Genomic DNA, 56901 nt, shown 5'->3' with positions numbered 1-56901 from the left:
TGTGCGGAGCGCAAGGAATTGAATTCCGGGCGCCGCTTGAGACAAGCGAACCTCTCAAAGCCGCGATGCGTGTCCTGCGTGCCGACGTGCCTGCAGTTGTAGAGGACCGTTACATGGCGCCCAGCATTGAGGCGGCCAGCGCGTTGGTTGCGACCGGCACCTTGTCGGCATCGGTCGATCTGCCCGGCTTCGTCAAAGGAGACGCGGCATGACCCCGGTCACCGTTACTCAAGGTGACAGTGCTGTTGTGCTGGGCCTGCCTCATACTGGCATGTTCATACCGACCGATATTGCCTCAAAGCTCAATGAGACGGGTCACGCGCGCGCTGACGCGGACTGGCATGTAGACTTACTTTATGAAGGTCTGCTTGAGGGCGCGACAACCGTCCGTGCAAATTTCCACCGCTATGTGATTGATGCCAATCGGGACCCGGCGGGCGCCAGCCTCTATCCCGGTCAGAATACAACGACATTGGTTCCAGCCACAGATTTCGACGGCCGGATCATTTGGAATGACCCGCCAAGCGCAGACGATGTTCCGGGCCGGGTCGCGTCATATCATAGGCCCTATCACTCGGCGCTTCAGTCAGAACTGGAACGGGTGAAAGCGTATCATGGCCACGTTATCTTGTATGATTGCCATTCGATCCGAAGCCGGATCTCGCACCTCTTCGATGGCACTTTGCCCGACGTCAACATTGGCACTTTCGAGAGCCGATCCTGCGCGCCCTCAATCGAACGCACGGTGCAGGACATCTGCCAAAGCACGCCAGATTTTTCGTCGGTGCTCAATGGGCGTTTCAAAGGGGGATGGACCACGCGCCACTATGGCCAACCGAACCAAGGGGTCCACGCGATCCAGATGGAACTGGCTCAAAGCACTTATCTTAGCTCCGAAGCTGCCCCTTGGGGCTATGACACTGAAAAAGCGGATAAATTGCGCGGCTTTCTACACACCATTCTTTGCTCACTCGCCGATTGGAGGCCCGATACATGACCAATCCTCGCCATAACCAACGCGATGTCTACCCTCCCACCGGGTCCGAGATCACAGCGAAAAGCTGGCTGACCGAAGCGCCGATGCGGATGTTGATGAACAACCTGCATCCCGATGTGGCCGAGAACCCACACGAGCTTGTGGTCTACGGCGGAATTGGACGTGCCGCACGGACTTGGGAAGATTTCGACACTATTGTCGCGACCCTCAAGAACCTTGATGAGACCCAAACCCTGCTGGTTCAGTCCGGCAAGCCCGTGGGCGTTTTCAACACGCACAAGGATGCGCCACGTGTTTTGATCGCCAACTCAAACCTTGTTCCCAACTGGGCCAATTGGGATCATTTCAACGAGCTCGATAAGAAGGGGCTTGCGATGTATGGCCAGATGACCGCCGGATCCTGGATTTACATCGGCACACAAGGCATCGTGCAAGGCACCTACGAGACCTTCATGGAAGCCGGGCGCCAACATTACGATGGCAATTTGAAAGGGCGTTGGATTTTGACCGGCGGCCTCGGCGGTATGGGCGGTGCGCAGCCTCTGGCTGCTGTCATGGCAGGAGCATGCTGTCTGGCTGTCGAATGCGATGAGACGCGTGCAGATTTCCGCCTCAGGACGCGCTACGTCGATGAGAAGACCAAGGATCTGGACGAGGCGCTGTCTATGATCGAGGCTTGGACGGCCGCTGGTGAAGCGAAATCCGTTGCCTTGATTGGCAACGCCGCAGATGTCTTTCCGGACTTGGTGAAACGCGGCGTGACCCCCGATTTGGTAACCGATCAGACCTCGGCGCATGACCCGATCCACGGGTATCTGCCTCAGGGCTGGTCCGTGGCCCAGTGGCGTGACAAGCAGGAAAGCGACCCAAAGGCGGTTGAAAAAGCAGCCCGCGCGTCGATGAAAACCCAAGTCGCGGCGATGGTCGATTTCTGGAACAAGGGCGTTCCGACGCTGGATTACGGCAACAACATCCGGCAAGTGGCACAGGAAGAAGGTCTTGAAAATGCCTTCGCCTTCCCGGGTTTTGTGCCCGCCTATATCCGACCGCTTTTTTGCCGTGGGATCGGGCCCTTCCGCTGGTGCGCGCTGTCGGGCGACCCCGAGGACATCTACAAAACCGACGCTAAGGTCAAAGAGCTTATCGACGATCCGCATCTGCACAACTGGCTGGACATGGCCCGCGACAGGATCGAGTTTCAAGGTCTGCCCGCACGCATCTGCTGGGTTGGTCTGGGGCTGCGCCACAAGCTGGGTCTGGCGTTCAACGAGATGGTGCGCACTAGCGAACTCTCGGCACCGGTCGTGATTGGCCGGGACCACCTTGATAGCGGCTCCGTCGCGTCGCCCAACCGCGAAACAGAAGCTATGAAAGACGGCTCTGACGCCGTTTCAGACTGGCCATTGCTTAATGCGATGCTGAACGTTGCAGGAGGCGCCACGTGGGTTTCGTTGCATCACGGTGGTGGCGTCGGCATGGGTTTTTCTCAGCATTCTGGAATGGTAATTTGCTGTGACGGTTCAGAGGATGCAGATCGGCGCATTGCGAACGTGCTTTGGAATGATCCAGCGACGGGTGTCATGCGCCATGCAGACGCGGGATATGAAGACGCGTTACAATGCGCGCGCGAAAAGGGGTTGGATTTGCCCGGGATCTTGAGACGTTAGTTGGATGGTTTCAGGTCATGCTTGGACCACAGCGAAGAGATTTCAGACAGGCGACCGGCAAAAGCTCTGAATGCTGAAAGCGTAGCGGCGCGCAAACGCAGCTTGAAAAACATCTGGTATTGCAGCCCCGGAAATCCCACAAGTAGCATGCAAAACCGGAACAATTTTTAGAGGCCGCGCAGCATGAAAGCAAAGCACAGAACAGCGATCATAACAGGTGGGCTGTCAGGGATGGGGCTTGCGATTGCACGCAGGTTTGCACAGGACGGAACAGCCGTTTTTGTTGGCACACGCAGTGCAGGCAATGCGGATTATGTGCAGCGCATACTTGGAGCAGACGCGGATCGCATTCATGCGGCCGCACTCGACGTCCGGTCACGTGACAGTATCGACGCTTTTGTCGACCATGTTGTGACCACGCGGGGCGGTGTTGATATTCTGGTAAATGCTGCCGGTGTCTATGAAGAGGCCGCAGTAATCGAACATCCCGACCAGATCTGGGAAGACCATATCGACATCAATCTCAGTGGCACATTCCGTATGATACGGGCTGTGATGCCCCATATGAAACGCGGTCAGTGGGGGCGCATCATCAATTTAGCCTCCGTGGCGGCCCATCACGGGATGCCTAACAATGCCGCCTATTGCACATCCAAGGCAGGGCTTTTGGGGTTGGGCCGTTGTGTCAGTCTGGAGGGGGCGGCGCATGGGATCACCTGTGTCTCCATCAGCCCGACATGGGTTGAGACCGAAATGCTCAAGCGCTTTATCGACGCTGACATGCAATCAACAGGGCAGACACTGGAACACGTCCGTGCAGAATATGCCAAGTCGAACCCTCAAAACCAGCTTGTCCAACCATCCGAGATTGCCGAATTGGCTGCGTTTTTGGCGAGCGATGCTGCCCGCGCATTGACGATGGAAGACTATCAGGTCAACTCTGGATCCCTCTGGTAATTCTGCGCACGACGCGCCAGTAGGGTTTTTGCGTCGCTAATTGCCTCAAATGGTCTGCTGTCGATCTGTGCCCAAGCGGCGCGGGCCGCTGTGTTCACAAAGACTGAATTTGCGCACAAAGTATCAGGGAACTCTGCAATCACCTTGGAAATACCCTCAGGCAGATCTGCTTTCGCCAACCAGTCCTTTGGCATCAATGCAGTGAGGTCCTGGGGAATGATCCGTTTGTCGCCCATCAGGTTGTATATTGCGCCGCCGGAAGTCGTAATATCGCCCAGCAGAAATGCCGCCGCCGCCGTGACATCGGTCATAGGAAACTCCAGCGCGTGCGGCATATATCCAGCGCGCAGGGACGCTTCCATAATGATCTCGTAGATATCACGCGAGTTCGGCGCGTCCAAATCATAGAGAGACGGCAGACGCACAATGGCTGCGCACACACCCGAGGCTTGAATGGCCTGTTCTGCCGCGATCTTTGCCGCGCCATAGCCGGTGCATCCGTCCCAAACCGTTGTGGGTGCTTCTGGCCAAGGGCCGCCTTGATCGGGGAACACGGCACTCGATGATGTAAAACGCAGGTCAGCGTGCGCGTCGGCACAAAAACCAAGCACGGTGTCCATGCCGCGTGCGGACCAGTCCAGCATATCCTTGCGTCCGATGGCGAGGTTTACCATTGCCGCACAATGCACCACCTTCGTCACAGACCGGGCAAGTGCTGCATAGGCATCGGGTTCAAGCGCAAACTGCACTGCGTCAAGAGTGCCATGCACAATGACATACCGATCCTGAGGGACCCCATGGGAGCGCGCCACTTCATTCAAACGGTCACGCGCCCCGCGATTTTTGTCTCTGACAAGACAATAGACGACATGGCCTTCTGGCAGATCACGTGCGGCTTTTGCCAAGACATGCCCGCCCAAAAACCCCGTCACACCGGTCACCAGAATGCCGGGTCTGTCGAAATCCTCAACAGGCGCGGGCGCATCGGCTTCTTGGGTCATTAACTGATCAAGCCGATGCAGCGGCACATTCATCGCAAGATCGAAATCAATGGGCATGCCATAGGTCTTTTCAAGCTCCAGCATCAGCGTCACACACATCAGGGAATCACCGCCCTGATCATGAAAGCTGAGCGCAGGATCAATATCGGAGGCTGCACATGACATCGCCAAAGCCGCAGCGGCGACAACAGCATCTTCTGTTGCCTCTGCGGTTAGGGTTTCCGCCTCGACGGCTGGCAGAGCGCGCATGTCTGCCTTGCCCGAGACCGGATGCAGGGGGATCGCATCCATCTGCACCAGAAATGACGGCACGCAATAGGCAGGCAATACGGCGCGCAGATCAGCGGCGAGGCTTGGGGGCATTTTGTTTGCACCAGCCACAAGTCCCCAGCTTTCAGCGTTGCTTCGCGCTTGTGCTGTGTCAGCCGCGAAATAGAAGATAAGCGACGGCCCCCGCGCGCCAACCTCGGCCACCCACGGGGCGGCACTGGAAAACGCTAACCTGTCGCGCATCGTATCGGTGAGCTCTCTGGTCTGAATGGAGAAGCCACGCAGCTTCAACATATGCGCAATCCGCCCCTCGATATGCAGGGCGCCCGTTTCATCAACCCACGCCTGATCGCCGGTGTCATAGAGCCGCGCAGCGCGTCCATCAATGATCAGGTCCCGAAACCGCAGACGGGTTTCCTCCGGGCGGTTTACGTAGCCGGGGCCAAGCATCCTCGGACCCTCAAAATGAAGCTGGCCCGAGGTGCCGGGCAAGCATGGTACATCGTTGTTATCCAGTATGACCGCACGCAAATGTTCCATCGGAATACCAACAGATGCAGGCGCATCCCCAGCAGGTTCCGTCAGACGGGACATACAGACGTCATGCGTTTCACAGATGCTATACAGGTTCCACAAAGCGACATCAGGCAGCTTTGCCAATGAGCCGATAATCAGATCGTCGCTGACCACTTCACCGTTCAGGACGACCCTTTTGAGGGGTAGGTTCTTGGCCCTGTCGTCGTCTAACGCGTTCAGGAATGTGTCATAAAACGACGGTGTGAACAGCATCTCGTCAATATCATTGTCGATGAGAAAATCCGCCAACTTGCCCGGCGCAAACAAGGTGGTGGCATCGGGGAACCACAGGTTCGCGCCCTTGCGCAGCGGGCGGAACATCTCCCAGATTGCGAAAATATAAATCCCGACCCGCATACCGGGGCTGTAGGGCGTGAACGCATCGCGCCATTCATAAGACAAGAAAGCCGCATCCTGGGAGACAGGAATGCACTTGGGTCGCCCCGTGGTGCCAGAGGTCGCCACAAGATAAATCGGATCATCTGGTAGAGTGCATCCGGCTGTGAGAGACGCGTAATCGGCAGGTGGGCGTTTCAGCAGGTCATTGGCATCAATCGCCCTGCAATTAGCTGGCAACTGGCCGGGCGCCGCTGGCTCGCAGGTGATTATCAAACTGACCTGCAATTCCGAAACGATGTTATGCAGCACCATCTGCGGCATGGCCGGGTCGAGATGGACAAACGGGCGGCCATGGACAACGCAAGCGACAGCACTCGCAGCCATCGCAATACCGGGCGAACCGAAAACGCCAATAACCTGCGGTCTCTCCAGATGCGTCCTCAAGTCAGAGACAAACTGGCCCAACCTGTCATAGGTGATTGTTGCTGTGCTGTCGGACATCGCGGGCAAGCGCGTAAATTCGGCAATCGCTCGGGCCAAATCCTGCCCAACGTTTTGTGGTGATGTCATGGGACCGGCCTCTGCTGGATGCGCTAGTGATATCAGTTAGGCGAAAAAGAACCAGCCTGCCTTTCGGAACGTCGCGGCCTTGTGACCTTGGGCGTCCTCTAGCGAGATGGTGCACAAGCGGCCAATCCGCATAAAAGACCAGCCGTTGCAAAGACCACGATCGGAAACAGAGGCGCCATTGTCGCCGCCGCTACGGTCGTTTCCGCTGCGGTGCCTAAGTAAATACCGCCGATAATTGCGATGCTAAGCGTGACGCCGATCTGCTGCCCTGTCTGGAGCAAACCGGACGCGGCCCCGGCAACGTCATTTGATACAAGAGCAAGTGCGCCTGACATCAGTGCGACGTTGCTTAGCCCCATGCCAAACCCGACAAGAGCGAGCGGTGCCAACAAAGCCAGCGCAGCAATGTCATCGCCAGCTTGTGCGAATGCGAGAACGATCAGCGCGGTGCCCGTGCAGGCCAGGACCGATCCCAGGCCCGGCAGCGTCCACGGATTTGCCGAGGTCCACCGCCCCGCGACAGCCGCCCCTGCCACCGCAAAGATCGGATGCGCGGCAAGCGCCATTGCGACTTCTCCCGGCGAAAGTTGAGGTCCGGTTTGCAAAACAATCGACAACAGAAAAGGAACGCCTGCGATGCCGGAAAAGACAAACAGGATCATGGACGCACGCAGTAGAAACAGGCCGGACCTCAGCAGGGTCGATGGCAGCAATTGCCAAACAGATCGACAGACAGGCTGCTCCACCAACGATCGGTCCCGCGACAGCGCCCAACCCGCTGACCATACCGAAGTAGCCCACGGCACGCCACTGCTGGTGAGGTGGCAAGATGACGTGTGTCAAGGCCAGGACCTGAGGCATCATTGTCGCGGCTCCAACACCCTGAAGGACACGCGCTGAAATCAAGACTGTCATGTTCTGCGCCGTTCCCGCAGCCAGCCCGCCAAATGCAAACCCCACGACACCAAAGAGGAACAACCGGCGTCGTCCCAAGGCATCCCCAAACCGGCCAAGTGGCAGAAGGAGCACCGCAAACGGCACAAGATAAGCCAACAAGACTCACTGCGATTGCACATCCGTCGCTTGCAGATCGCCCGCGATGCTCGGCACCGCGAGCTTGACCACCGTGACATCCAGCAGCGTGATGAATGCCGCAAGCAAAAGAGCCCAGACGGCTGTCCACTGCGTCTTTGTGGCGTGCAATTGGTCATCGGGCGATAGCAAGGACAAGCTTAATGACGAAAGGCTACGATAGTCCTGAATTCAAGAACCCGTTCTTTGGGATATCCGCATCATGGGTCAAATGTGATACATTGCAGCCGCGTCGGCGGGATCGGCCCACGAAAAGATGCGAGCCAAATGACGTCCCCTGTTCCCCGACACATGTGATCGGTCAGCAACCTTGTGTCGTACCCACAACGGGCATCTGTGTCGAAGACAGCGCTTCAAGTCCCGCAGCGGTCTCTGGTCAGAGAGGCCGCATTACGTGGTGAGAACGCATAATCAACGAAAGAGCAAAGTAGGAATTCCCGCGTCTGAACAAAGGCAAGCGCCCACAAAGAGAGCAGCCGTTCAAACATCTGGCTTTGTGCGGTTGGCGCATGGCAGGCTATGGACAGCCACACAATTCGCCAGTCTGGCTTAGCCCATTTTTGAACCAGTCGCTTAGGGCATCTAAATCGGGTGGCACTTGCATGGCGAGACCTCCGACAAACTCCATAAATGCATCACGGTTCATCGCGTTGATACCGATCAAGATAGGAATCTCACGCTCGATTGCGCGCGCGATCACGTCGCGAAAACCGCGACCGTCGGCCTCGTGCTTGCCAAACTTATTGATGATCAGAACATCAGCCGCATCGTCCAAGGATGCCGCGACATGGCCGACAGCGGTTTCAAGAACAGACGGATCAAGCCTGCATCCTTTCGCATCGCGACCAAGGTTTTGCGAAATGCGCAGCACCGGGCCATCTGGCAGAACTTGCACATCCATATCGCATGGGCCTTCGGTGCGATCCGTATTGATTTGAACGGTCCCGCGACATTGGATGCCCTGCGCGGCAAAACGTTTGGCGAGTTTGAACAGAAGGAAGTTAACGTCGCCCTTCCCTGGGGCCATTGTGTACGCAATTCTCATGGCTCTGTGCCCTCTAACGCTAGAAAGGAGTGAATTCGACCAGCGCCCCTTCGGGCAGCATGTCAGCCTCGGCAGGGACAAGAAGCATCCCGTCCATCTCAGGAAGCGTTGAGACACGGCCCGAATGGGTTGCATCGGCAAAGTCAGCAACGTCGCGACCCAGCGCATCATGGCCGACAATCCGCGCAAGCCGCATCTCGCAGCGTCCCGGCTTATGTTGCAAAGCACACGACAGCACGACGTGACGCCGAGGCGCGGATTTTGCGACTTGACCGGTCAGGGCTTGGATCAGTGCCTTTCCAAACAAGTGCCATGTCACCAAGGCTGACAGCGGGTTGCCGGGCAAGCCCAGCCAGTAGGTTCCATCAAGCTGGCCGAACGACACCGGCTTGCCGGGCTTCAGCGCGACACCGCTGAAGGTTACCCTCGCATTCAAATCAGATAGCGCGGGTTTGACATGGTCTTCTTCGCCAACTGAAACACCCCCTGTTGTGACGATCAGATCGACCTTTTGGGAGAGCTCCGACAATTGCGCGCGCAAAGCGTCCCGTGTGTCGGCGGCATGCTGTACCTCGCAAACCTGCACCGAAGGGGATGCGATGGCAGCTTGCAGCATCGGCGTGTTCACATCCCAGATGCAGGCGGCCCCGCGCGCTCGCCCCGATTGACGAAGTTCGTTGCCGGTGACCAGCAGAGCGACACGCAAGCAGTCACGTACTTTGACACTGTCGTGCCCTGCCGCAGCGCAGGCCGCAATGTCACGCGCTGTCAGAGCGCGGCCCGCCGGAACGATGATCTTGCCTGCCGTCATGTCTTCGCCCGCTGACCGGATATGCGCACCAGGCTGCACAGCTTTGCCAAGGCGGATGCCTTCGGCGTGTCGTTCCACGTGTTCTTGCATCACCACAGCGTTGGCACCGTCGGGAACCGGTGCTCCGGTGAATATCTGCACAGCAGCGTTGCGCACCAATGCAGCGCCTGCCGCTTGGCCAGCGGGGATACGATCGCGGACCGGTAGATCCCAAGGGCCATCACCCTCCAGATCATCGGTATGAATCGCGTAGCCGTCCATGGCCGCGTTGTTGAAAGGCGGCACCATCCCTCGCGCGCGCACCACATCCAGCAACACGCGCCCAACCGCATCTTGCAGCGCGATGGTCTGTGTTCTGTCGATCGGTGCAGCCGCCCGCGCAATCTGGATCAGAGCCTGATCAATACTGATCAGGGTCTCGCCGCCCAGACTGTCACAGCCACAACCTTGATTGAGACGCGGCTCTAAGATGGTCATGCTGTGTCCTTTGCGTTGAAATGTCCGGGGCCGATGGTACAATCAAGATCGCTCAACTGTCCGTCTTTCAGCCCATAAATCAGACCATGGATGCGGACTTGAGCCCCTGCCCGCCATGCTTTCTGGATGATCGGGGTCTCGGCCACACGGCGCACCCCTTCAACCACGTTCAGTTCCGCCAGCTTGTCGCGCTGCGCCTCGGGATCCTCAAGCTGAGCCAGATCAACAGCATAGGCGCGGGCCAGTCGGCGGATCGGTTCCAGCCAGTGGTCGGCAAGGCCATGTGGGAAATCCTCGGTCGCAGCTTTCACCCCACCGCAGCCATAATGCCCGCAAACGATAACCTCACGGACCTTCAAGGCTTCGACGGCAAATTCGAGGGCCGAGAGCATGTTCAGGTCAGCCGAATGGATGACATTGGCCACGTTGCGATGCACAAAAACCTCGCCTGGATCGAGGCCCGCGACAACATTGGCAGGCACGCGGCTGTCCGAACACCCGATCCAGAAGAACTCAGGCGCCTGTTGTGCGGCCAAGCCTGAAAAATAGTCCGGTTCTTGCGTGACCTGAGCATTGGCCCAATCCGCATTTCTTGCCAAGAGATCAGCCAACATCAACTTGTATCCCCCCATGCTTCGGCCCGGCAAACCTTTCCTTGAACCGGTTTAGCTGTCATCTTTGGCCTCCATCAGGTTATTGAGCCCGCGTCGTTGGCACATCCGGATGTGAAGGGTGTGAAGATCGGTTTCTGTCAGCCGCAATCGCGCGAACGGCAGAATAATCGCGTTCTCAAGGATCAGGTGACGGCGCGCATGGGACGCAAAGGCCTTTAGAACCTCGCACTCTTTCCAGGACGGCAGACGTGACGTCGTTCGGAGACCTTCAAGAAGTTGAATAACCTTCGGGGTATCCTCCCCGGCATGGGTGTGATCGGCATGCAGCTTGGTGATGACCCGTCCGATTTCGTCCTCGGCTTCGCAACGACGACGAAGAAGAGGGAAAAGGTCTTCTTCCTCGTCCTTTAGGTGCAAAGGCAACTCTGTATTCAGAAATCCCAAAACGCTTGACAGGACTGCGTCGTCGGATGTTTCGCCCTGAGCAATCTGATCCAACAACGTACAGATTTGCCGCTCACGAAGGTGGTCTTCGTGGATAAACTCCAGTGGCTCACCCAGCAACGACGCCTGCGTGGGTTCAAGGCATTGGCCCCGGCTCAAATGTCGATTGAACTTACCCATCTTCTTTCCCTTCGGGGGCTATTTAGCCTCAAGGTCCGCGCCGGATATTTCCGCGGACGCGACCAGTTTCTGGACAAACTTCTGGGCTTGTCGGGCCCATGACGCTTTTTCCATGGCGTCTGCGATCTTTGGCTTCACCGCGTCAAATGGCAGGACCCCACCCAAAGCGACGGCATCCATACGCACGATGTGCCAGCCGTGACGCGTCAGGATCGGTTCTGGCGTGATCTCGCCTTCGTCTAGGCTTCGCAGGACGGCTTCAAACTCGGGCACGGTATCGCCTGGCCCAAGCTGGCCCAGCGCACCGCCAGATGACTTCGATCCGCAATCGCTTTCGCGCATGGCAACGGCGGAAAATGCTTTGGCGTCTTTGCTTGCCACTGCGATCAGGCTTTCGGCACGGTGCATGGCGTCGCGCTTGGCCTCTTCATCGCGCGGGTCACAGGCACACAAAATATGAGAAACTTCCCATAGGGGTGGTGCATGAAAACGGCTGGGGTCTTTTTTCCATTCCGCATAGATCGCGTCATCGTCAGGCACGTCGGGATCAACGACGCTTTCTAGAAGGCCCCTGATCTGGGCCTCTTCGTCGGTTTCAAACTTGCCCGGAGCAACCTCTTGACGCTCAGCAACAAGCGCACGCGCGCGGGCCTCTTGCAGCAACAGGGTGCGGATTGCGACGGCATTGGCGGCCTTGCGCCAGGCGATGCCCGGCTTTCCAGCCGGGGCATCATGGTTTTGGGTCTCGGACGCCACCAACGTGTGCGGCACCGTCTCGCCATTGACAATCAGGTCAGGGAAGAGGGCTGAGTTCATCTGGCTTACTCCGCTGGTGTGGTTTTGGGAGCGCTGCGTGCCGGCAGAGCTTTGGAACGGCGTGACCGCACGATCTGGTAGCCGGGGCGCAGCAGGTATTTCACCGGCGTTGCAAAGCCCGAAACCATGTGCACCAACCGCGAGAATGGGAAGAGCGCGGTGATGATCAGCCCCAAGAAGATGTGCAAGCGGTAGAGCCAGTGGACATCCACTACGTCGGTCCACGCATTGATGTTCCATGTCACGATGCTTTGCGACCAAGTCATGAAACGCACCATTTCCGAGCCGTCCATATGTTGGAGGGTTTGGGTAATGGTGAGCAGGCCGATGGCCAATTGCCACCAGATCAGCACCATGATGATAATATCCATCCAGCTGGACGTGGCGCGGATACGCGGTTCGGTCAGGCGGCGGTGCAAAAGTAACGTCCCGCCGATCAAGGCGGCAACGCCAGCGGGGCCACCTATGATGACGGCCATCCACTGCTTCAGCGCATAGGGGATGCCAAGCGCATCTAGCACCCAGACCGGGGTGAACAGGCCAATCAGATGCCCGAAGAAAACTGTGATGATCCCCACATGGAACAGGATTGACCCCCACATCAGCTGCCTGCGACGCAAAAGCTGGCTCGAGGAGCTTTTCCAAGTGTATTGATCGCGGTCATAACGGGCGATGGAGCCCACGACGAGGATCGTCAACGCGGCGTATGGCATGATGCCAAAGATGATGAAGTCGATATCAAGGTTCTGAAACATATCTTTCTCTCCCTATTCGGCCGCGTGACGCGGTGTGGGGTTTGCCGACGGGGCCGGGTTCACTGGAAGATCCATCTGAGCAAGCATTTCGCGCGCTTGTGGACAGCCTGCATTCGGATCGGGACCAAACAGCACTTCGCTTTCCTCCCAAACCTCGTCCAAGGCCTCCAGATCGGTGGGATCATCATCAGGTTGCGCCAGCATTTCTGCGACGGCCTCTTTGTCGGCGGTTCCACCGGCAAGCTGAAGAAGGCTGGCGAACACGGCTCCATAGGGGCTTTCCCGACGCACCAACCGCGCGTTGAGGGCCTCAAAAATATGAGCCGCGTCCGCCAGCGTCTCCTGCGCCACAGCAGGGGACTGCGTGGACAGGAATTCTAGCAAGACAGGCAAATGGTCCGGCAGTTCGGAGGTTGCAGGATCGAAACCGGCCTCGCGGTAGGTTTCCACCAACGACACCATCGCGCCGCCCCGGTCGCGGCTTTCTCCGTGAACATGCTCGAAAAGGTTCAGCGACAAGGTGCGGGACCGATCAAAGAGCAGCACAAACTGCTCTTCAAGATCATAGATGTCGCGCCCGCTCATTTCCTCCAAAAGCGGGCGCAACGCCCGACGGGCAGCTGCCGTCAAACGCGTGTCAGACGCAAGGACGCCCCCTATCTCGGGTATGGCTTCCTGCAGCTCGCGGGTCGGGTAACTCAACAACACAGAAAATGCTTTGAGAGTGCGATCAAATGAGTGGGTCATATCACAGTGCCTCCGTCGGCATTTTCAGGGGTTTCTTAGAGCCGCCGAACAGCGACCCTTTTGACGATCCGCCACCGCAACCATTGGTGTCGGTAAAGCCGCATCCGCCGCGCAGATCATAGGCTTCTTCAACCTGTTCACGGTGGGTGGTCGGAATGAAGAAGCGATCTTCGTAGTCGGCTAAGGCCATGATTTTATACATGTCCTCGATCACCCGACCCGACAGACCGACACGCGCCGCGATGCCTTCGTCGATGACGCCTTCGATGGATTTCGAGCGCATGTATGATCGCATTGCCAGCATCCGTTCCAACGCGGTGACGACGGGGGCTTCATCGCCCGCGGTCAGCATGTTGGCCAGATATTTGACGGGTATGCGCAGATCTTTGACATCTGGCATGCCTTCGCTGGTGCCAATCGCACCCGCCTCGGCGGCGTTCTGAATGGGCGACAGCGGCGGGATGTACCACACCATCGGCAGCGTCCGGTATTCCGGGTGCAGTGGGAAGGCGACCTTCCACTCCATTGCCATCTTCCAGATCGGGCTTTCCTGAGCCGATTTGATCCAATCTTCCGGGATGCCGTCCGCACGCGCGGTCTCGATCACAACAGGATCGTTGGGATCAAGGAACACGCCAAGCTGCGCATCATAGAGATCCTGTTCGTCCTCCATGTTGGCCGCATCTTCGATCTTGTCGGCGTCATAAAGCATGACACCCAGATACCGGATGCGCCCGACACAGGTTTCTGAACAGACCGTCGGATTGCCGGACTCGATCCGTGGATAGCACAGGGTGCATTTTTCGGATTTGCCGGATTCCCAGTTGTAGTAGATCTTCTTGTAGGGGCAGCCCGACACGCACATGCGCCAGCCACGGCATTTTTCCTGGTCGATCAGAACGATGCCGTCTTCTTCACGCTTGTAGATCGCGCCCGATGGACAGGACGAGGCACAGGCCGGGTTCAGGCAGTGTTCGCAGAGCCGGGGGAGATACATCATGAATGTATTCTCGTATTCCCCGTAGATCTCTTTCTGGATGCCTTCAAAGTTGTAATCCTCGGACCGTTTCGAGAATTCACCGCCAAGGATTTCCTCCCAGTTCGGGCCTTTCTCGATCTTCTCGATCCGCTCACCGGTGATCTTGGAACGAGGGCGCGCCGTTGGGAACGCCTCCATCTCGGGGGCTGATTTCAGGTGGTCATAGTCGAAATCAAACGGCTCATAGTAGTCGTCGATCTCGGGCATGGACGGGTTGGCAAAGATGTTGGACAGGATCCGCCATTTGCTGCCCTGTTTGGGTTGCAGCTTGCCCGCCTTGGTCCTTTCCCAGCCGCCTTTCCAACGCTCCTGGTTTTCCCAGTCGGTTGGATAGCCAAGTCCGGGTTTGGTTTCCACGTTGTTGAACCAGGCGTATTCAACGCCGTCGCGGCTGGTCCAGACGTTCTTACACGTGACAGAGCAGGTGTGACACCCGATGCATTTATCGAGGTTCAGCACCATGCCGATTTGTGCGCGGATTCTCATGTCTCTGCCTCCTGTGCAGGTGCTTCCCAGCTCTTTTCCTTGTCGAGCCAGTCGACTTTCTTCATCTTGCGGACCACGACGAACTCGTCCCGGTTTGCACCCACGGTGCCGTAGTAGTTGAATCCGTAGGATTGCTGGGCATAGCCACCGATCATGTGGGTCGGCTTCAGAACCGCCCGCGTGACCGAGTTGTGGATACCGCCCCGATGCCCTGTCTTTTCAGAGCCCGGCGTGTTCACGATCTTTTCCTGCGCGTGATACATGAAGGTCGTGCCTTCCTTGATCCGCTGGGACACAACCGCCCGCGCCGTCAAAGCACCGTTGGTGTTGTAAACCTCGATCCAGTCGTTATCGACGATACCGGCTGACTTGGCGTCCACTTCGGAAATCCAGACCACCGGCCCACCGCGGTTGAGCGTCAGCATTAAAAGGTTGTCTGTGTAGGTCGAATGGATGCCCCATTTCTGGTGGGGCGTGATGAAGTTCAGCACAAGGTTGTCGCCATCATCCTGCACATCCTTTGTGATCGTTTTCAGATCAACCGGCGGGCGGTAGGACATAAAGCCTTCACCAAAGGCCAGCATCCAAAGGTGATCCTGATACAGCTGTTGTCGCCCTGTCAGGGTTCGCCACGGGATCAGCTCATGCACGTTCGTGTAGCCCGCGTTGTAACTGACCTTTTCCGACTCAATCCCCGACCATGTGGGGCTTGAGATGATTTTGCGCGGCTGTGCAGCGATGTCATGGAAACGGATTTTGTTGCCATGCTCACCCTCGGCCAAATGCGCGTGTTCGCGCCCGGTGGCCTTCTCCAGCGCTTCCCAAGCCTTCACGGCGACGTTGCCGTTGGTTTCGGGCGCCAGCATCAGGATGACCTCGCAGGCATCAATCGCGCTTTCAATCTTTGGCCGGCCAGCCGCAGACCCATCCAGCTGCACGCCGTTCAGCGCGCACAGATTGTCGATCTCTTCCTGTGTGTTCCAGGCGATGCCTTTGCCGCCATTCCCAAGCTTGTCCATAAGCGGGCCAAGCGCTGTAAAACGGTCATAGATCGCGGTATAATCCCGCTCGACCGCAACATAGGCAGGCGCTGTCTTGCCTGGGATCAGGTCGCATTCGCCTTTCTTCCAGTCCTTCACCTGATCCTGCGCAATTTCCGCAGGGGTGTCGTGCAGGATCGGCAGCGCAACGATGTCGGTTTCCTTGTCCAGATAACCCGGTGCGATCTCCTGGAATTTCTTCGCGATGGCTTTGAAGATTTCCCAGTCTGATTTGCTTTCATACGCCGGGTCCACCGCCGCTTGCAGCGGGTGGATGAACGGGTGCATGTCCGACGTGTTCATGTCGTCCTTTTCGTACCAACTGGCCGTTGGCAGAACGATGTCGGAATAGACCGCCGTAGTGGACATCCGGAAGTCGATGGTCACCAGCAAGTCCAGCTTGCCGCGCGGCGCATCCTCGTGCCACTTGGCCTCTTTCGGCAGTTGGCCACCATCTTCGCCAAGATCCTTGCCCATCACACCGTGATCGGTGCCAAGCAGGTGCTTGAGGAAGTATTCATGGCCCTTGCCGCTGGATCCCAGCAGGTTCGAGCGCCAGACAAACAGGTTACGCGGCCAGTTGGCCGGGTTGTCCGGGTCCTCGCAGGACATTTCCAGATCGCCAGATTTCAGGTTCTCGGCCACGTAAGCCGGGATGTCCTTGCCTGCCTCTTTCGCAGCTTTCGCGACCTCAAGCGGGTTCGTCTTGAGCTGCGGTGCCGATGGCAACCAGCCCATACGCTCGGCCCGGATGTTGTAGTCGATCAGGCTGATATCCCAATCACCGTCCGGCGCTGTGGGCGACAAGATCTCATCGGCTTTCAGGGTCTCGTAGCGCCACTGATCCGTGTGCGCATACCACGCCGAGGTCGAGTTCATGTGCCGCGGCGGACGGTTCCAATCCAGCGCAAAGGCCAGCGGTTGCCAACCGGTTTGCGGACGCAGCTTTTCCTGGCCCACATAATGCGCCCAGCCACCACCCGATTGCCCGACACAACCACACATGACCAGCATGTTGATAACCCCACGATAGTTCATATCCATGTGGAACCAGTGGTTCATCGCGGCCCCGATGATGATCATCGACTTGCCGTTGGTCTTCTCGGCATTGTCCGCAAATTCGCGGGCAACATGGGCGATTTTGTCAGCAGGCACGCCCGTGATCTTTTCCGCCCAAGCCGGTGTGCCGGGCATTTCATCCGCGTAATCGGATGTGACCCAGTCACCGCCCAGACCACGATCCAGACCGTAGTTGGCGCAGAAAAGGTCAAAGACAGTCGCAACGGCAATCTCACCGTTCTCGGTCTTGACCCGCTTGACGGGGATATTGCGTGTCAGAACGTCGGGGTGATCGGCATCCGTTTCAAACTGCCCATAGGCCTCCCCCCCGAAATAGGGAAAATCAACGCCGACGACATCATCATGATCCTCTTCAAGAACAAGAGACATCTTCAGTCTGGTGTCGGCCTCTTTCGCCTTTTCCTCAAGGTTCCACTCGCCGTCTTCACCCCAGCGATACCCGACAGAGCCATTTGGCGCGACCAGCCCGTCTGAGAGTTCGTCAAAGGCGACGGTCTTCCATTCGGGGTTGTTGTCTTCGCCCAGCTTGCCGTCCAGATCATTAGCACGCAGGAAGCGACCCGGGATCATCTTGCCGTCTTTTTCTTCCAGCTTCACCAGCATGGGGAAGTCGGAATACTTGCGGGTGTAGTCCTCGAAATACTCGGCCTGGCGGTCAAGATGGAACTCGCGCAGGATCACGTGGCCAAAGGCCATGGCGAGGGCCGCATCGGTCCCCTGCTTGGCGTTCAGCCAGACATCGCCGAACTTTGCAGCTTCGGAATAGTCCGGGCAGATGACGGCGGATTTGGTCCCTTTGTAACGGGCCTCTGTATAGAAGTGCGCATCAGGCGTCCGCGTTTGCGGCACGTTCGAGCCCCAGAGCAGCAGGTAGCCCGAGTTGTACCAGTCCGCGCTTTCGGGCACGTCTGTTTGTTCGCCCCAAGTCATCGGCGAAGCTGGCGGCAAATCGCAGTACCAATCATAAAACGACATACACACGCCGCCCATCAGGCTTAGATAGCGCGAACCAGCAGCGTAGCTGACCATCGACATTGCAGGGATTGGCGAGAAACCAAACACGCGGTCGGGGCCATAAGTTTTCGCGGTGTAGGCGTTGGCGGCGGCCGTAATCTCGGTCGCTTCATCCCAGGTGGCGCGCACGAAGCCGCCCTTGCTGCGTGTCTCCACGTAAGAGGCGCGCAGGATCGGATCGGCTTGCAGCTTTGTCCACGCGGCAATCGGGTCCATCGTTTCGCGCATCTTGCGCCAGACCTTCATTAACCGGCCCCGAATCAGCGGGTTCTTCACGCGGTTCGCGGAGTACAGATACCAGCTATAGCTTGCCCCACGGGCGCAACCGCGCGGTTCGTGGTTGGGCAGGTCAGCGCGGGTGCGCGGATAATCTGTTTGCTGGGTTTCCCACGTCACAATTCCGGATTTGACGTAGATTTTCCAGCTGCATGAGCCCGTGCAGTTCACCCCATGGGTAGACCGCACAACTTTGTCGTGGCGCCAGCGATTGCGATAAGTGTCTTCCCAATCGCGGCTTTCATTCGTGGCCTTGCCGAACCCGTCAGAGAACGTCTCGAGGTTCTTTGAGTCCAGAAAGTTGAGTTTGTCGAGCAGGTGGCTCATGGCTTTTTCCTCTTGTTGGCTACCTGCGCCCAGAACGGTGTCCGGGCGCAGTGGCGTTTATGAGTTCAGCAAGGAACAGGTGCGTTTTTGCGGCTGTAGAAGATCCAGCAGATCACAGCGCAGACCGCGTAGAAGCCGAGGAAGGCCCACAACGCGCCATTTGGTGCGCCGGTCATCGCAATCGAGGTGCCATACATCTTCGGAATGAAGAAGGCGCCGTAAGCTGCGATGGCTGAAGTGAAGGCGATGATGGCCGCACTTTCACGCTCGGACTGCTTGAGGGTCGCAGCTTCGTCCAGATTGGACATCAGACGCGGCACTTCCTGGCGCATGATCGACGGGATCATCTGGAAGGTCGACGCGTTGCCGACGCCGGTCAGGAAGAACAGCGCCATGAAGCACGCAAAGAAGCCCCAGAAATTACCGTCAGGTGTCGCCTCGGACGGCAGGAATTGCAGGACACCGAAGACCGCGACGATCATCGCAAGGAAGCACCAGAAGGTCACACGACCGCCGCCAAATTTGTCCGACACCCAGCCGGTTGCAGCACGGCTGAGCGCACCCACAAGCGGACCAAGGAAAGCATATTGCAGCACGTTCACTTCAGGGAACTGCGTCTTCATCAACAGCGGGAAGCCCGCAGCATAACCGATGAAGCTGCCGAAAGTGCCGGTGTATAGCACACACATGATCCAGTTGTGCTTGCGGCTGAAGATGATCGACTGCTCTTTGAACGACGATTGCGCATCTGCGATATCGTTCATGCCAAACCAGGCAGCGACAGCGCTGACGGCAAGGAAGGGAACCCAGATAAAGCCTGCATTTTGAATGAACAGCTGACCGCCATCAGACAGTTGCTGTGGCTCGCCACCGATTGCGCCGAAGACACCCATGGTGATCACAACCGGCACGACAAACTGCATGACCGACACACCAAGGTTGCCAAGACCCGCGTTCAAGGCCAGCGCGTTGCCTTTGGTTTTCTTCGGATAGAAGAAAGCGATATTCGCCATGGACGAAGCAAAATTACCGCCACCGAAGCCGCACATCAGCGCGAGGATCAGAAAGGTCGAATAGCTTGTTTCGGGGTTTTGCACCGCAAAACCGATGCCCAGCGCAGGCAGCAAAAGCGAGGCTGTTGAAATTGCGGTCCAGCGACGTCCGCCAAAAATCGGCACCATGAAGCTGTAGAAAATCCGCAGGGTTGCGCCAGACAAGCCCGGCAAGGCTGCAAGCCAGAAGCGTTCGCCGACCGAAAAGTCAAAGCCGATGGCAGGCATCTTGGCGACAACAACCGACCAAACCATCCAGACCGAGAAGGCCAAAAGCAGGTTGGGGATCGAAATCCAAAGGTTGCGTGTTGCGATACGTTTGCCGTCGGTTTCCCAAAACTGGGTATCCTCGGGCCGCCAATCGGTCAAAAGATAACCTGAGTTGGCTGAAGAGGTTACTGTGGTCGCCATGGTGGGGTCCTCCCGTTGTGGCGTATTTTGAGAGGCGGGCCGCTCATCAGCCCGCCAATTCGGAATTCATTCGGCTGGCTGAGAGCCGTTCTTGCGAGCGATGGCCGTCATGCCTTCTTCAAGGGCTGCATTGGCTTTCTCGGCACGGGCCCGCAGAGTTTCGATATTGGCGGCGGCAAAGTTGGCGCGCTCTTCGTCTTCCTGCCGGGTCGAGAACCGGACGAAGAAGGCAAGGAAGGACGCACAGGTCACAACGATGCCGAGGATGAAGAAGGCTTCGCTCCAGTCGATGACGTTCTTGAAGAGAAAGCCTGCCAGAACAGCACCCGCGTTGCCGCCTGCACCGACCACACCAGCAACAGCGCCAAGCGCCTTTTTGTTGATGAAAGGCACGACAGAGTAAGTTGCACCCTCAGCCATCTGGGTGAACAGTGAGAACACGATCAACGCCGGCAATGCGAGGAACAGCACGCTCATCTGGCTAAAGACCATCAGGGCGCAGCCTTCAAAGAACAGGCAGATGAACAACCAAAACGCGCGGCCTTTGAGACCCCAAAGCGAACCGAAATTGTCGCCGAACAGACCGCCCAGGGTGCGGGCAAAGAGGTTCATCAGACCAAACGAGGCCGCGACGAAACCAGCAGTGACCAAGTTCAGGTCAAAGTAGTCCATGAAGTAGAGTGCCGCGACATTGTTCACTGTCAGCTCAATACCGAAGCAGGCACCGTAGATCACAAACAACACCCAGACGCGGGGGTCTTTCAGGGCCTGCATATAATTGCCGGTCACCTTCTTCTTTTCTTCCATTTTGCCAGCGGCGCGCAGATCGTCAAAGTTGCCGTCCGGCGCATCCTGGGTCAGGAAATAATAAGCGATACCGGTCAGGAAGATGATGACACCCACCACCACCATCGACAGACGCCAGCCGACCGCCTCGGAAAAACCAAAGCCGATGACCATGACCGAGAAAAGCAAGGGCATTACAAACTGGGTCACACCGCCGCCAAGGTTGCCCCATCCGGCTGAGGTTGCGTTCGCCTGCCCCACCACATTGGGCGCAAACATCACGGATGTATGATATTGAGTGATGACAAAGGCCGCACCGATACCGCCGATCAGAACCCGGAACATCAGGAACGTCTCGAAATTCTGCGCGAGGCCGATCCCCATGACAGGCAAAGAGCCAATCAAAAGCAGCCAGGTATAGGATTTCCTCGGGCCGATCCGGTCACAAAGCCATCCGATAAACAGCCGAGCAAAAATCGTCATCGAGACCGATCCGATGATCGCCCACCCGATCTGATCAGGTGTCAGCCCCAGCTCGTCGCGCACGACGCTCATCAAAGGGGCGATGCCAAACCACGCAAAAAAGCACGAGAAGAACGCAAACCACGTCATGTGGAAGGTTCTGATCTGCACCATCTTTACGTTAAGAAAGTTTGACCACAGAGCTGTGGCCTTGTTTTGTAGTTCCATCGAATGTCCCCTTCGGCTTATTGCGCTCAATCGGAAAGTTGAGTGCGTTGCCAAGAAGCTGCGGGGGAACGGCGATATCTCTCTTGATCCAAATCAAGAAATGGTAAAATACCTTGTAAAATAAATGACTTACCTAAAGATGTCATGTTGGCGGTGGCGGCAGGTCAAAGGTCCACGAAACAGAAATCAAGTTAGTTATTGACATTTATCAATCGATAACTTGATAAAGATCAAGGGAGATATTCAAGTGTTATTGGGCATGCCAGAGTCGGACTACCCGGATATCCGGGGTCTTCATCTTTTTGAACACATGTCCGATGAGCACTTTTCCGCGCTCATGCGAGGCTCCTATGTTCAAACCTTCCCGCCACAGATCGATCTGATTTCCGAGGGCGATCCAAGTGACTTTCTTCATATTGTCCTGTCCGGCTCGGTCGAGCTGTTTTCAAGCTGGAACAATCGCGAAACGACGATGGCGACAGTTTGGCCAGTATCTACTTTCATTCTGGCGGCATCCATCAAGGATGCACCCTACCTGATGTCTGCCCGAACCCGCGAAAAAAGCCGCATCGCACTTATTCCCAGCCAGGATGTCCGCGGCGTATTCTCTACGGATCATGACTTTGCCTGCGCAATCGTCACGGAACTCGCACAGTGCTACCGATCCGTTATTAAATCGCAAAAAGACAACAAGCTGCGGACCTCGCTTGAGCGGCTGGCCAACTATCTTTTGCGACAACAGATCAAAAGCAATGGCGCGCGCGAATTCGAACTTGTGCTGGAAAAGCGCAAACTGGCCTCTTTTCTGGGGATGACACCAGAAAATCTGAGCCGCGCTTTCAAAGGGCTGAAAGCCTATGGCGTCATTGTCTCAGGTACGAAGATCACCATCACCGATCAGGCAGATCTTGAGACCTTTGCAAAGCCCACACCCCTTATCGACGACTACGCAATCTAAGGACATCCTTCCATGACAAAGACCATGCCCGGCGCCGCTGGAGATCTTGCAGACCAGCAGCCAGACATCTGGCAGGCCTACTCCGATCTGGGCAAAGCCTGCGCGACCGCCGGGCCCTTGACCGACCGCGAAAAGCGTCTGGTCAAGCTTGCGCTTGCGATAGGCGCATCCTCGGAAGGGGCGGTGCATTCACATACGCGACGCGCCCGCTTGGAAGGCATTGACGAGGCGGCGATCCAGCAGGTCGCCTTATTGGCGATCGGTCCATCGGGATTGCCCCGCGCCGTGGCCGCGAAAACATGGATCGAAGACGAAAAGCCCGAGGCCTAGGGTAAAGGGCTGACCCCGAACACTAAGGGATGCAGCGCAATCAGGCTCACCCACAGCACGACAGCTGCGATGCATCGGCGAAGGGTGATCCCTGCGAGGCGTCGTGGCACCTGACGGGTTTGCGCCCACAGTTTGGCCCAATCTCCGCCCATTTGCTTTTGTTTGCGCCGGTCGATAATCCACTGACCAAGGACTGCAAAACCGCCAAAGACCGCAAACAGGATCACATGCGCCAAGTTGCCGTTCGGCAGGATATGCGCAAAGGCCCATAGGGCCAGCGCCACCAGCAGCGGATGACGGCACAGGCCTACAATTCCGGGAGTGTCTGGATCGAACGGGTCCTTTCGCGCGCCGCCAAAGGAAAACGGGTTTGGTCGCCCGATTGCCGTGGCAAGCAGCAGGCACGCAGCGGCCATCACGATAAGGACGACCGTGTTTTGCCACGGTGCCCAAGACCAAAGCGGGACATAAGGCGCGCGCCCCGCCGCCACGATCAGCCACGCCAGAACTGTCAGGGACAGGGTCGAATACGCCAGCGTAAAGCCAGTCGGACCCAAGCGCCGCACAAGAGCGGCCCGCACGGGCGGACGCACCGGGATGGAATGGCTAAGAAAGAACACCACAAAAGCGGCGATAAACGAAGCCCAGCCTTGCATGCCTAAAGCGCTTTGGCTGGTGCGGCGCGCAGGAGTAACGGCCCGTACAACAACGCGAACCCGCCAAAAGCGACCAGCCACGCCAGACCTGCAGCGCTATAAAGCTCGGTGGCAAACAACGGCCAGATATCCGCGGCTACGCGCAACACGGTCGCCAGCATGACTGCGCTATAGATCGCCAATGTCCCCGACCCCGCGCGCAACGTTTGGCCGGTATGGCCCAGCGTCGCGCGTGTCATCACAGCCAACGTCATCAATCCGATGGCACCGCTCATCCAAAGGTGCTGGACCGCACCAAGGCCTATCGCTGTCGGCAAGATGATCTGAACAGCCATCGCCAGCGCGCCAACTGGCACGAAAAAATATGCGACGTGCAGGACAATAACCAAAGGTTCGCGACGGGTTTGCAGCCCTCCCCAGCGCGTCAGCCGCGCCAGATGCAGCATGCCGGCCAGCGCTAACAACAGCGCGGCAAAAAGCGTCTCAGGCAACGCCACCCAACTGACAAGTGCGACGAGCAAGCCAAGCAACGCAATTTTGTCAAACCGCTGCATCGGCGGGGTGGGTAGTTTGTAAGCCCCCTGTTTGACCAACCAGTTACGCGTAAACGATGGCACGATCCGTCCCCCGATCACGGCTATCATCATCAAGCCCGCCCCCAGACCAATCCGCAGCCCATACCCTTGCGCCGCCATATCGCCCCGCGCGGCCTCCCAGTGAAGTACAGCATTTCCCAGCATCAAAACCCCGAGCATGCCCAGCACGATCAGGTTGCGCCAGTTCTTGCCTGCAACGATCTCACGGGCGATGACGATGGCCAAGGCGACAGGCATCGCCAGATCAATCACCGCGACCAAAAGTGGAGACATGCCCGCCGAAAACATCACAGCAAAACGCCCTGCGATCCAAAGGGCGAACAATCCGCCAAGGGGCCATCCGACGATAGGCAGCCGCCCGGTCCAATTGGGAACCGCCGTCAGGAGGAACCCGGCCACCACAGCAGTCAGGTAGCCGAACAAAAACGCGTGCGCATGCCATGTGAGCGGATCAAAGGCCGTCGGCAGGCGCAGATAACCGGTGATCATCGGCACCCAAAGCAGCATCGCTAGCGCCGCCCAAACCGCGGCTCCGAAAAAGAAAGGCCGGAACCCGTAGCTTAGGATCACAGGCCCCTGCCAACTGCGCATTTGCTGTGTTGTGCTGGTCATGGAGTATCTCTTCAGCCCTTTGGCTTGCACAAACGCATACGTCCGCTAATAAGTATTTTAAATACCAATTCATGAAGGAGCCTTTAATTGCGCCTGACTTCATTCACCGACTACGGACTGCGTATGTTGATGCGGATGGCAAGTGTCCCAGATCAAGTATTCTCGACAGCGGCCCTTGCAGACGAGCTTGATCTATCCCGCAATCATCTGAGCAAAATCATTCAGCGATTGTCCCAAGCGGGCGTTGTTCAAACGAGGCGAGGCGGTGGCGGCGGCGCAATCTTGGTCCACAAGCCGCAAGACCTGCGTTTGGGAAGTCTGGTACGCCTACTTGAACACGGCCAACCGCTGGTCGAATGTCTGGCAGATGGCTCAAACAACTGTTCGCTGGATGGCCGCTGCGGCTTGAAAGGCAAGCTTCAGGCCGCCGAGCGGGTCTTTCTTGCCGAGTTGGACAAAACAACACTCGCTGATATTGCTATTGCGGCAGGAAAGTAAACGGTCGCGCATTTCAACCCATTCCGGCCGTTCGTCCCTTTCACTTACAATAATTTGGTTAAGTCTAGCGCCTAAGATACCGCGAAGGATATTTGTTCCAGAAGCTGGTTAAGCACTAAAATGCGACGCGTTGCTCGTTGGTATCAAAGGCAAAGGCCGAGCTGTTATCAAACTCGAGTTCGACAGACGCACCCACAGCGGTGCTGTCTTGACCAAACAGACGCACCGTCATTTCCTCCTTTTGGGACGTGGCAATAAGAAGGTTTGTGTCGCCGCCTAAACGTTCCACATGCGTCACCGTTCCTTTGATCCGGCCGCCTTTTTCCAATCGCAGGTGTTCAGGGCGAACGCCAAGTGTACCACCTTGAGGCAGATCAATCGGCGCCTTTTGCAAGAAGTTCATCGCTGGTGAGCCAAGGAACCCGGCGACAAACTTGTTCGCTGGATTGTTGTAAAGCTCCATCGGGCTGCCGACCTGCTCAACGCGCCCGTCGCGCAGCACAACGATCTTGTCCGCAAGCGTCATAGCCTCGGTTTGGTCGTGGGTCACATAGATCATCGACGCGCTGAGCGTGCGGTGAAGTTCGGCGATTTCGATGCGTGTGTTCATGCGCAAAGCGGCATCGAGGTTGGACAGCGGCTCGTCAAAGAGAAACAGCTTGGGGTCGCGCACAATGGCACGTCCGATGGCAACCCGCTGGCGCTGACCGCCAGACAGATCAGAAGGGCGGCGATCTACATAGGCGCCCAGATCAAGCATCTGAACGGCTTTGCTCACACGCTCTTCGATAACGGACTTGGGCTGTTTTTCCTGCTTCAAGCTAAGCGCCATGTTGTCACGCACGCTTAGGTGCGGATAAAGCGCGTAGGATTGAAAAACCATCGCAATGCCGCGCTTGGCCGGGGGCGTGTTGTTGACAACATCGCCACCGATCTCAACCGTGCCACGAGTGGCATCTTCAAGCCCGGCGATGACCCGCAGCAACGTGGATTTGCCACAGCCCGACGGGCCTACGAATACGACAAATTCTCCATCCTCGACTGTGAGGTTGATTTCCTTAAGAACGTCCACCGCGCCGAAGGATTTGCATACATCTGTGAGAGTAAGGGCAGTCATTCGGTGTCTCCTAAAGTAATGATGCGGCCCGACCGGATACTTTCATCGGCAGCCAGACATATGGAAAGTGATTGGACAGCGTCGTTCATGTGGCTTGTCAAATCGTTGTTGGTTTTGATTGAACTCATCATGAAGGCGGCTTCGGCATCGCAAAGCTGTTGGTGGCCAGGCTCACCCGTCAGTTCAATCAGTTCGTCACCGTCACGGCGGTGCACAAGAATCCCGCCAACCTTGGTGTGGCCATCCACGTCATCGGACGCACCTTTATTGCCGTCGGTGATGGAGACGGCCCCGTTGGGGGACACCACGTCTTTCACAAAGAACGCAGTTTCCGACATCATCGGCCCCCAGCCCGCTTCGTACCAGCCGACCGAGCCATCCTCGAACCAGACCTGAAGCTGGCCGTAATTGTACATGTCCGCTGCAATCTCATCAGACAACCGAAGCCCCATGCCATTGACGCGAACAGGCTTGGCATCGGTGATCTGGCACATCACATCCACATAATGCACACCGCAATCCACGATCGGGCTGGTGGTTTCCATAAGCGCCTTGTGGGTCGCCCAAGTGTCGCCATCCGACTGTTGGTTGAGGTTCATGCGAAACACGTAAGGCCCGCCCAGATCCCGTGCCTCTGCGATCAAACGCTGCCAGCTAGGGTGGTGGCGCAGGACATATCCAACGACCAGTTTGCGCCGCAAACGCGTGGCTGTCGCCACCACGACGCGCGCGTCTGCCACGTTTGTTGCCAGCGGTTTTTCGACAAACACATGCGCGCCAGCCTCCATAGCTGCAATCGCGTACTCGGCATGGCTGTCGGAATAGGTCGCGATGCAGACCAGATCAGGCTTAAGAGCGAGACCTCCGCGGAAAGTGTCATGCAGCGGATAGCCCTGCAACGCCTCGGGCAGATCAACCTCAGAGCGGTTGACCAATCCGATGATCTCAGCCTCGGGGTGGGCGTGATAGGCCAACGCATGGCTGCGCCCCATATTACCCAGGCCAGCGATAAGGACCCTCATTTGACCGCACCAGACGTGATGCCACGGATCAACTGGCGCGAGAAGATCACATAAAGCGCCAACACAGGCAGGATCGCCAATGACAGAGCAGAAAGAACCGCGTTCCAGTCGGTGACAAACTGACCGATAAAGACCTGGCTTCCGAGTGTCAGCGTTTTCACTTCTTCAGCAGGCGCAAGGATAAGCGGGAACCACAGGTCGTTCCAGATCGGGATCATGTTGAAGACAGCGACCGTCGCCATAGCAGGGCGCACCAAGGGCAGAACAAGACGGAAGAATATCCGGTATTCGGACAATCCGTCGATGCGACCTGCATTTTTGAGATCATCGCTGACCTGGCGCATGAATTCGGACAGGATGAAAACAGCAAGCGGCGAGCCTTGCGCCGTATAGACAAGGATCAGGGCCCAAAGCGTGTTCACGAGACCGGTTTGAACCATCATTTCCAAGATGGCGACGGTGCCGATGCGGATCGGAATCATGATCCCCAGCGCAAGGTAAAGCCCCATCAAAGTGTTGCCTTTGAAGCGGTATTCGGCAAGCGCAAACGCGGCCATAGCGCCAAAGAGCAGGATGAAAAATAGCGAGCCGACCGTCACGATCATCGAGTTCTGGAAATAAAGAAAGAAGTCACCCTGCTTGAGAACTGTCTCATACCCAATCATCGAAAAGCTCTCGGCGTTTGGCAGCGCAAGTGGTTCCCGAAAGATAGATCTGCGGTCCTTGAAGCTATTGATGACAATGATAAAAACCGGGAATAAGGCGATCAACGTATAGAGGATCAGCGCACCATGCGCGGCAAATGTGTTGAAGCGGTTTTGACGAGCAGCATTCATCTCATTCTCCTCAGAACTGATAGCGGCGCATGCGTGACTGGATACCGAAGAGGTACAGACACACACCGACAAGGATGATTGCGAACATGGCCGAGGCGATGGTCGATCCCATATGCGGGTCACCCAGTTGCAACTGGAAACCAAAGAATGTCCGGTACATGAACGTGCCCAAGATATCTGTTGAGAAATCAGGCCCTGCCAATGCGCCCTGCGCGGCATAGATCAGATCGAAGGCGTTGAAATTCGCCACGAATGTCAGGATCGAAATGATACCGATGGAGGGCAGGATCAGTGGCAATTTGATCTTCCAGAAGGCCGAGAGCCCCGTGATCCCTTCGACTTCGGCGGCCTCAAGTATCTCGTCGGGGATCGACAAGAGCGCGGCGTAAATCAGCATCATCGGGATCCCGACAAACTGCCAGACCGACACCAGCGACAGGGTGGTCAGCGCGTATTCTTCTTTGCCCAGCCAAGGCGCGTAGAGCGATTTGAGGCCCACGGCATCCAGCATCCCCGGCGCGATTCCCCAGATTGGCGACAGGATCAGTTTCCAGGCGAACCCAACGATCACGAAGGACAGGATTGTCGGGATGAAGATGGCGGAACGATAGAAGGCTGCAAAACGCAGCTTGGGATGGCTCAAGATCGCAGCAAGCGCGATCCCGATCGGGTTTTGGACCAGCATGTGAATGATGAAGAACCAAAAATTATTGCCCAGCGCGTTCCAGAACTGCGTGGACCAGACGGCATCTCCGAAGAGCGTTCGAAAGTTCTGTAATCCAACGTAGACCCGCGATTGATCAACTTCGGTAAACAGCGACAGCCGCAGTGTATTGAACAGCGGATAGATCATAACGGCCGTGTAGACCAAGACGGCCGGTGCCAGGAACACAACGATATGCCAACGGAAACGTGGTTTTTCTGCCATTTTCTTGGTCCTTCGATTTGATACGATCTATTTGGAAAGCGCCGGGAAGACGCCTTGCAAATAGTCCGTGATGCTGGGGATTTGGCCCTGCGCAGCGATGGCCGCCGCACAGGGCCGGGGGAATTACTTAGTTCTGCTGTGGTTCGTACCAGCTTTCGAGACCCGCCTGCAGGCGCGCAGCCGCATCTTCTGGGCTTTCTTCGCCTTTGATCACGGCCACGGAAGCATTCCATGTGTCGTTTTCAAGGTTTGGTGTGCCACGCGACAGCACCTGATAGGTGGATCGGATCGTGCTTTCGCACGCGCCGCGCCAAGAGATGAACTCTTGCGCCAGTGGATCTTCAAGTGTCACCGGTGCATCTGACAGAGGGAAGAACCCCGGCAGCGCGTTGGCAAAAATCGTCGCAAACTCGGACGAGCCCACCCAGTTGAGGAAAATCGCAGCCTCTTCTGCGTTTTCTGTCGCCGCGTTCATCCCGATGCCGATATCGGTGTGGTCGGAGATGTAGCACGTGTCACCAGCATTCTGCACAGGTGGGTAAAACGCGCCCATTTCGAAATCGACCAGGTTATTGAACCCGGAAATTTCCCAAGAGCCTGCCGGATAAATTGCTGCGCGGCCAAGTGTGAAAATGTTCTGGCTGTCGGGATAGGTTTGCGCCTCAAACCCGCCTCCCAGATACTCACCCCAACGTGCCAGCTGGCGATATGGTGCGACCCATCCCTCATCGGTTAGCGACTGCTCACCCGCCAGAAGCGCAAGGCGACCCTCTTCACCTTTCCAGTAGTTTGGACCGATATTGTTGTAGCCCATTGTTGCGGCTTCCCATTGGTCGTTTGTGCCCATAGCCATTGGAATGTAGCTGCCATCTTCCTTGATCGCATCAAGGACCGCGAAGAACTCCTCCTCGGTTGTCGGCACTTCAAGGCCGAGTTCGGCGAACGCGTCTTTGTTATAGATGAACCCGTGGATCACCGATGCCATAGGCACGCAGAACTGAACGGATGCGTCGTCTGTGCTCCAGCCAGATTTGGCGACTGGCGAGAAGTTTGCCATTCCATCAAGATCGCTGATGTCTGCCAGATGCCCGGCCTCAAACAGCGCCAATGACGCGTCAAACGGGCGGCAGGTGATGATGTCGCCAGCAGAACCCGCATCCAGTTTGGAGTTCAACACCGCATTGTATTCAGCCGGGGCAGACGGCGTGAAGTTCAGCTTGATGCCGGGGTGTGCGGCCTCAAATGCCGGAATGATCTCGTTCTGCCAGATCGCAAGGTCGTCATTGCGCCAGCTTTCGATGGTGAGCGTAACATCTTGCGCAGCGGCAGCGCCTGCAAGAACGGAGGTGGCCATCATGGCACCAATAAACGTGGATTTCTTCATAGTATTCTCCCTAGTTTGACGAAGTCATTTGGTTTGATTTTAGTGATGACAGGCAGGGGCCAAGGCGTCCCTCATTCTGCTTGAGAAGGTCTGCCGCCGTTTCAGGCGAGACCCCAGATGCGACAAGGATGGCCGGTTTCACAGCGCCATTTGCCTGTTCGATTGCCGCCTGCGCCGCGTCTTCAGAAACATCGGCAATACGCGACACCATTCCGATGGCGCGCTGGACCAGCTTGGCATTGTCAGCGACGACGTTGACCATTTCACCAAGATAGACATGGCCCAGATCAACACCCATCAAAGTCGACATAAGATTGAGCGTCGCCTTTTGTGCCGTACCGGCGCCCAGCCTTGTGGATCCAGCAATCACCTCTGGGGGTGTTGCAACGCAGATTGGCTCATCTGAAATGTCCAACAGCGGCGTACCTGGATTGTTGGCAACCCCAATGACGACCGCACCCTTGGCTTTCGCAGCTCGCGCAGTCGCAAGCGCAAACGGCGTTGTGCCACTGGCCGACAGGACAATCACAACATCATGTTTCGAAATGGTTTCGGCAATCGCCGCGACGGCGCCTTCGTCGTCCTCTGTATCGCCAGGCATGTGGCCGTCAGTCGGCACGCCCCCCCGCCATGTGAATTAGAATCTTGTCGGTTGGAATGCCAAAGGTTCCCCGCAGTTCGCTTGCATCCGCAAGCGCCATAAGGCCAGAGCTTCCTGCCGCTGCATAGTGCAGGCGATTATCAGACCGGATTGCCGCGGCCAATTTTCGTGCACCATTTGATATGCTGGCGCTCGCGGCCCGCACCGCCTCAATTGCGGCTGACTGCCCATCAAGCATGAGTTTCGCCGCCTCAAGCGGTGACTGCACATCAATGGTTGGTCCACTGGGCAACGCTTCTGTTGTTGGTAACCGCATTAGAATCTCTCCATTCTCAATACAATACCTTTATAATACCTTTTGTCCACAACTTTTCTTAAATAGGGAAAAACTTATGAAATCTTCTTAATTTTATTCGAAAAGTACCTAGCACCCTCATAAAAGGTATCTTATAGGTATTATATGTCTGATTCAGCAAATACCCTCATCATTGGCGTCGATGGCGGCGGCACAGGGTGCCGCGTTGCCATCGGAACCTTAGATGGCAAAGTGGTGGCTCGGGCAGAAGGTGGTCGCGCGAACATCGCCTCTGATCCTGAGCTTGCGATTGGAAACATCATCAAAACCGTCGAAGCCGCCGCAATAGATGGTGCGATTGCCGTGGATCGCTTGAGCACAGCGACGGCGCATCTGGGCCTGGCCGGCGTCATGACCACCCAAGATGCTCAAATGGTGGCCTCTGCGCTCCCTTACCGAGATACCTTTGTCACCGATGACCGCTCGACGGCGCTCAACGGCGCATTTGGTGGCCAGGACGGGGTCCTGCTGTCCGTTGGAACCGGCACGATTGCAGCCGGTCGCAAGGATGGTGTTTACAGAAGCCTGGGCGGCTGGGGCTTTTACGTCGGAGATCAGGCATCAGGATCCTGGCTGGGCAAGAAATGCCTTCGCCAAGTGTTGTTGTGCCACGATGGCATAGCACAGCACAGCGAACTGACCCGCGCCTTGTTTGCAAAGTTCGGCGACGATCCAAATGAAATTGTTGCGTTCAGCATGTCGGCGAAGCCTGGTGACTATGGGGCCTTTGCGCCAGAGGTCGTCTCGTGGGCAAAGGCCGGCGACCCTATCGGCAAGAAGATTGTTCAAAAAGGCGCTACTCATTTGTTGCGGTGTCTAAAGGTTTTGCAATTCAATGCTGGCGACCCGCTGTGTCTGACGGGCGGTGTCGGGCCGCATTACGCAAGCTATTTGCCTGATGATGTCACCGCCGGACTGGTCAAGCCCCTCGGAAATGCTCTGGACGGTGCTTTTGCCTTTGCCAAAGCAAGGGCCGAGACATGTCAGGAGGGCGTTTCATGAATATCGCAAGTTTCTTGGCCCCTGATAATTGGCTGAAACCCGATGGCGGGCCGCGCTATGTGCAGTTGCGCAAACGGTTGAGTGACGGTGTTGAACAGGGCGTACTCAAGGCGGGCAGCCCGTTACCGCCAGAGCGTGAAATCGCATCCATCACGGAAACCTCCCGGGTCACTGTCCGCAAAGCGTTCCAGGCGCTCGCCGAAGATGGGGTCATTGTCCAAAAACAAGGGCACGGCTCTTTCATTGCATCCAATACGCCACAGCTCGAACAGTCCCTTTCGCGATTAACGTCATTCAGCGAGGACATGTCGCGTCGGGGAATGACCTCGACCAGTGTCTGGCTGGAGCGCGGGATATTCATGCCGTCACCGGATGAGGTGTTGGCGCTTGCTCTCACACCGGATGCGTCTGTGTCTCGGATCGCACGGCTCAGAACCGCGGACGACAAACCGATGGCGATCGAACGCGCATCACTTTCAACGGAGACACTTCCAAATCCATTGGAAGTGGAAACGTCGCTCTATGAAGTCCTCGAGCGTTTCAATAGGCGGCCGCATCGAGCGCTCCAGAAAATTTCGGCCATCAACCTTGAAGAGGAAGACGCCAACCTTCTGGACGTCCCTGTCGGGGCCGCTGGGCTGCGCATAGAACGCGTTTCCTACTTGCGTGATGGTCAGGTCGTCGAATTCACGCAATCCATATATCGGGGAGACGCCTACAACTTCGTAGCCGAGCTTCGCCTTGCCAAAGAGTAGGTGCAAAACATGACAACTGCCCAAACCCAAATGCGCACGGAAGTGCTAGAAATTCCTGTTGCGGCCGAGCGTTTGCTGGCCAATGGTGGCGACGCAATCCGCCGCGCGGCCGAGGCTGTCAGAGCATGCGACCCACAATTTATGGTCAGCGTTGCACGTGGCTCTTCCGACCATGTGGCAACTTATCTCAAGTATGCGTCGGAACTCTTATTGGGCACACCGGTCGCATCGATCGGGCCGTCCATTGCGTCGATCTACGGCTGTAAACTGACGCTTCGCGGCAGTGTATGCCTTTCCGTTTCACAATCTGGAAAAAGCCCTGACATCGTTGAGATGGCGCGCATGGCGCGCGCGGGTGGCGCGCTCTCCATTGCAATGACGAACCACATGGACAGCCCGCTGGCGCAGGTCGCGGATCACACACTTAACTTGCATGCTGGACCTGAAATTAGCGTTGCCGCCACCAAGACATTCGTAAACTCTGCCATTGCGGGCATCTGGCTTCTCGCCGAATGCGCCGATGATGATGATCTGCGCCGCGCGATTTCCGAGCTGCCCTCTAAACTGGAAGCGGCCGTGAAGCTGGATTGGCCTGAGGTAAGGGCTGCCTTGGATGGTCAAAATTCAATCTTCTGCCTTGGGCGTGGACCGGCTTATGCCATCTCCAACGAAGCCGCGCTGAAATTCAAGGAAACATGTCAAATCCACGCCGAATCCTACTCGTCTGCCGAGGTGCTGCACGGTCCGGTTTCCATCGTTGATGGCGGCTTTCCAGTCATTGGCCTTGCCGCAAGGGACGATGCTGAAACCGCACTGGCCAGTGTCGCCGACGAGATTTCAGCGAAGGGGGCAACCGTTTTTGCAACAAGCAGCAAACTCGAAAAAGCGGCTGTTTTAGAGACCGTGAGGACGGGTCACGCGCTGACCGATCCAATCAGCCTAATCGCCAGTTTCTATTCCATGGTTGAACGGGTCGCACAATCGCGAGGGATAAATCCGGACGCGCCACGTCATCTGAAAAAAGTGACTGAAACGGTATGAGCACAATCGCTAAGGCCTTTGTTGGTGCGCGCATCCACGATGGGGTCGAAATTTACGATGACCACGCCTTCCTAATTCACACCGATACGTCCCGCAGCATCACAGCCCGTCAAGACGTGCCGAATGGCTGCCCGACAGAAGAGCTACGCGGCGGGATCATAGCTCCGGGCTTCATTGATCTGCAGATCAATGGGGGCGGCGGCGTCATGTTCAATGATGACCAGTCTGTCGAGGCCCTGCGCAACATCGCCGCTGCCCATGCATCCATTGGAACCGCTGCGGTCTTGCCAACCCTGATCACAGACACACCTCGCCGTACGAAGGCGGCAATTGCTGCGGTGGAGCAGGCAGTTGCCGAACGCATTGAGGGTGTCGTCGGGATCCACCTGGAAGGGCCGCATTTATCAGTGGCGCGAAAAGGCGCGCATGATCCGAAACTCATCCGGAGAATGGATGACGATGACCTCGCAACCGTCCTGCGTGCAGCCGAACGCCTGCCCAATGTCATGATAACCGTCGCCCCCGAAAACACAACAAACGCTCAAATTCGCAAGATGTCTGATGCAGGTGTTATTGTCTCGCTCGGTCACACAGACGCAGGTTTTGATGAAAGCATGGCTGCATTCGATGCTGGTGCGTGTTGCGTGACGCATCTGTTCAACGCAATGAGCCAAATGGGCAATCGTGAACCCGGTCTCGTCGGTGCAACACTCGCGCGTGGGGATATTCATGCGGGGCTAATCGCGGATGGAATACACGTTCACCCAGAAATGATCCGCATCGCCTTGGCAGCTGCACCGAATAGCGACCGCATCATGCTTGTGACAGATGCAATGGCAACTGCCGGATCGCAAATTTCTGGGTTTGTCCTTAACGGCAGACAAGTGATCCGCAAAGATCAGCGATTGACCTTGAAAGACGGTACTTTGGCAGGCGCTGATCTGGAAATGAGGCAAGCCCTGTCGACAATGGTAAATGCTGTCGGTGACCCGCCAGTTGATGCTATCCGCCGCGCTACCGCGACACCATTTTCTCTTCTTCGCGGCTTTTCTAACTCGCGCCCGCTTTTTGAGACAGATCTTTCACCAAACCACCTTAGCGATGACCTTTCGACTGTGACGCGACTGTTAGCTTAACCTATCTCGATGGCTGTGTGACGGACAATCAATTGTCTACGTTTCTCCGAATTCGCACCTATCTGAGTTCTGTTAAACGGTCAGAACAGAACATTTCAATCGACAATACCCATAGAATCGCAATCGCGCCTGGACGAGCCACCAGTAATCCCTTGGTAAAACAAGACTAGCGAAAGGTGGACTGATGCGCGGACGCTCTGCACCCGGTGCGGGGTCAGGTCTGAAAACCAACATATCTTTTAGAGAAATGGTGCCCCCACACGGACTCGAACCGCGGACCTACTGATTACAAATCAGTTGCTCTACCAGCTGAGCTATAGGGGCTCTGTTCAAAACGAACTTGCGCGATATAGCAGCAGAGCTTTGAAAAGGGCAATGGGGTTTTATGCATCTGCTTGCCAAATTTCAGCCGCGCGCTTTTGCCGATTTGTTACCTAAGCGAAATATGTCCTAACCTGTGACCTATTCGATGCTTCGTCCCCCGAATCCTGAAAGGCCAATGATGCGCGCAGACACATTTCAAACGGCCTCCGCTCCCGCCGCCGCAACAGGGCGGAAGACAGGGATACTCACGCTGAATGCCGGGTCTTCGTCCTTGAAATTCGGGCTTTACGGTAATGTGGCCGAACCTGAGATGTTGCTGCATGGGCAGGTTGATGGGATCGGTGCCCGGGCGCTGTTAGAGATAGAGACGACAGTTCGAAAATCCAAAACCCCTGTGACTGCACCGACCCACGCGATAGCGCTGGAGGCGGTCATGGCTGCGCTTAGTCCGCATATCGACGGGCTGAACATCACAGGGGTTGGGCACCGGATCGTCCATGGAGGGCCAGATCTGGTTGCGCCGCAAGTCCTGACGCCAGACGTGCTGGCCAGACTTGAGAGCCTTGCCCCGCTTGCGCCGCTTCACCAACCACCAAACCTTGCGGGCGTGGCCGCTGCGCAAAAGATGTTCCCTGAGGCTGTGCAGATCGGTTGCTTTGACACCGCCTTTCACCGGGATCATCCTTGGGTCAATGACACCTTCGCGCTGCCCCGGTCTTACTATGCGGAAGGTATCCGGCGGTACGGATTTCACGGGCTCAGCTATGACTATGTGACAGGCGTGATCGCGCGCGATTATCCTGAGCTTCATGCTGGCAAGATCATCATCGCGCATCTGGGCAATGGCGCGTCGATGTGTGCGATCCGGCAAGGCATGAGCGTTGGCTCCACCATGGGTTTTTCCGCGCTGGACGGGCTGCCCATGGGGACGCGCTGCGGTCAGATTGATCCAGGCGTGATCCTGTATCTGATCAAGCAAAAAGGCATGGCCCCGCAGGAAGTTCACGAATTGCTTTACGAACAAAGCGGCTTGCTGGGCCTTTCGAATATCTCAAGCGACATGCGCACATTGCTTGCTGACAAACGCCCACAAGCCGCAGAGGCGATTGACTATTACGTGTTCCGCGCGCGGCGCGAAATCGGCGCGCTGTCGGCGGTGCTCAGCGGGGTTGATGCCATCATCTTTTGCGGCGGTATCGGAGAGAATGCTGCGCCCATTCGGCAGCGCATTTGTGAGGGGTTGGAGTATCTGGGCATCTCGGTTTCGTCTGAGGCCAACGCAGCGAATGCGCGCGAGATTGGTACGGGCGCGACCCGCGTGATGATCATCCCGACAGACGAAGAACGCATCATCGCGCGCGCTGTCCATCACGCGTTATCGGCCTAGCGCAAAGCCTGAAGCATCGCGGGGGACGGAGTGCCTGTCACGGGCGATCCTCGGCTGGCCTGATAAGCCTCAATGGCGGCAGTTGTGTTTGCGCCAATCACCCCATCTGCCCCTTGGGTGTCAAAGCCCCGCGCGGTCAAGCGCTCTTGCAATATGATACGATCCTCTTTGGTCAAGCCATTGGCATCCGGGGGGAAGCTGGCGCGCAACGGACCGCCACCTGAGATGCGGTCAGCCAGATGGCCCACCCCAATCGCGTAAGCATCAGAATTGTTATAGCGCTTGATGACACGGAAATTTCGCGTGGTCTGAAAGCGCGGTCCACCGGCTTGGGGTTGCAACACAGCGCCACTGGCAGCACCGGTCACTTCCTGCCCCCAGCGGACCCCGCGCACCCAACCGTTGCGCTGCAGATATGCAGCGGTCGAGGCCAGCGCATCGCTGGGATCTTCTGACCAGATATCGCGGCGGCCATCGCCCGTGAAATCTACGGCAAACTCTTGATACGAGGTCGGGATGAATTGCGTGTGGCCCATCGCGCCCGCCCAGCTGCCGGTCATCTGACTGGCTGGGATATCACCGTTTTGGATGATCCGCAGAGCCGCGATCAGCTGACGTTCAAAGAATGCGCCGCGCCGCCCGTCAAAGGCGAGTGTCGAGGTCGCAGAGATCACCGGCACGTCACCGCGCCGCTCTCCGTAAAAGCTCTCCAGTCCCCAGATGGCGGTGATAATCTCGGCATCAACACCGTAACGTGCTTCCAGCGCGTTCAGGGTGCTGCGGTGGCGCGAAAACGCGGCGCGGCCCTTGGCGATCCGCTCATCGGACGCTGCAATCGACAGGTAGTCTTCAAGGCTCCGGCTGAACTCGGTTTGGTTGCGGTCGCGGCGCACGACACCGGGCAGATAGCCTGCGCCACGGAACGCCGCGTTCAACGTCTGCTCTGAGATGCCTTGGCGGGTTGCACGGCTGCGGAAGGCAGAAACCCAGGCATCATAACTGGCGTTTGGGACAGGCCGCAAATCGGCGGGCAGGCCGCCTTGCGAACGTGGTGTTATCGGCGGTGTCGCCCCACAGGCCGAGACGCCCAGCGCCATCACTCCAAGTCCGAACATCCGTCTGGTCAGCATCTGCCTGCCCTCTCATTTTTTTGCGCCTCAGGGGCAAGCCTAACGCATAGCTCTGTGGGCGCAATGGGCCTTCCGCTGGGGCTATCACAAGCACTTGATCTGGCGTCAGCGAGGCAGCCAGCGCTTGACGTTAGTCCATTTTGTCGCAGGGTGGGGAGGCTTCATATCACCGGGAGGGTGGACCCAATGACTTATTCCCTGAAATCTTCCGCGCTGGTGTGCATGACAGTCCTGTTGTCGAGCACCGCGCTTTCTGCCGAGACGTTTCGCTGGGCGTCAACAACCGACCCGCAAACGATGGACCCTCATGCAGTGAACTCGGCCCCGGTTTTGTCCTTTATGAACAATATCTACGAAGGCCTCGTGCGGCGCGGCAAGGACATGTCGATTGAGCCGTCGCTTGCCACCTCTTGGGAGCCGCTTGAAGGCGAAAACGGCTGGCGGTTCACGCTGCGTGAAGGCGTGACGTTTCAGGATGGATCGGCCTTCACATCCGAGGATGTGATGTTCAGCTATCAGCGTGCATCAAACGAGGCGGCAGACGTGCGGTCGTGGTTCGCTCCTGTTGCGGATGTGCGCGTCGTGGATGACTTCACGATTGATTTCGTGACCACCGCACCGAACCCACTCTTTCCCGACAGCATCGCTAACTTCATGATCCTCGACAAAGACTGGGCCGAGGGCAATGACGCCGCCCTGCCCGCTCGCGATGCCGAAAACTTTGCCACGATGAACGTCAACGGTACTGGCCCTTTCACATTGTCCAGCCGTGATCCGGGCGTGCGCACCGTGCTTACGCCGCATGAAGGTTGGTGGGGCGAGGCCGAGCATAACGTGACCGAAGCCGTGTTCACGCCGATTGGCAACTCCGCCACCGGTCTGGCCGCGCTCTTGTCGGGTGAGATCGACTTCATTCAGCCGATCCCCTTGCAGGACGTGGCGCAGGTTGAAGAACGCGACGGCTTCAAGGTGCTCGAAGGCGAGGAAACCCGCGTCATCATGTTCGGTTTTGGCCACGAGCATGAAACGCTGCTTTACTCCGACGACGTGACTGACGCGAACCCGTTCACCGATCCGAATGTGCGTCTGGCTGCTGCCCATGCGTTGGATATCGACTCGATCAATCGCGTGCTCTTCCGCGGCAAGATCCAACCCGCCAGCCAGTTGGTTCCTGCGGGCATCTCGGGCTATTCGGACGCCAATAGTGACCGCCCCGAATATAACCCTGACCGCGCCCGCGAATTGCTGGCTGAAGCGGGTTATCCGGACGGGTTCAGCTTTGGCCTGAAATGCACCAATGACCGCTACATCAACGACGAAGCGCTGTGCCGCGCCGCGGCCTCCATGTTCGCAGCCGTTGGTCTGAACGCTGAACTCAGCACAGGCCCCGTGCGCGATTACTGGCCCCAACTGCGCGAGGATGACTTCGATATGTATCTGCTCGGCTGGTCGCCCGGCACGTTTGATATGGAGCACCCGATCCGCTTCCTGATGCACTCACAGGACGATGAAAAGAAGCTGGGATCGTGGAATTTCGGTAACTACTCCAACGCCCGCGTTGATGAGCTGCTGCCAATGATCCAGCAAGAGATTGACCCTGCTGCACGTCAGGCTTTGATCGACGAGGTGGTCGCCATCACGCAGGAAGAGGTGGCCTATATCCCGCTTTATACCCAACCGCTGATCTGGGCCGCAAAGGACAATGTCGACCTGACGCAGCGCGCGGATAACTTCTTCCTGCTGCGCTGGGTGACGGTCAACTAACCCAAAACTAAAGACCAAAAGGCGATGGTATATTTCATTATCAAACGGCTGATCCAGTCGGTCTTTGTGATGCTTGCCGTCGCCTTTCTGGCGTTTTCACTCTTCCGGTTTGTGGGCGATCCGATCACGCAAATGACGGGCGTCGAGACGTCGGTCGCGGATCAGGAACGTCTGCGCGAAGAGCTGGGTCTGAACGATCCCTTCATCACGCAGTTCGTTCGCTTTACAGGCGACATGCTGCAAGGCGATTTCGGGTTCTCTTATCGCACCCGACAGCCTGTGGCCGAGATGATCGCAGATCGTATTCCCGCCACGCTGGAGCTTGGCATTGTCGCCCTGCTTATCTCGCTTGTCGTTGGCATCCCGGCAGGTGTTTACACTGCGCTCAGGCCAAGGGGCGTGGTCAGTCAGACAATCCTGATGACGACGCTGATCGGTATCTCGGTCCCGACCTTTGTCATCGGGATCATGCTGATTTTCCTTTTCGGCGTGCAACTGGGCTGGCTGCCCACATTCGGGCGCGGCGGCACAGTGCAAATCGGTGGCTGGGAAAGCTCTTTCTTCACCGTGGACGGCTGGCGCGCGCTGATCCTGCCTGCGATTACGCTGGGCGTTTACCAACTGACGCTGACCATGCGCCTCGTGCGGGCCGAGATGATGGAGGTCATGCGCTCTGACTACATCCGTTTCGCCACCGCGCGCGGCGTGCCAATGCGCAGGCTCTATTTAAAACACGCGCTGGCCAACACGATGGTGCCTGTCATCACGATCATCGGCCTGCAATTCGGCGGGGTCATCGCGTTTTCCATCGTGACGGAAAGCGTCTTTCAATGGCCCGGAATGGGGCTTTTGTTTCTTGAGTCGATCCGCTTCGTCGACATCCCCGTGATGGGTGTCTACCTCGTGGTGATCGCGTTTTTCTTTGTGCTGGTGAACCTGATTGTCGACATGCTTTACGTCGCAATCGACCCGCGCCTGCGCGTGAAGGATGCCGCATGATTGCGCTTCTCAAACGTAACGAGGCGCTCTGGCTCTTTTTGCATTCGCCCGCCGCGATGATCGCTGCCATCGTCGCCATCGCGATCATCCTTGGCGCAGCCTTCGCCCCATGGATCGCGCTGGTGGACCCCTATGACCTTAGTTCGTTCAGCCTGTTTGACGGCCTTCTGCCACCTGTCTGGGAAGACGGCGGGAACCCGAAATACCTGCTGGGGACTGACGATCAGGGGCGCGATATGATTTCGTCGATCCTTTATGGCGCGCGGCTGTCGCTGTTTATCGGGCTGGCGGCGATGGCGATTGCCACAGTGCTGGGCGTGTCGCTTGGCCTCGCAGCGGGCTACTATGGCGGGCGCTTTGATGCGATCGTCATGCGCATCGCCGATGTGCAACTGGCGCTTCCCGCTATCCTGACGGCGTTGCTGATCGACGGCATTGCGCGCGGACTTCTGCCCGCCGATATCCAGCAAGAACTGCGCGTCTGGGTTCTCACCCTCGCCATCGCGCTCTCGCTTTGGGTGAACTTTGCCCGCACTGCCCGCGCCTCGACCCTCGTGCAGATGAACAAGGACTATGTGCAGGCCGCGATCATGATGGGGCAGCGCCCAATCCGCATCATGTTCGTGCATATCTTCCCCAACATCCTTGGGCCTTTGCTGGTCATCATGACCGTCGATCTGGCCTCGGCAATTCTGCTGGAGGCAACGCTGTCCTTCCTTGGCATCGGCCTGCCCGCTGATAGCCCATCACTGGGCACGTTGATCCGCATCGGCATGCAATTCCTGCTGTCCGGCGAGTGGTGGATCCTGTGGATCCCGACGCTGTTTCTGGTCGCGCTTGTCGTCTCTATCAATGTGCTTGGGGACTTCCTGCGCGACGTCTTCAATCCGAGGCTTCGCTGATGCTGACGATCAAGGATCTTGCGGTGAAGTTCCCGTCCCGCTTTGGGGACGTGACAGCGATTGAGGACGTCGATCTGACGATCAAGCCCGGTGAAATCCACGGGCTTGTGGGGGAAAGCGGTGCTGGGAAATCCACTGTGGGCGCGGCTGTGATCGGGCTAATCTCAACGCCGGGCTATATCGCAAATGGAGAGATCACGCTGGATGACACCGATCTGCGCGCGCTGACAGCTGAGCAAGCGCATGCCGTCCGGGGCGACCGCATCTCGATGATCTTCCAAGATCCGCAAACCAGCCTTAACCCGCTGATGACGGTCGAGGATCAGTTGATTGAAACGATCCAGACCCATTCCGATGTCAGCCATAGTGAAGCCCATAAACGCGCCGTTGATCTGCTCGAGGAGATCGGGATCAAGAACGCCGCAGAGCGCATCAAATCCTACCCGCATCAGTTTTCCGGGGGGATGCGCCAGCGGGTCGTGATCGCTTTGGCACTGTGCACCGACCCGGAGCTGATTATCGCGGATGAGCCAACCACGGCGCTGGATGTCGCCGTGCAGCAACAAGTCCTCGACCTGCTGCGTGAATTGGCAGACCGGCGCAATATCGCGTTCCTGCTGATTACCCACGACATCGGCGTGATCGCGCAAATCGCAGACCGCGTGACGGTCATGCGCAACGGCAAGGTGATGGAAAGCGGCGAAACAGAGCAAGTGCTGGGCGCGCCGACGCATCCCTATACGGTCGCGCTGATGGATGCGGTGCCGCCGCTGGACCGTAAGATCGCGCGCTTCCGGTTGCCTGTTGAAAACGACATTGCGGCACAAACCACGGCGAAAGGGGCCGATGCCCAGAAGTGGCTACTGGATGGCGAGCAGACGCCAGCCACAGGGCTTACCGTCAAGAACCTGACGATGCGCTTTCGCGGCACGCGCACGTCGCTATGGCAAAAGCCCGACCATTTCACAGCCCTTGATGACGTCAGCTTTGCCGTCCGTCCCGGAACGATCATGGGTTTGGTCGGGGAAAGCGGCTCGGGAAAATCGACACTGGCCAAGGTCTTGACTGGTCTTCTCAATCCATCTGACGGGACCATGACGTTAGGCGATGCGCCCCTGCCCCCCGCAAAGCAACGCAGCCGTCATCATCCGTCACGGCGCCTCATGCAAATGGTGTTCCAAGACCCCTATTCCAGCCTCAACTCCCGTCACAAGATCGGCGCAATCCTGTCGGAACCGCTCTGGCTTTACGGACTGGTTACCGACGCCGACGAACGCCGCGCGCTCGCGATCTCTATGCTGGACCTTGTCGGGATGCCCGCCGATGTCATCGACAAATACCCGCATCAGTTCTCAGGCGGGCAGCGCCAACGGATCGCGGTTGCGCGCGCCATCCTTGCACGGCCGAAGTTCCTGATCTGTGACGAGCCGACCTCGGCGCTTGATGTGTCGATCCAGGCGCAGGTGTTGAACCTTTTGAAGGACCTTCAGGCAACGTTCGGCCTGACGATCCTCTTCATCACGCATAACATGTCGGTGGCGCGTCAGATGGCCGACGACATGATCGTTCTGCGCAATGGCAAGATAGAGGAAACCGGCGCGTCAGAGACACTCTTTACCACTCCTAAAGCGCCTTACACGCAGACATTGCTGGATCTGACGCCAAAGATGCCCAGCGAGTGGCGGCGCGCGGGCTAGGACCCGACGCGTTTTGCCACCAACCACGCGACAATGGCCGGCACACCGAACACGACCAAAAGGATCGGCGCCTCCTGCGCGATGGTATACCCCGCTGAGACCACGCCGATGGTCATATTGACCAACAACGCGATCAGCCACACAGGGATAAAGAGACGCACCGCCCGGGCCACCCCGACCCCAGACAAAGCCCACCCAGTAAGGCAAAAGACTGCCAGAAGCAGCACTCCTGCGGCAACGACCATAAGCGTGTGCATCAGACCCTCCGACCAGTGACGCGGCTAGCGCACGATCCAGTTGGTGATCTGGTTGCCTTCAACCGTGAACAGGAAGTCAGCATCGCTGGAATAGCCGTTGGCGTTGCGGTAGCGCCCGGTCACCACGACCGTGTTACCGTCGACGGCCAGTGCGGCATTTTCGACCCGACCGTTTGCGTTGATGATGTCCGATTGCAACCACGACCGGAAGGCGTCGCCCGACCGGACCCGGCCAGAGCCATAGGCTTGAGAAGCGTTTTGGGCAAACAGCGGCTCCATCCGCGCGCCGTCATTCTCGGCCATCGCAGCAACCAATTCAGCGACAAGCGCCTCGGGCGTGGCGGCATCCTCAGCCCATCCAAATGCAGGGGCGCAAACGAGCGCCGTGGCGGCTTGCAACAGATGACGACGTGTCAGGACATCAGCGGTCCGGATCATTAAGGTATCCTTTCAATTGCGAGGGCACTCATGCGCGCGCAGAGCTGTGCATGCCGACAAGGCGCGACAATAGAAGAACGGTGTAGAGCGTGCCGACAATGGCCTGAAACGCTGCAACCGATTGGGCCACATGGCCCACGGGCAGCACATCGCCATAACCCAGCGTCGTAAGTGTGACGTAGCTGTAATACAGCAATTGCTGCCAACCCACCGCCCCGCCAGTTGCAGAGGTGAACGCAGCCGAATCCACCCAGAAAATTAGCCCATAGATCGCAGCGAATGCCGAGCCCAGCACCAGATAAAGGCAGGTGGCGGCCAGCACGACTTCAGTGAAAACCTGTCGCGATGTGAAGGTGTAGCGTGTCAGAACAATCAGCGCGATGGCGTGGTAGACGATTGAAGTCACATAGACTGCAAGCGCTGTACCGGAGGACGGCATATAGGAATTTGCGAGCCCTGCTGCGAAAACGGCTAGCCCGCTGATTGTGGCAGCCATGCGCAAACGCGCATCCCCCGTCAAAAGCCATGCGGCAATCACGAACATGCTTGCATAAAGCACATAGAATGCAGCTGGCGCGATCCCGCCCCAGGTCGACATTGGGTAGACGAGATTGTGCAGCAAGATCGCCGCAAGAAGGCCACCTGTCTTGGTGACCTCCGAGGTTCTGGGGAATGGATGTTGCTCGGTCATGTTGCTGCGCGGGACGGGTTTATAAGCGCAGTCGGCAGCATGACGACCAACATCCCCAAACCAAGAACAATACCGGAGGGGTGAGCGGCATACACAGCGTAGCCAATCAGCGGAAGTACAGCAAAAGGCACAAGATAGCTGATCGGCACGTGCTGCCCCAAGGTTCTCCGGAAAAGCGCATTGCCCGTCAGAAAGATCAACGGCCCTGCCACGGCGATTATAATCGCGGGTAGATTTGCAGGATCGGTCGGATGGGCGATGATCTCTTCAATCGCGACGGCAACAACGATGGCACCACCCACCATGATCCCATGCGCGTAAGCCAATCCGGCACGGGCCAGACGGGTTTGCTCAGCCTCGGTCTCAAACGCATATTCACTTTGCTCGCCAGTATGTACGAAATAAAGCCACCACATTGAGACGATCAACATGAAGCCGATAGAGGCTGTCAGAAAGAGCGGGCCGTTCAGATCGGCGCGCACCATAGTGCCACCCAACAGTAGAATGCTCTCACCCAGCGCAATGATGAAAATCAGTTGGTTACGCTCCAGAAGGTGCAGACCCTTCAGCGTCCAGGTTTCCATCGGCGTACGGCCTTTGCCCAGCACCCAAAACCCCGCATAGGGACCCGCATAGTCGATCAAAACCGCAATGATCCAAAGCTGCAGGCGCATGCTTTCGACAAGGGCGCCAGCGACCCAGAAAACGCCGGAAAGAACGCTCCACATCCCAAGTTGAAAGTAGTTTTGACCCATCTGCGTGCCGCGCATCACGGCGGACATGTAGAATGCCCGGATTAATGCCATCGACACATAACCCAGCACGAACAACCATGCCCGGTAGCCAAACGCATAATGGATCGCAACCGCCATCATGAGCGCGCAGGCCATCAGTACCAACATCAGGTTACGTCCCGCAGTTCTGTCCGGATCAATCCAGTTGGCCGACCACGCAGTGTAGTTCCACGCCCACCAGACCGCAGCAAAAAGCGTTGCAGTTTCCAGCGCGCCCATCCAAGTCTGGTGCTCCAGAAGATGGTGAGACAACTGGATAATCGTGAAAACATAGACAAGGTCGAAGAACAATTCGACTGTGGTCACTTTCAAATGCGGCCCGTCATCCCGCGTCCGCAAACAGGCGGTGGGGGCGAGCCTGTCAAGCAGAGTGGCCATGATACATACTCCCGTGTTCCGGCGGATTTCTTCATAACGCGGAAAAGACTGGCGCAACCAGATCGTTTCGGGTCATTTTGCGAACAACACTTGATCGCAAAATGAGCAAATAGATATGGATCGCATCTCTGATCTGCGCGTCTTCGTCCGGCTTGCCGAGACACTGAGTTTTACAGTGACAGCGGCCGCGCTTGGTATCGGCCGTGCGTCTGTCGCGCGCGTCATCGCGCGGTTGGAAAAGCAGCTTGGCACAAGGCTGGTCCAACGAACCACGCGCAGCGTCACCCTGACGCCAGACGGTGCAGCATTTCTAGAGCGCAGTACCCAGCTGATCTCTGAGGCGGACGCGATCGCGGGTATGTTCGCACGGTCCTCGGAGCGCCCTGGGGGCATACTCAGGGTTAACGTGCCATCGCGCATGGGGCGGCTTCTATTCGCCCCGCGCTTGCCAGAGTTTTTCGCGCAGTATCCTGATATCGAGCTAGACCTTGCCGTAACAGACCGCCCCGTTGATCTGATCAGCGAAGGTTTTGATTGTGTGGTGCGGGTGGGCACGCAGAAAGCCTCTGGCCTCGTGACGCGCAACATTGGGTCGCTGGATATCGTGAATTGCGCCAGCCCTGCCTATCTGGCCAAATACGGCATCCCACAGACATTGGACGATCTGCATCAGCATCGCTCGATCGGGTATGTCTCCCCTCGCGACAAGCGCGATTCCGGCTGGGAGTATGTTGAGGACGCCCGCGCCCATGAGATGCGCCTGCCCTGCTCACTTCGCGTGAGCAATGCCGAGCTTTACATCGCTGCGGCCCTTGCCGGTTTAGGTTTGATCCAAGTGCCCGCCTATGATGTCTCCGCGCTGCTTGCGGCGGGAAAACTGGTCGAGGTTTTGCCTCACCATCCCGCAGCACCTATGCCCGTCGCCCTCGTCGCCCCAGACCGACCAAGCCTCGTGCCAACCGTGCGGGTCTTTGCGGATTGGGCCGAGAAAATATGCCGGGACGCCACCTCTTAGGACTTCTCCGGCATAGGTGTTTGAAAGCCCCGTGATATGAGGTTTCTTTTCCTCTAACTGAAAACCAAAAGAGTTCGTCAGATCCTCACCTAGCCTGCATGTTTGGCTGCGACCTGGCTCTGCCGATCTTGCTGATGGCGCTTCCACTGACCGTAAAATCCATAGGCCAGAGACGCGATACTGCCCAATAGCAGAATAGCCGTGATCGGGCGCGCAGCGAATTCCCAATAGTTATAGTCGGCAATGACCAAACCCTGGCGCAGGCTCCGCTCGGCAATCGGGCCAAGGACAAGACCAATCACGAAGGACGCAATGGGGTATTTTAGCTTGCGCAAAAGGAAGCCGAAGGCGCCCATGGCCAGCATCACGCCGACATCGACGATGTTGGAGTTCAGCGCGTAGACACCTGTCATGCACAAGACCACGATAGCCGGACCGACCAGCGCATAAGGCGCTTTAAGAACCAGTGCAAAGTAGCGCGCCATGCGGATACCGAAGATCAGCATCAAGATGTTGGCGATAAACATGCCGATGAAGACGGTATAGACCAGTTGTGTGTTCGTCTCCATCAGCAGCGGGCCGGGGATAATGCCGTGGATCGTGAGACCACCCAGCATCACGGCTGTCGTCGCCGAACCGGGGATGCCCAGCGCCAGAAGCGGGATCATGGAGCCACCCACGGCAGAGTTGTTAGCCGACTCCGGGGCGGCAATCCCTTCAGCGACGCCAGTGCCGAACTTTTCGGGATGTTTTGACCAACGGACGGCCTCGGAATAGCTGATGAAGGCTGCGGTCGTGGCACCGACGCCCGGCAAAGCCCCAATGAACGAGCCGATCACAGATGAGCGCAGCAGGGTGATGCGAGTTGCCAGAAACTCTTTCATGCTTGGCAGCTTGGTGGACACATCGGTGATGACATCCTTGGTCGACACGCGCTCGCCCGCGCGTTGCAGGACTTCTGCCAGTGCGAATGTGCCGATGATCGCCGGCACGAAGCTTATACCAGTCAGAAGCGACAGGTTGCCGAATGTGTAGCGTTCCGTCCCGGTGATTGGGTCCAAACCAACTGTTGCGATGCCAAGGCCCAACAGGCCCGCGACCAAGCCCTTCAGAACCGATCCGCCGCCAATGGCGGAGATTGCAGTGATGCCCAGCACGGCAAGCGCGAAATATTCAGGCGGGCCAAAGTTCAAGGCAAACTGCGCCATGGGAGGGGCCAGCAGCATCAAAACAATCGTGCCGAAGATACCGCCAATGGCCGACGACGCCAGCGCGATGCCCAAGGCTTTGCCTGCTTGGCCATTCTTGGCCATCGGATAACCATCAAGGGCTGTGCAGGCCGCCTCCGGACTACCGGGCGTATTGAACAAAATCGCCGAAATGGAGCCACCGAAGGTCGAGCCGACATAGACACCTGCCAACAGCAGCAGCCCGGCGGTCGGGTCAAAGACGAAGGTGAAGGGGATCAACAGAGCGACGCCGACGATGCCTGTCAGCCCGGGGACCGAGCCAAACGCGATGCCCCAGATGACCGAAAAGATGATGAGCAAGAAGGATGACGGGTTACCGAAAAGGTAAGCGAGGGCGGATCCATAGGCTTCCAACATGATGTGGTCTCCTTGCTGTCTTCAGTAGAAGAGGATGTTGAGGTCGTAGAAGACACCGACACCCCGTGGCAGCGGCAGCTCTAACGCGCGTGTGAAAAAGAGCACCAGCGCCACGGTGAACGTGGCAGCGAACAAGAACCGCATCCCCATATTGCGATAGGGGATCACGAAGCTGGCCAGCACTAGAAACACGAAGGTGGCCAGAATGAAGCCGGTGGTCTGGAAGGCCCAGAAATACAAGAGGATCAACCCGCCCATCGCTGCGATGCGCAGCGCGGTGTAGCGGAAGTCATCAGACATGGTGAACGCGCCCTGCATCGCGTCTCCGCTGCGGCGCATCTCCAGGAATGAGCGGATCACCAGCACGCCCGTGATCAATGCCATGATGCCGAAAATGATCTTCGGCCAGTAGTCGGCGTCGGCCTGCGCAAAGCGGCGGGACTCGGGGAAGCTGTCAGCAACAAACCAAAGGAAGATCGACGCGCCGAACAGCAGGGCGGCGAACCCCAGATCAAGCAGGCGATGGGCCATAGCGGGTATCCTAGAAAAAGGTCAGCAAGAAGAGAGCCGCCGCGCGCGGACCAGGGAGCAAGGCCCATTGCGCGCGGCGATCAGGGCAGAGGTTACTCGACCAAACCCAGCGCTGTCAGCACTTCGGTATAGGTCGCGATCTCTTGCTCGATGAATTCGGCGAACTCATCAGGGCCAAGCAGGACCGAACGGTATTGAAGGGCCGCTTGCTCCTGCACTTCCTGATAAGCGTCCGAGGCAACGGCCTGGCTCACCAGATCAAACATCTTTGTGACGTGATCGGGATCTGCATCCGCAGGCATCGCGAAGGCACGCCAGCGGCCAAGCGTTACGTCATAGCCCAGCTCTTTCGCGGTGGGCACATCGGGCAGCACCGGCAAACGCTCGTCCGAAAAAACGACCAGCGGGCGCATGTCACCGGATTCGATCAAACCACGGGCCGGACCGAATTCTTCGTGCATCGCATCGACCTGGCCGCCCAGCGTGTTCGACACCATCTCGGACGAACCGAAGGGCACAGTCGTCACTTCCGCCCCGGTTTCGATGTTCCACAAGCCCATTGCCGTGTCATCAAAGCCAGCCGCACCAGTGATGCCCACAGTCAGATCGCCGGGGTTTTCACGGGCATGGGCGATGAACTCATCGATGGTCTGGAACGGGCTGTCGGCGGGCACGACGATCATGCCTTGGTCATACTGCACCCGTGCGAGCGGCTGAAACTCACCCATGTCTTGACGGCCCAGCACGTGCGCGATGATCTGGTCGGGGCTGATCGCCTTCATCGTGTAGCCGTCAGTCCGGCGCTGCAGGAAGTTGGCATAGGCCGGCATGCCGCCACCGCCTTGGATCGCAATCGGAACCATCGACTGGCCGGCAATCTCTTCAAAAGGCTGTGCCACGGCGCGCACGAAACGGTCAGTACCGCCGCCGGGCCCATAGGCGTGGATCACCTCGACCGTGCGCGAGGGATAATCCTCGGCCAAAGCCGCGGGTGCGGATAGCAGGGTGGCGGCCGCAAGGGCTACCGCGGTCGGGATTGTTTTCAATGACAACATGTTCTCTCCTCCAAGAAATCTGTCGATGTCGTGCGGCGTTCTTTTGTGAAGCGCCCTTGGCCACACATTACAGGGCGCTCCTTATGGGTCACTCGGCAGCAAGCGAGTGGGTGTAATCTCCCTTGAGAACCTCCATCGCGGCGGCGGTACCGCCTTTCTCATGCGGAACACCGGCTTTCTCCAGACCCATCTCGATCCCTGAAAGCGTGCCCATCAACATCGCGTCGTTGAAATCGCCCAGATGGCCGATGCGGAAGACGCGATCTGCGACTTTTGACAGGCCATTGCCCAGCGAAATATCGAAGTTTTTCAGCACTGTCGCCCGGAATGCATCCGCGCTGTGACCTTCTGGCATAAGCACCGCGGTCAACACGCCGCTTTCCTGCCCTTGCTGCGCGCAAAGCACTTCAAGACCCCACGCGCGCACTGCGGCACGGGTCGCAGCACCGTGACGGGCATGACGGGCAAAGACATTGTCCAAGCCTTCTTCATGCAGCATCTCGACAGTCTCGTTCAGACCGTAGAGCATGTTCGTGGCGGGCGTATACGGGAAATAGCCGGTCTCGTTAGGGCCGGTCATGTCCTGCCAATCCCAATAAGAGCGACGCATTCCGCCTTTGCTGGACACTTCCATCGCTCGCGGACCGACGCAGTTGAACGAGATACCCGGCGGCAGCATCAGACCCTTTTGAGAGCCGGACACGCACACATCGACGCCCCATTCGTCAAAGCGGAAATCAACCGATGCAAGCCCCGAGATGCTATCGACCATCAACAAGGCCGGGTGGTCCGTTTCGTCGATGGCACTGCGCACATCAGCAATCGGAGAGACCGAGCCCGTCGAGGTCTCGTTGTGGACGACGCAAACCGCTTTGATTTCGTGATTTTTGTCTTCGCGCAGGCGCTTGGCAATCGCCTCAGGGTCCGCGCCACCGCGCCAGTCACCCTCAATAAACTCAGGGTTCAACCCAAGACGCTTCGCCATCTTCATCCACAGCATCGAGAAGTGGCCCGTCTCATACATCAAGACGCGGTCGCCCTCTTGCATCGTATTGATCAAGGCAGCTTCCCAAGCGCCGGTTCCGGATGCCGGGAAGATAATCACCTGACCGGCCTCGGTCTTGAAGATCGTCTTCATGCCGTCCAGCGCCGTCTTGCCGACAGCCGCAAAATCCGGGCCGCGGTGATCAATCGTCTGCGCGCTGATCGCCCGCAAAATGCGATCCGGCACCGCGCTGGGGCCGGGGATTTGCAGGAAATGCCGTCCGGCATGTCTCGATGTCATGATGTCTCCTCCACATTGATTCAGCTGGCGCAATCGTTGATACTGTTGCCGAATGCATAATATTGAATTATGAATACAATTTGACATGAAGATGTGTCAAGCCACCTAGATCGCCGAGGACTTGCTGATGCCATTGGATACCCTAAGGGGCCGTTTTTCAGGGGAAATCTTTGAGGACGCCTTCTCGCGCGGGCGCTATGCGACCGATGCGTCAATCTATCAGATGATGCCCTCTGCCGTCGCGATTCCCCGATCCAAAGATGATATCTCCGCCGCTTTGGAGGCCGCACGGACGGCGGGATTATGCGTGACCGGGCGCGGTGGCGGGACGTCGCAATGTGGTCAAACCGTAAATTCGGGCCTGATCCTCGACAATTCAAAGCACTTCAACGGCATCCTTGAGATCGACGCGGAAAACCGCCGCGCCGTGGTGCAGCCAGGCGTCGTGCTGGACGAGCTAAACCGCGCGCTGAAGCCATACGGGCTGTGGTATCCGGTAGATGTCTCGACCGCATCGCGCGCAACGATTGGCGGAATGGCCGCGAACAATTCCTGCGGCGGGCGCTCTTTGCGCTACGGGACCATGCGATCAAACGTGATCTCGATCGATGCGATCCTGGCCGATGGGACCCAAGCCCATTTCGGCCCCGTTCAGGCAGGCACGCTTGCCAACCACCCCGCGCAAGAAATTGTCACCGACATGTTGCATCTGGGCGAGGCACATGGCGCGCTGATCGATGACCGGTTTCCAAAGCTGAACCGCCGGGTGGGCGGGTATAACATCGACGCGCTTGTTCCGAATGGGGATGCGGTGAACATGTCGCATCTACTAGTCGGCTCTGAAGGAACGCTGGCCTATTTCACCGCAATTGAACTAAATCTCTGGCCACTGGTGGGCGAGCGCGTGCTTGCGGTCTGCCATTTCCCAAGCTTCTATCAGGCGATGGACGCGACCCAGCATCTTGTGGCACTCAATCCGCTCTCGGTAGAGCTGGTGGACAATACGATGATCGGCCTGTCGCGTCAGATCCCCCTTTTCCGGCGAACGATTGAGGACTTTGTCGAAGGCGATCCCGCAGCACTTTTGTTGGTCGAGTTCGATGAAGGCTCTGCCCCTGCCAATGCCGTCAAGCTGCGCGAAATTGATGAACGGATGGGCGACCTGGGGTTTTCGTGGAAAGGCGAGGACCGGAACTGGGGCGGGGTCAAACCCATCACTGATCAGCGCCTGCAGGGCCAGATCGCGGAGGTGCGCAAGTCTGGTCTGAATATCATGATGTCGATGAAGCAAGAGGGCAAACCCGTCTCTTTCGTCGAGGATTGCGCGGTCGAGCTGCCCGATCTTGCGGATTACACCGCCCGCCTGACCGAGGTGTTCGAGAAACACGGAACGCAGGGCACGTGGTATGCGCATGCGTCGGTTGGCTGCCTACATGTCCGTCCGGTACTGAACCTCAAACATGAAGATGACGTCAAGAAAATGCGCGCCATTGCCGAGGAAGCCTTCACGTTGGTTGCCGAATACAAGGGCTCTCATTCCGGCGAACATGGCGACGGTATCGTGCGGTCGGAGTTCCATGAGCGGATGTACGGAACTGAGATCACCGACCTTTTCCGCGATGTGAAGCATCGGTTTGACCCTGATGGTTTGTTGAACCCCGGCAAGATCGTGGATCCGCCCAAGATGGATGACCGCAGCCTCTTTCGGTTCGGCGCGGACTATCATGTTGCCCCCCTGAAAACTGCCTTTGACTGGTCAGCTTGGCCCGGGGCGGGCGGCGGCTTTCAGGGCGCGGTCGAGATGTGCAACAACAATGGCGCGTGTCGTAAGTTAAAGGGCGGCGCGATGTGCCCGTCCTACCGCGTCACGCGCAATGAGCGCGATGTCACACGTGGACGGGCGAACAGTTTGCGGCTAGCGATTTCGGGACAGTTGGGGCCTGACGCGCTCAGCTCGGAGGCGATGGCAGAGACGATGAAGCTCTGCGTCTCCTGTAAGGCCTGCAAGCGCGAATGCCCGACCGGCGTGGACATGGCCCGCATGAAGACCGAAGTACAGGCGGCGCGGCTGGCCAAGCACGGGCTGAGCCTGCATGACCGGCTGGTGGGCTACATGCCACGCTATGCGCCCTATGCCGCGCGCGTTCCATGGCTGATGAACCTGCGCAACCGCTTACCCGGCGTGGCCAAACTGACCGAGCGTCTAACGGGGTTTGCAGCCTCCCGCGATCTGCCGGAATGGGCTGCCAACCCGTTCCGCGATACCGAAGCCGCGGATAAGGAGCCGGACGTGATCCTTTTCGCAGACGCGTTCAATCGCTATTTCGAACCTGAAAATCTGCGTGCAGCGGTCCGGGTGCTGCGCGCCGGTAAGCTGAAGGTGCAGGTCGCGAAACCTGTCAATGGCACCCGCCCTCTGGATTGTGGGCGCACGCTTTTATCGGTGGGCCTTGTTGATGAGGCGCGCGCAGAGGCGGAGCGGCTGTTGACGGCGCTCCAACCCCATTTGGACAAGGGTATCCCGGTGGTCGGGTTGGAGCCCTCATCGCTGCTGACGATGCGCGACGAAATCCCGGCTCTGATCACCGATGCCCGCACCAAAAAACTGGCAGAACACGCCCTGCTTCTAGAGGAGTTTCTCTTGAACCATCCCGTTGACTTGCCCCTCAAACCGCTGGGTCGAAAGGTCTTGCTCCATGGCCATTGCCACCAAAAAGCGCATCAGGTGATGCCCGATGTGCAAGCGGCTTTAACCTTGATCCCAGAGGCAGATGTCGAGGTCGTCGAGACCAGCTGCTGCGGCATGGCCGGGGCTTTCGGTTACAACCGCGATACGGTAGATGTGTCGATTAAGATGGCTGAGGCTGATCTGCTTCCAGCGGTTCGGGCAGCAGATCAAGAGACGCTGATTGTGGCGGATGGAACCTCCTGTCGCCATCAGATTGCAGACGGGACAGACCGCACGGCCGTCCATGTCGTCCATGTATTTGAACGCGCCTTGGCAGAGGGAGGCCACTAAGATGAACCTGTCCACCCCGCTCACCCGCCCTTCCCTTCACGAAGAGCTTGTCGCGCGACTGCGTGAGGCCATCGTTGAAGGCGCTTTGGAACCCGGCGCAAAGGTGCCCGAGCGCGAATTATGCGAGACACTTGGTGTGTCGCGCACGCCGCTGCGCGAGGCGCTGAAAGTGCTGGCCAATGAGGGCCTTGTCATTCTGCAGTCAAACCGCGGCGCGCGTATTTCCAAAGTCACGATGGAAGAGCTGGAGGACGCTTTTCCCGTGATCGCCGTTCTCGAAGGGTTGGCCGGTGAATTGGCGTGCAAGATCGCAACAGACGCGCAAATCGCGCAGATCGTTGCCCGTCACGACGATATGTTTCGCCACTATGACGCCGGCGACAGACCTGCATACTTCAAAGCCAACCATGATATTCACGCAGCTCTTATGGCGGCGGCAGGAAACGAGGTGCTGACGCAGCACTATGCCATGCTGTCAGCGCGGGTAGACCGGGCGCGGCTGTTGGCCAATGTCTCGGACAGTCGCTGGGCCGAAGCGGTTGAAGAACATCGCGAGATCGTCAAAGCCGTGAAGGCCCGAGATGGAGCGTTGTTAAGCGATCTGCTGCGCAGCCATCTCAACAATAAGCTGGCCGCTTTGAAGAAAGCGCTGTCATGACTGATCTCGCACATCCTGCACCGCAGCTTACGGGAACCGCCTTTGCCAGGGCGTTATGTGAGGCGCATCGCACCAACACGCGGTTCGTGCCAACCGGCCCGGTCCCCGGCAACTCAGACGAGGCCTTCGCAGCGCAAGCTGCAGTGATGGAGGAGTTTGGCCCGGTGGGCGCGTTCAAAGTGGCCGACAAGGCAGGTCAGCCGTTCGTCATGGCTCCGATCCGCGCAGATCGGATTTTTGAAAGTGGCGCCGATGTCCCAATCATTGATGAGGCCGGGATCGAGCTTGAGGTCGGGTTCGAGGTCCTGTCGTCTTTGCCGGAAGGGGCAGATCTGGCGACCTTGGTGCACCATATCTGGCCCCGCCCCGTGATCGAGGTCGTCGACACCCGGATTGCCGGGCCATTGGCCAATGACCCCTATGTGAAGCTCGCTGATCTGCAGGCCAATTCCGCTATTGTCGTTGGCCCGCGCGCCACCGCGTGGGACAGATCGGATTTCGGCTCAATGGTTGCGCAGCTGACTTGCGGCGATATGCACGTGCTGGACGGGGAGACAATGGTGCCCGGAGGATCGGCGCTGAACATTCTGGCGAAACTCACCAAGCGGATCGGCGAGCATTGCGGCGGACTTCAGCCCGGACAAATGATCATAACCGGGTCGTTGAACGGTCTGCCCTACTTTCCAGCTGGCCAGAAAGTGCGTGGAAAGATCGAAATGCTCGGCGACGTTTCCCTTCGGCTAACACGTTAGAAGAGCGCTCTCCGAAAGTGGTTTGATGCAGTCGTTCGGATCGAAGACTGGCGGATTGACCTATCGCCTGCGTCCATCAGGCGTCTATAAACCCTTTTGATCGCTCAATAGATGCGCTTCCCTCGATGAGCCTCGGCATCCAATCCAAGTCGCCTCATGCATTAAGATCGGCTTCAAAGGTTTCTGGTTTTCCAGTCCCATAAGCATTGGCGCCTCACCGTTAGGACTTCGCTTACCAGACAAAAGAAATCCGAACGGGAACCATAATTTGGACAAAGTCATAATTCAGCCTTAAGAAGAGTAGTAAGTATTTCAAAGCAACCATCAAGAGATGGAAGAAGGGGCGCACATAATGCGGATTTTGGCGGTCGATGACGATCCGATCATTCTTGATCTCTTGACGGTTGCGCTGTCGACCTTCGGCTATGATGACATTGTGACGGCCCAGAACGGGGCCGAAGCGATAGAGATACTACAAAGCGACCAAGGTCTCTTTGACACACTGCTCTATGATATTCAGATGCCGGTCATGGACGGGATCGAGTTGGTTTACCGGACCCGAGCCCTTCTGCGCTATAGCGATGTGCCGATCCTGATGCTCACGGCCATGTCCGAAAAGACCTATATTGATCGGGCCTTTCTGGCTGGTGCGACGGATTACATCACCAAGCCCTTCGACACGATGGAGCTGCAGGCGCGCCTCAAAGTGTCTGACGTCAGCACCAATGGGACAGTTTAGGTTGATTTGATAAGAGAGGGTTTCTGGCACATCGTAACCACCAAGGAGTGGAGATGAGACAGAAACCCGGAACACGTAAGAGCCACGGCGAGA

General features: G+C 57.6%; 53 protein-coding genes, 1 tRNA gene and 1 pseudogene (1 of these 55 only partly in view). 21 read left to right on the top strand and 34 right to left on the bottom strand.

The features are described from left to right. From hutH to KUW67_RS14040, 4 genes are all read left to right on the top strand, one after another. A protein-coding gene (gene hutH, locus KUW67_RS14055) for a histidine ammonia-lyase (RefSeq protein WP_224825955.1) crosses the window boundary here: on the top strand, positions 1 to 212 show its 3' end. It extends 1327 nt beyond the left edge of the window; 212 of the gene's 1539 nt are visible here — the last part of the coding sequence; the start codon falls outside the window, past its left edge; its stop codon occupies positions 210 to 212. Beyond that, positions 209 to 997, top strand: coding sequence for an N-formylglutamate deformylase (gene hutG / locus KUW67_RS14050; RefSeq protein WP_224825954.1), 789 nt, complete (start codon positions 209 to 211; stop codon positions 995 to 997). The genes hutH and hutG overlap by 4 nt, the downstream gene beginning before the upstream one ends. Next, positions 994 to 2664 carry a urocanate hydratase gene (gene hutU, locus KUW67_RS14045; RefSeq protein ID WP_224825953.1) on the top strand — a complete coding sequence of 557 codons (1671 nt, stop codon included), beginning with the start codon at positions 994 to 996 and terminating at the stop codon, positions 2662 to 2664. Before hutG ends, hutU begins: the two co-directional genes overlap by 4 nt. A 183-nt stretch (positions 2665 to 2847) precedes the next feature. Further along, the gene (locus KUW67_RS14040; RefSeq protein WP_224825952.1) at positions 2848 to 3621 is read left to right on the top strand and encodes an SDR family NAD(P)-dependent oxidoreductase; all 774 of its coding nucleotides are present in this window, start codon (positions 2848 to 2850) and stop codon (positions 3619 to 3621) included. Here the strand turns inward: KUW67_RS14040 and KUW67_RS14035 are convergent. The 15 genes and pseudogenes from KUW67_RS14035 to KUW67_RS13965 form a co-directional block, all read right to left on the bottom strand. Next, positions 3594 to 6377 carry an AMP-binding protein gene (locus tag KUW67_RS14035; RefSeq protein WP_224825951.1) on the bottom strand — a complete coding sequence of 928 codons (2784 nt, stop codon included), beginning with the start codon at positions 6375 to 6377 and terminating at the stop codon, positions 3594 to 3596. The genes KUW67_RS14040 and KUW67_RS14035 overlap by 28 nt on opposite strands. A gap of 98 nt (positions 6378 to 6475) precedes the next feature. Continuing rightward, positions 6476 to 7039 (bottom strand): hypothetical protein, encoded by a 564-nt coding sequence (locus KUW67_RS14030; RefSeq protein ID WP_224826072.1) that lies wholly within the window; start codon positions 7037 to 7039, stop codon positions 6476 to 6478. 82 nt (positions 7040 to 7121) lie between these two features. Continuing rightward, positions 7122 to 7430 (bottom strand): annotated as a pseudogene (locus KUW67_RS18510) (MFS transporter); the annotation flags it as partial. A 6-nt stretch (positions 7431 to 7436) separates the two neighbouring features. Beyond that, entirely contained in the window at positions 7437 to 7580 is a 144-nt protein-coding gene (locus tag KUW67_RS14020) for a hypothetical protein (RefSeq protein WP_224825950.1), read from the bottom strand. 406 nt (positions 7581 to 7986) lie between these two features. Then, positions 7987 to 8496: a DUF2478 domain-containing protein gene (locus KUW67_RS14015; RefSeq protein WP_224825949.1), complete on the bottom strand. Its 510-nt coding sequence runs from the start codon at positions 8494 to 8496 to the stop codon at positions 7987 to 7989. 37 nt (positions 8497 to 8533) lie between these two features. Further along, on the bottom strand, positions 8534 to 9802 hold the full coding sequence (gene glp, locus KUW67_RS14010; RefSeq protein WP_224825948.1) for a gephyrin-like molybdotransferase Glp: 1269 nt from the start codon (positions 9800 to 9802) through the stop codon (positions 8534 to 8536). Beyond that, positions 9799 to 10416 carry a carbonic anhydrase gene (locus KUW67_RS14005; protein ID WP_224825947.1) on the bottom strand — a complete coding sequence of 206 codons (618 nt, stop codon included), beginning with the start codon at positions 10414 to 10416 and terminating at the stop codon, positions 9799 to 9801. The genes glp and KUW67_RS14005 overlap by 4 nt, the downstream gene beginning before the upstream one ends. Before the next feature lie 51 nt (positions 10417 to 10467). Continuing rightward, positions 10468 to 11040 carry a hemerythrin domain-containing protein gene (locus tag KUW67_RS14000; protein WP_224825946.1) on the bottom strand — a complete coding sequence of 191 codons (573 nt, stop codon included), beginning with the start codon at positions 11038 to 11040 and terminating at the stop codon, positions 10468 to 10470. Positions 11041 to 11058: 18 nt separating this feature from the next. Further along, positions 11059 to 11856, bottom strand: a complete 798-nt coding sequence (locus KUW67_RS13995; RefSeq protein WP_224825945.1) for a peptidylprolyl isomerase — start codon at positions 11854 to 11856, stop codon at positions 11059 to 11061. A 5-nt stretch (positions 11857 to 11861) separates the two neighbouring features. Beyond that, complete coding sequence (narI, locus tag KUW67_RS13990) at positions 11862 to 12611, bottom strand: respiratory nitrate reductase subunit gamma (protein ID WP_224825944.1); 750 nt, start codon at positions 12609 to 12611, stop codon at positions 11862 to 11864. A gap of 12 nt (positions 12612 to 12623) precedes the next feature. Next, positions 12624 to 13358, bottom strand: coding sequence for a nitrate reductase molybdenum cofactor assembly chaperone (narJ, locus tag KUW67_RS13985; protein ID WP_224825943.1), 735 nt, complete (start codon positions 13356 to 13358; stop codon positions 12624 to 12626). Position 13359: 1 nt separating this feature from the next. Then, a complete protein-coding gene (gene narH / locus KUW67_RS13980) occupies positions 13360 to 14883 on the bottom strand; it encodes a nitrate reductase subunit beta (RefSeq protein WP_224825942.1) in 1524 nt (507 codons plus the stop codon). Next, positions 14880 to 18620, bottom strand: a complete 3741-nt coding sequence (locus tag KUW67_RS13975) for a nitrate reductase subunit alpha (RefSeq protein WP_224825941.1) — start codon at positions 18618 to 18620, stop codon at positions 14880 to 14882. The genes narH and KUW67_RS13975 overlap by 4 nt, the downstream gene beginning before the upstream one ends. Before the next feature lie 65 nt (positions 18621 to 18685). After that, a complete protein-coding gene (locus KUW67_RS13970; protein ID WP_224825940.1) occupies positions 18686 to 20083 on the bottom strand; it encodes a NarK family nitrate/nitrite MFS transporter in 1398 nt (465 codons plus the stop codon). 66 nt (positions 20084 to 20149) lie between these two features. Further along, on the bottom strand, positions 20150 to 21559 hold the full coding sequence (locus tag KUW67_RS13965) for an MFS transporter (RefSeq protein WP_224825939.1): 1410 nt from the start codon (positions 21557 to 21559) through the stop codon (positions 20150 to 20152). Positions 21560 to 21779: 220 nt separating this feature from the next. Here KUW67_RS13965 and KUW67_RS13960 point away from each other — a divergent pair, with 220 nt between their 5' ends. Beyond that, a complete protein-coding gene (locus tag KUW67_RS13960) occupies positions 21780 to 22517 on the top strand; it encodes a helix-turn-helix domain-containing protein (RefSeq protein WP_370634995.1) in 738 nt (245 codons plus the stop codon). A gap of 12 nt (positions 22518 to 22529) precedes the next feature. After that, complete coding sequence (locus KUW67_RS13955; protein ID WP_224825938.1) at positions 22530 to 22847, top strand: carboxymuconolactone decarboxylase family protein; 318 nt, start codon at positions 22530 to 22532, stop codon at positions 22845 to 22847. On the opposite strand, the gene KUW67_RS13950 is transcribed toward KUW67_RS13955, so the two are convergent. After that, positions 22844 to 23503, bottom strand: coding sequence for an NnrU family protein (locus KUW67_RS13950; protein WP_224825937.1), 660 nt, complete (start codon positions 23501 to 23503; stop codon positions 22844 to 22846). The two genes, KUW67_RS13955 and KUW67_RS13950, sit on opposite strands and share 4 nt — an antisense overlap. A gap of 2 nt (positions 23504 to 23505) precedes the next feature. Continuing rightward, entirely contained in the window at positions 23506 to 24711 is a 1206-nt protein-coding gene (locus tag KUW67_RS13945) for an NnrS family protein (protein ID WP_224825936.1), read from the bottom strand. A gap of 87 nt (positions 24712 to 24798) precedes the next feature. Here KUW67_RS13945 and KUW67_RS13940 point away from each other — a divergent pair, with 87 nt between their 5' ends. Then, positions 24799 to 25209 (top strand): Rrf2 family transcriptional regulator, encoded by a 411-nt coding sequence (locus tag KUW67_RS13940; RefSeq protein ID WP_224825935.1) that lies wholly within the window; start codon positions 24799 to 24801, stop codon positions 25207 to 25209. A 115-nt stretch (positions 25210 to 25324) separates the two neighbouring features. Here the strand turns inward: KUW67_RS13940 and KUW67_RS13935 are convergent, their stop codons facing one another. The 7 genes from KUW67_RS13935 to KUW67_RS13905 all read right to left on the bottom strand — a co-directional run bounded on the left by KUW67_RS13935 (position 25325) and on the right by KUW67_RS13905 (position 31413). Beyond that, positions 25325 to 26326, bottom strand: a complete 1002-nt coding sequence (locus KUW67_RS13935; RefSeq protein WP_224825934.1) for an ABC transporter ATP-binding protein — start codon at positions 26324 to 26326, stop codon at positions 25325 to 25327. Then, the gene (locus KUW67_RS13930; protein WP_224825933.1) at positions 26323 to 27348 is read right to left on the bottom strand and encodes a Gfo/Idh/MocA family protein; all 1026 of its coding nucleotides are present in this window, start codon (positions 27346 to 27348) and stop codon (positions 26323 to 26325) included. Before KUW67_RS13930 ends, KUW67_RS13935 begins: the two co-directional genes overlap by 4 nt. Continuing rightward, on the bottom strand, positions 27345 to 28184 hold the full coding sequence (locus KUW67_RS13925) for a carbohydrate ABC transporter permease (RefSeq protein ID WP_224825932.1): 840 nt from the start codon (positions 28182 to 28184) through the stop codon (positions 27345 to 27347). Before KUW67_RS13925 ends, KUW67_RS13930 begins: the two co-directional genes overlap by 4 nt. Positions 28185 to 28194: 10 nt before the next feature. Beyond that, positions 28195 to 29112 (bottom strand): carbohydrate ABC transporter permease, encoded by a 918-nt coding sequence (locus KUW67_RS13920; RefSeq protein WP_224825931.1) that lies wholly within the window; start codon positions 29110 to 29112, stop codon positions 28195 to 28197. Between the two features lie 127 nt (positions 29113 to 29239). Further along, on the bottom strand, positions 29240 to 30496 hold the full coding sequence (locus KUW67_RS13915; protein WP_224825930.1) for an ABC transporter substrate-binding protein: 1257 nt from the start codon (positions 30494 to 30496) through the stop codon (positions 29240 to 29242). Positions 30497 to 30506: 10 nt separating this feature from the next. Next, entirely contained in the window at positions 30507 to 31097 is a 591-nt protein-coding gene (locus KUW67_RS13910; RefSeq protein WP_224825929.1) for an N-acetylmuramic acid 6-phosphate etherase, read from the bottom strand. 7 nt (positions 31098 to 31104) lie between these two features. Beyond that, a complete protein-coding gene (locus KUW67_RS13905) occupies positions 31105 to 31413 on the bottom strand; it encodes a hypothetical protein (protein ID WP_224825928.1) in 309 nt (102 codons plus the stop codon). A gap of 144 nt (positions 31414 to 31557) precedes the next feature. On the opposite strand from KUW67_RS13905, the gene KUW67_RS13900 reads away from it, so the two are divergent. The 4 genes from KUW67_RS13900 to nagA are packed head-to-tail and all read left to right on the top strand — an operon-like array spanning position 31558 to position 35386. After that, the gene (locus KUW67_RS13900; RefSeq protein WP_224825927.1) at positions 31558 to 32454 is read left to right on the top strand and encodes a BadF/BadG/BcrA/BcrD ATPase family protein; all 897 of its coding nucleotides are present in this window, start codon (positions 31558 to 31560) and stop codon (positions 32452 to 32454) included. Further along, complete coding sequence (locus KUW67_RS13895; RefSeq protein WP_224825926.1) at positions 32451 to 33209, top strand: GntR family transcriptional regulator; 759 nt, start codon at positions 32451 to 32453, stop codon at positions 33207 to 33209. The genes KUW67_RS13900 and KUW67_RS13895 overlap by 4 nt, the downstream gene beginning before the upstream one ends. 9 nt (positions 33210 to 33218) lie before the next feature. Further along, positions 33219 to 34250, top strand: coding sequence for an SIS domain-containing protein (locus KUW67_RS13890; RefSeq protein ID WP_224825925.1), 1032 nt, complete (start codon positions 33219 to 33221; stop codon positions 34248 to 34250). Next, positions 34247 to 35386 carry an N-acetylglucosamine-6-phosphate deacetylase gene (gene nagA, locus KUW67_RS13885; protein WP_224825924.1) on the top strand — a complete coding sequence of 380 codons (1140 nt, stop codon included), beginning with the start codon at positions 34247 to 34249 and terminating at the stop codon, positions 35384 to 35386. Before KUW67_RS13890 ends, nagA begins: the two co-directional genes overlap by 4 nt. 248 nt (positions 35387 to 35634) lie before the next feature. Here nagA and KUW67_RS13880 read toward each other — a convergent pair. Then, positions 35635 to 35710, bottom strand: a tRNA-Thr gene (locus tag KUW67_RS13880). A 178-nt stretch (positions 35711 to 35888) separates the two neighbouring features. Here KUW67_RS13880 and KUW67_RS13875 point away from each other — a divergent pair. After that, positions 35889 to 37097, top strand: coding sequence for an acetate/propionate family kinase (locus KUW67_RS13875; RefSeq protein ID WP_224825923.1), 1209 nt, complete (start codon positions 35889 to 35891; stop codon positions 37095 to 37097). Here the strand turns inward: KUW67_RS13875 and KUW67_RS13870 are convergent. Next, positions 37094 to 38227 carry a lytic murein transglycosylase gene (locus KUW67_RS13870; protein WP_224825922.1) on the bottom strand — a complete coding sequence of 378 codons (1134 nt, stop codon included), beginning with the start codon at positions 38225 to 38227 and terminating at the stop codon, positions 37094 to 37096. The two genes, KUW67_RS13875 and KUW67_RS13870, sit on opposite strands and share 4 nt — an antisense overlap. A 186-nt stretch (positions 38228 to 38413) precedes the next feature. On the opposite strand from KUW67_RS13870, the gene KUW67_RS13865 reads away from it, so the two are divergent. Genes KUW67_RS13865 through KUW67_RS13850 form a run of 4 tightly spaced genes read left to right on the top strand, consistent with a single transcriptional unit; the run spans position 38414 to position 43589 of the window. After that, positions 38414 to 39991 (top strand): ABC transporter substrate-binding protein, encoded by a 1578-nt coding sequence (locus KUW67_RS13865; RefSeq protein WP_224825921.1) that lies wholly within the window; start codon positions 38414 to 38416, stop codon positions 39989 to 39991. 24 nt (positions 39992 to 40015) lie between these two features. Then, a complete protein-coding gene (locus tag KUW67_RS13860) occupies positions 40016 to 40990 on the top strand; it encodes an ABC transporter permease (protein ID WP_224825920.1) in 975 nt (324 codons plus the stop codon). Next, entirely contained in the window at positions 40987 to 41892 is a 906-nt protein-coding gene (locus tag KUW67_RS13855) for an ABC transporter permease (protein WP_224825919.1), read from the top strand. The genes KUW67_RS13860 and KUW67_RS13855 overlap by 4 nt, the downstream gene beginning before the upstream one ends. After that, positions 41892 to 43589, top strand: a complete 1698-nt coding sequence (locus KUW67_RS13850; RefSeq protein ID WP_224825918.1) for an ABC transporter ATP-binding protein — start codon at positions 41892 to 41894, stop codon at positions 43587 to 43589. The genes KUW67_RS13855 and KUW67_RS13850 overlap by 1 nt, the downstream gene beginning before the upstream one ends. Here KUW67_RS13850 and KUW67_RS13845 read toward each other — a convergent pair. Genes KUW67_RS13845 through KUW67_RS13830 form a run of 4 tightly spaced genes read right to left on the bottom strand, consistent with a single transcriptional unit; the run spans position 43586 to position 46147 of the window. Then, on the bottom strand, positions 43586 to 43846 hold the full coding sequence (locus KUW67_RS13845; protein WP_224825917.1) for a hypothetical protein: 261 nt from the start codon (positions 43844 to 43846) through the stop codon (positions 43586 to 43588). The two genes, KUW67_RS13850 and KUW67_RS13845, sit on opposite strands and share 4 nt — an antisense overlap. Before the next feature lie 24 nt (positions 43847 to 43870). After that, positions 43871 to 44284, bottom strand: coding sequence for a nuclear transport factor 2 family protein (locus KUW67_RS13840; protein WP_224825916.1), 414 nt, complete (start codon positions 44282 to 44284; stop codon positions 43871 to 43873). 28 nt (positions 44285 to 44312) lie between these two features. Continuing rightward, positions 44313 to 44975 carry a potassium channel family protein gene (locus KUW67_RS13835; protein WP_224825915.1) on the bottom strand — a complete coding sequence of 221 codons (663 nt, stop codon included), beginning with the start codon at positions 44973 to 44975 and terminating at the stop codon, positions 44313 to 44315. Further along, the gene (locus KUW67_RS13830; RefSeq protein ID WP_224825914.1) at positions 44972 to 46147 is read right to left on the bottom strand and encodes a low temperature requirement protein A; all 1176 of its coding nucleotides are present in this window, start codon (positions 46145 to 46147) and stop codon (positions 44972 to 44974) included. The genes KUW67_RS13835 and KUW67_RS13830 overlap by 4 nt, the downstream gene beginning before the upstream one ends. A gap of 115 nt (positions 46148 to 46262) precedes the next feature. Here KUW67_RS13830 and KUW67_RS13825 point away from each other — a divergent pair, with 115 nt between their 5' ends. Next, positions 46263 to 47162, top strand: coding sequence for a LysR family transcriptional regulator (locus KUW67_RS13825; RefSeq protein ID WP_224825913.1), 900 nt, complete (start codon positions 46263 to 46265; stop codon positions 47160 to 47162). 89 nt (positions 47163 to 47251) lie between these two features. On the opposite strand, the gene KUW67_RS13820 is transcribed toward KUW67_RS13825, so the two are convergent. The 4 genes from KUW67_RS13820 to KUW67_RS13805 all read right to left on the bottom strand — a co-directional run bounded on the left by KUW67_RS13820 (position 47252) and on the right by KUW67_RS13805 (position 51640). Beyond that, positions 47252 to 48769, bottom strand: coding sequence for a tripartite tricarboxylate transporter permease (locus KUW67_RS13820; RefSeq protein WP_224825912.1), 1518 nt, complete (start codon positions 48767 to 48769; stop codon positions 47252 to 47254). 21 nt (positions 48770 to 48790) lie between these two features. After that, positions 48791 to 49300 (bottom strand): tripartite tricarboxylate transporter TctB family protein, encoded by a 510-nt coding sequence (locus KUW67_RS13815; RefSeq protein WP_224825911.1) that lies wholly within the window; start codon positions 49298 to 49300, stop codon positions 48791 to 48793. A gap of 92 nt (positions 49301 to 49392) precedes the next feature. Next, on the bottom strand, positions 49393 to 50355 hold the full coding sequence (locus tag KUW67_RS13810) for a tripartite tricarboxylate transporter substrate binding protein (protein WP_224825910.1): 963 nt from the start codon (positions 50353 to 50355) through the stop codon (positions 49393 to 49395). An 88-nt stretch (positions 50356 to 50443) separates the two neighbouring features. Continuing rightward, entirely contained in the window at positions 50444 to 51640 is a 1197-nt protein-coding gene (locus KUW67_RS13805; RefSeq protein ID WP_224825909.1) for an alanine--glyoxylate aminotransferase family protein, read from the bottom strand. Positions 51641 to 51767: 127 nt separating this feature from the next. Between KUW67_RS13805 and KUW67_RS13800 the strand changes: the two genes are divergently transcribed. The 4 genes from KUW67_RS13800 (at position 51768) to KUW67_RS13785 (ending at position 56808) form a co-directional block, all read left to right on the top strand. Next, positions 51768 to 54659, top strand: coding sequence for an FAD-binding and (Fe-S)-binding domain-containing protein (locus KUW67_RS13800; RefSeq protein WP_224825908.1), 2892 nt, complete (start codon positions 51768 to 51770; stop codon positions 54657 to 54659). Between the two features lies 1 nt (position 54660). Next, positions 54661 to 55317 carry a GntR family transcriptional regulator gene (locus tag KUW67_RS13795; RefSeq protein ID WP_224825907.1) on the top strand — a complete coding sequence of 219 codons (657 nt, stop codon included), beginning with the start codon at positions 54661 to 54663 and terminating at the stop codon, positions 55315 to 55317. Then, positions 55314 to 56069, top strand: coding sequence for a hydratase (locus KUW67_RS13790; protein ID WP_224825906.1), 756 nt, complete (start codon positions 55314 to 55316; stop codon positions 56067 to 56069). Before KUW67_RS13795 ends, KUW67_RS13790 begins: the two co-directional genes overlap by 4 nt. A gap of 352 nt (positions 56070 to 56421) precedes the next feature. Then, a complete protein-coding gene (locus KUW67_RS13785) occupies positions 56422 to 56808 on the top strand; it encodes a PleD family two-component system response regulator (RefSeq protein ID WP_224825905.1) in 387 nt (128 codons plus the stop codon). Positions 56809 to 56901 lie beyond the last annotated feature (93 nt).

Origin of the sequence: Cognatishimia sp. MH4019, from assembly GCF_020177595.1 — a bacterium.
GTDB lineage: Bacteria > Pseudomonadota > Alphaproteobacteria > Rhodobacterales > Rhodobacteraceae > JAHTBL01.
This window is presented reverse-complemented; position numbering and strand designations above follow the sequence as displayed.

Excerpts from the sequence above, each read along its gene's own strand:
- hutG (WP_224825954.1), top strand. The coding sequence starts at position 209 with ATGACCCCGGTCACCGTTACTCAAGGTGACAGTGCTGTTGTGCTGGGC.
- hutU (WP_224825953.1), top strand. The coding sequence starts at position 994 with ATGACCAATCCTCGCCATAACCAACGCGATGTCTACCCTCCCACCGGG.
- KUW67_RS14040 (WP_224825952.1), top strand. The coding sequence starts at position 2,848 with ATGAAAGCAAAGCACAGAACAGCGATCATAACAGGTGGGCTGTCAGGG.
- KUW67_RS14035 (WP_224825951.1), bottom strand. The coding sequence starts at position 6,377 with ATGACATCACCACAAAACGTTGGGCAGGATTTGGCCCGAGCGATTGCC.
- KUW67_RS14030 (WP_224826072.1), bottom strand. The coding sequence starts at position 7,039 with ATGATCCTGTTTGTCTTTTCCGGCATCGCAGGCGTTCCTTTTCTGTTG.
- KUW67_RS14015 (WP_224825949.1), bottom strand. The coding sequence starts at position 8,496 with ATGGCCCCAGGGAAGGGCGACGTTAACTTCCTTCTGTTCAAACTCGCC.
- glp (WP_224825948.1), bottom strand. The coding sequence starts at position 9,802 with ATGACCATCTTAGAGCCGCGTCTCAATCAAGGTTGTGGCTGTGACAGT.
- KUW67_RS14005 (WP_224825947.1), bottom strand. The coding sequence starts at position 10,416 with ATGTTGGCTGATCTCTTGGCAAGAAATGCGGATTGGGCCAATGCTCAG.
- KUW67_RS14000 (WP_224825946.1), bottom strand. The coding sequence starts at position 11,040 with ATGGGTAAGTTCAATCGACATTTGAGCCGGGGCCAATGCCTTGAACCC.
- KUW67_RS13995 (WP_224825945.1), bottom strand. The coding sequence starts at position 11,856 with ATGAACTCAGCCCTCTTCCCTGACCTGATTGTCAATGGCGAGACGGTG.
- narI (WP_224825944.1), bottom strand. The coding sequence starts at position 12,611 with ATGTTTCAGAACCTTGATATCGACTTCATCATCTTTGGCATCATGCCA.
- narJ (WP_224825943.1), bottom strand. The coding sequence starts at position 13,358 with ATGACCCACTCATTTGATCGCACTCTCAAAGCATTTTCTGTGTTGTTG.
- narH (WP_224825942.1), bottom strand. The coding sequence starts at position 14,883 with ATGAGAATCCGCGCACAAATCGGCATGGTGCTGAACCTCGATAAATGC.
- KUW67_RS13975 (WP_224825941.1), bottom strand. The coding sequence starts at position 18,620 with ATGAGCCACCTGCTCGACAAACTCAACTTTCTGGACTCAAAGAACCTC.
- KUW67_RS13970 (WP_224825940.1), bottom strand. The coding sequence starts at position 20,083 with ATGGCGACCACAGTAACCTCTTCAGCCAACTCAGGTTATCTTTTGACC.
- KUW67_RS13965 (WP_224825939.1), bottom strand. The coding sequence starts at position 21,559 with ATGGAACTACAAAACAAGGCCACAGCTCTGTGGTCAAACTTTCTTAAC.
- KUW67_RS13955 (WP_224825938.1), top strand. The coding sequence starts at position 22,530 with ATGACAAAGACCATGCCCGGCGCCGCTGGAGATCTTGCAGACCAGCAG.
- KUW67_RS13950 (WP_224825937.1), bottom strand. The coding sequence starts at position 23,503 with ATGCAAGGCTGGGCTTCGTTTATCGCCGCTTTTGTGGTGTTCTTTCTT.
- KUW67_RS13945 (WP_224825936.1), bottom strand. The coding sequence starts at position 24,711 with ATGACCAGCACAACACAGCAAATGCGCAGTTGGCAGGGGCCTGTGATC.
- KUW67_RS13935 (WP_224825934.1), bottom strand. The coding sequence starts at position 26,326 with ATGACTGCCCTTACTCTCACAGATGTATGCAAATCCTTCGGCGCGGTG.
- KUW67_RS13930 (WP_224825933.1), bottom strand. The coding sequence starts at position 27,348 with ATGAGGGTCCTTATCGCTGGCCTGGGTAATATGGGGCGCAGCCATGCG.
- KUW67_RS13925 (WP_224825932.1), bottom strand. The coding sequence starts at position 28,184 with ATGAATGCTGCTCGTCAAAACCGCTTCAACACATTTGCCGCGCATGGT.
- KUW67_RS13920 (WP_224825931.1), bottom strand. The coding sequence starts at position 29,112 with ATGGCAGAAAAACCACGTTTCCGTTGGCATATCGTTGTGTTCCTGGCA.
- KUW67_RS13915 (WP_224825930.1), bottom strand. The coding sequence starts at position 30,496 with ATGAAGAAATCCACGTTTATTGGTGCCATGATGGCCACCTCCGTTCTT.
- KUW67_RS13910 (WP_224825929.1), bottom strand. The coding sequence starts at position 31,097 with ATGCCTGGCGATACAGAGGACGACGAAGGCGCCGTCGCGGCGATTGCC.
- KUW67_RS13905 (WP_224825928.1), bottom strand. The coding sequence starts at position 31,413 with ATGCGGTTACCAACAACAGAAGCGTTGCCCAGTGGACCAACCATTGAT.
- KUW67_RS13900 (WP_224825927.1), top strand. The coding sequence starts at position 31,558 with ATGTCTGATTCAGCAAATACCCTCATCATTGGCGTCGATGGCGGCGGC.
- KUW67_RS13895 (WP_224825926.1), top strand. The coding sequence starts at position 32,451 with ATGAATATCGCAAGTTTCTTGGCCCCTGATAATTGGCTGAAACCCGAT.
- KUW67_RS13890 (WP_224825925.1), top strand. The coding sequence starts at position 33,219 with ATGACAACTGCCCAAACCCAAATGCGCACGGAAGTGCTAGAAATTCCT.
- nagA (WP_224825924.1), top strand. The coding sequence starts at position 34,247 with ATGAGCACAATCGCTAAGGCCTTTGTTGGTGCGCGCATCCACGATGGG.
- KUW67_RS13875 (WP_224825923.1), top strand. The coding sequence starts at position 35,889 with ATGCGCGCAGACACATTTCAAACGGCCTCCGCTCCCGCCGCCGCAACA.
- KUW67_RS13870 (WP_224825922.1), bottom strand. The coding sequence starts at position 38,227 with ATGCTGACCAGACGGATGTTCGGACTTGGAGTGATGGCGCTGGGCGTC.
- KUW67_RS13865 (WP_224825921.1), top strand. The coding sequence starts at position 38,414 with ATGACTTATTCCCTGAAATCTTCCGCGCTGGTGTGCATGACAGTCCTG.
- KUW67_RS13860 (WP_224825920.1), top strand. The coding sequence starts at position 40,016 with ATGGTATATTTCATTATCAAACGGCTGATCCAGTCGGTCTTTGTGATG.
- KUW67_RS13855 (WP_224825919.1), top strand. The coding sequence starts at position 40,987 with ATGATTGCGCTTCTCAAACGTAACGAGGCGCTCTGGCTCTTTTTGCAT.
- KUW67_RS13850 (WP_224825918.1), top strand. The coding sequence starts at position 41,892 with ATGCTGACGATCAAGGATCTTGCGGTGAAGTTCCCGTCCCGCTTTGGG.
- KUW67_RS13845 (WP_224825917.1), bottom strand. The coding sequence starts at position 43,846 with ATGCACACGCTTATGGTCGTTGCCGCAGGAGTGCTGCTTCTGGCAGTC.
- KUW67_RS13840 (WP_224825916.1), bottom strand. The coding sequence starts at position 44,284 with ATGATCCGGACCGCTGATGTCCTGACACGTCGTCATCTGTTGCAAGCC.
- KUW67_RS13835 (WP_224825915.1), bottom strand. The coding sequence starts at position 44,975 with ATGACCGAGCAACATCCATTCCCCAGAACCTCGGAGGTCACCAAGACA.
- KUW67_RS13830 (WP_224825914.1), bottom strand. The coding sequence starts at position 46,147 with ATGGCCACTCTGCTTGACAGGCTCGCCCCCACCGCCTGTTTGCGGACG.
- KUW67_RS13825 (WP_224825913.1), top strand. The coding sequence starts at position 46,263 with ATGGATCGCATCTCTGATCTGCGCGTCTTCGTCCGGCTTGCCGAGACA.
- KUW67_RS13820 (WP_224825912.1), bottom strand. The coding sequence starts at position 48,769 with ATGTTGGAAGCCTATGGATCCGCCCTCGCTTACCTTTTCGGTAACCCG.
- KUW67_RS13815 (WP_224825911.1), bottom strand. The coding sequence starts at position 49,300 with ATGGCCCATCGCCTGCTTGATCTGGGGTTCGCCGCCCTGCTGTTCGGC.
- KUW67_RS13810 (WP_224825910.1), bottom strand. The coding sequence starts at position 50,355 with ATGTTGTCATTGAAAACAATCCCGACCGCGGTAGCCCTTGCGGCCGCC.
- KUW67_RS13805 (WP_224825909.1), bottom strand. The coding sequence starts at position 51,640 with ATGACATCGAGACATGCCGGACGGCATTTCCTGCAAATCCCCGGCCCC.
- KUW67_RS13800 (WP_224825908.1), top strand. The coding sequence starts at position 51,768 with ATGCCATTGGATACCCTAAGGGGCCGTTTTTCAGGGGAAATCTTTGAG.
- KUW67_RS13795 (WP_224825907.1), top strand. The coding sequence starts at position 54,661 with ATGAACCTGTCCACCCCGCTCACCCGCCCTTCCCTTCACGAAGAGCTT.
- KUW67_RS13790 (WP_224825906.1), top strand. The coding sequence starts at position 55,314 with ATGACTGATCTCGCACATCCTGCACCGCAGCTTACGGGAACCGCCTTT.
- KUW67_RS13785 (WP_224825905.1), top strand. The coding sequence starts at position 56,422 with ATGCGGATTTTGGCGGTCGATGACGATCCGATCATTCTTGATCTCTTG.